The 53,563-nt window shown below is 66.0% G+C and carries 61 protein-coding genes and 1 riboswitch (2 of these 62 cut by a window edge); of the genes, 35 read left to right on the forward strand and 26 right to left on the reverse strand.

What is annotated here, in order from left to right; all coding sequences use genetic code 11:
• From B9Z03_RS21130 to B9Z03_RS21140, 3 genes are all read right to left on the reverse strand, one after another.
• Positions 1-19: the 5' portion of an MBL fold metallo-hydrolase gene (locus B9Z03_RS21130; RefSeq protein ID WP_085466016.1), read on the reverse strand. The gene continues 620 nt to the left of window position 1, outside the view; the window shows 19 of its 639 coding nt (coding positions 1-19); its start codon is at positions 17-19; its stop codon lies off the left edge, out of view.
• 125 nt (positions 20-144) lie between these two features.
• Positions 145-441, reverse strand: a complete 297-nt coding sequence (locus tag B9Z03_RS21135) for a hypothetical protein (protein ID WP_085466017.1) — start codon at positions 439-441, stop codon at positions 145-147.
• Between the two features lie 153 nt (positions 442-594).
• A complete protein-coding gene (locus B9Z03_RS21140) occupies positions 595-1,488 on the reverse strand; it encodes a branched-chain amino acid aminotransferase (RefSeq protein ID WP_085466018.1) in 894 nt (297 codons plus the stop codon).
• A gap of 248 nt (positions 1,489-1,736) precedes the next feature.
• On the opposite strand from B9Z03_RS21140, the gene B9Z03_RS21145 reads away from it, so the two are divergent.
• The 3 genes from B9Z03_RS21145 to B9Z03_RS21155 all read left to right on the forward strand — a co-directional run bounded on the left by B9Z03_RS21145 (position 1,737) and on the right by B9Z03_RS21155 (position 4,403).
• Positions 1,737-2,261 carry a MarR family winged helix-turn-helix transcriptional regulator gene (locus tag B9Z03_RS21145; RefSeq protein WP_085466019.1) on the forward strand — a complete coding sequence of 175 codons (525 nt, stop codon included), beginning with the start codon at positions 1,737-1,739 and terminating at the stop codon, positions 2,259-2,261.
• A 4-nt stretch (positions 2,262-2,265) separates the two neighbouring features.
• Positions 2,266-2,973, forward strand: a complete 708-nt coding sequence (locus tag B9Z03_RS21150) for a response regulator (protein ID WP_085466020.1) — start codon at positions 2,266-2,268, stop codon at positions 2,971-2,973.
• A gap of 134 nt (positions 2,974-3,107) precedes the next feature.
• Positions 3,108-4,403: an ATP-binding protein gene (locus tag B9Z03_RS21155; RefSeq protein WP_244561929.1), complete on the forward strand. Its 1,296-nt coding sequence runs from the start codon at positions 3,108-3,110 to the stop codon at positions 4,401-4,403.
• 19 nt (positions 4,404-4,422) lie between these two features.
• On the opposite strand, the gene B9Z03_RS21160 is transcribed toward B9Z03_RS21155, so the two are convergent.
• From B9Z03_RS21160 to B9Z03_RS21170, 3 genes are all read right to left on the reverse strand, one after another.
• A complete protein-coding gene (locus B9Z03_RS21160) occupies positions 4,423-4,773 on the reverse strand; it encodes a tRNA-binding protein (RefSeq protein WP_085466022.1) in 351 nt (116 codons plus the stop codon).
• Positions 4,774-4,777: 4 nt separating this feature from the next.
• Positions 4,778-5,278 carry a type III secretion system chaperone family protein gene (locus B9Z03_RS21165; protein WP_085466023.1) on the reverse strand — a complete coding sequence of 167 codons (501 nt, stop codon included), beginning with the start codon at positions 5,276-5,278 and terminating at the stop codon, positions 4,778-4,780.
• A gap of 314 nt (positions 5,279-5,592) precedes the next feature.
• Entirely contained in the window at positions 5,593-5,898 is a 306-nt protein-coding gene (locus B9Z03_RS21170; protein ID WP_085466024.1) for an accessory factor UbiK family protein, read from the reverse strand.
• A gap of 134 nt (positions 5,899-6,032) precedes the next feature.
• On the opposite strand from B9Z03_RS21170, the gene lgt reads away from it, so the two are divergent.
• From lgt to B9Z03_RS21205, 7 genes are all read left to right on the forward strand, one after another.
• Complete coding sequence (lgt, locus tag B9Z03_RS21175) at positions 6,033-6,872, forward strand: prolipoprotein diacylglyceryl transferase (protein WP_085466025.1); 840 nt, start codon at positions 6,033-6,035, stop codon at positions 6,870-6,872.
• Positions 6,869-7,963 (forward strand): class I SAM-dependent methyltransferase, encoded by a 1,095-nt coding sequence (locus B9Z03_RS21180; RefSeq protein WP_085466026.1) that lies wholly within the window; start codon positions 6,869-6,871, stop codon positions 7,961-7,963. The genes lgt and B9Z03_RS21180 overlap by 4 nt, the downstream gene beginning before the upstream one ends.
• A 130-nt stretch (positions 7,964-8,093) precedes the next feature.
• Positions 8,094-8,888, forward strand: coding sequence for a peptidoglycan editing factor PgeF (pgeF, locus tag B9Z03_RS21185; RefSeq protein WP_085466027.1), 795 nt, complete (start codon positions 8,094-8,096; stop codon positions 8,886-8,888).
• Complete coding sequence (locus B9Z03_RS21190; RefSeq protein ID WP_085466028.1) at positions 8,888-10,039, forward strand: M24 family metallopeptidase; 1,152 nt, start codon at positions 8,888-8,890, stop codon at positions 10,037-10,039. The genes pgeF and B9Z03_RS21190 overlap by 1 nt, the downstream gene beginning before the upstream one ends.
• Before the next feature lie 57 nt (positions 10,040-10,096).
• Positions 10,097-10,636: a hypothetical protein gene (locus B9Z03_RS21195; protein ID WP_085466029.1), complete on the forward strand. Its 540-nt coding sequence runs from the start codon at positions 10,097-10,099 to the stop codon at positions 10,634-10,636.
• 120 nt (positions 10,637-10,756) lie between these two features.
• A complete protein-coding gene (locus B9Z03_RS21200; protein WP_085466030.1) occupies positions 10,757-11,689 on the forward strand; it encodes a ribose-phosphate pyrophosphokinase in 933 nt (310 codons plus the stop codon).
• A gap of 73 nt (positions 11,690-11,762) precedes the next feature.
• Entirely contained in the window at positions 11,763-12,995 is a 1,233-nt protein-coding gene (locus B9Z03_RS21205) for a GGDEF domain-containing protein (RefSeq protein WP_085466031.1), read from the forward strand.
• Positions 12,996-13,003: 8 nt separating this feature from the next.
• On the opposite strand, the gene chrA is transcribed toward B9Z03_RS21205, so the two are convergent.
• Positions 13,004-14,347: a chromate efflux transporter gene (gene chrA / locus B9Z03_RS21210; protein ID WP_085466032.1), complete on the reverse strand. Its 1,344-nt coding sequence runs from the start codon at positions 14,345-14,347 to the stop codon at positions 13,004-13,006.
• Between the two features lie 187 nt (positions 14,348-14,534).
• A complete protein-coding gene (locus B9Z03_RS21215) occupies positions 14,535-15,431 on the reverse strand; it encodes a LysR substrate-binding domain-containing protein (RefSeq protein ID WP_085466033.1) in 897 nt (298 codons plus the stop codon).
• A gap of 21 nt (positions 15,432-15,452) precedes the next feature.
• On the opposite strand from B9Z03_RS21215, the gene B9Z03_RS21220 reads away from it, so the two are divergent.
• The 11 genes from B9Z03_RS21220 to B9Z03_RS21270 all read left to right on the forward strand — a co-directional run bounded on the left by B9Z03_RS21220 (position 15,453) and on the right by B9Z03_RS21270 (position 23,736).
• Complete coding sequence (locus B9Z03_RS21220) at positions 15,453-15,749, forward strand: YjiS-like domain-containing protein (RefSeq protein WP_085466034.1); 297 nt, start codon at positions 15,453-15,455, stop codon at positions 15,747-15,749.
• 119 nt (positions 15,750-15,868) lie between these two features.
• Positions 15,869-16,012, forward strand: a riboswitch (FMN riboswitch).
• 73 nt (positions 16,013-16,085) lie between these two features.
• Positions 16,086-16,529 carry a 6,7-dimethyl-8-ribityllumazine synthase gene (locus B9Z03_RS21225; RefSeq protein ID WP_085467796.1) on the forward strand — a complete coding sequence of 148 codons (444 nt, stop codon included), beginning with the start codon at positions 16,086-16,088 and terminating at the stop codon, positions 16,527-16,529.
• Positions 16,530-16,703: 174 nt separating this feature from the next.
• A complete protein-coding gene (locus B9Z03_RS21230) occupies positions 16,704-17,324 on the forward strand; it encodes a 50S ribosomal protein L25/general stress protein Ctc (RefSeq protein ID WP_085466035.1) in 621 nt (206 codons plus the stop codon).
• Between the two features lie 27 nt (positions 17,325-17,351).
• Complete coding sequence (pth, locus tag B9Z03_RS21235; RefSeq protein ID WP_085466036.1) at positions 17,352-18,092, forward strand: aminoacyl-tRNA hydrolase; 741 nt, start codon at positions 17,352-17,354, stop codon at positions 18,090-18,092.
• 1 nt (position 18,093) lies between these two features.
• The gene (locus tag B9Z03_RS21240; RefSeq protein WP_085466037.1) at positions 18,094-18,639 is read left to right on the forward strand and encodes a hypothetical protein; all 546 of its coding nucleotides are present in this window, start codon (positions 18,094-18,096) and stop codon (positions 18,637-18,639) included.
• A gap of 102 nt (positions 18,640-18,741) precedes the next feature.
• Positions 18,742-19,845, forward strand: coding sequence for a redox-regulated ATPase YchF (ychF, locus tag B9Z03_RS21245; protein ID WP_085466038.1), 1,104 nt, complete (start codon positions 18,742-18,744; stop codon positions 19,843-19,845).
• Between the two features lie 137 nt (positions 19,846-19,982).
• Entirely contained in the window at positions 19,983-20,849 is an 867-nt protein-coding gene (locus tag B9Z03_RS21250; RefSeq protein WP_176247588.1) for a YiiX/YebB-like N1pC/P60 family cysteine hydrolase, read from the forward strand.
• A gap of 163 nt (positions 20,850-21,012) precedes the next feature.
• Positions 21,013-21,987: a magnesium/cobalt transporter CorA gene (gene corA / locus B9Z03_RS21255; protein ID WP_085467797.1), complete on the forward strand. Its 975-nt coding sequence runs from the start codon at positions 21,013-21,015 to the stop codon at positions 21,985-21,987.
• A 94-nt stretch (positions 21,988-22,081) separates the two neighbouring features.
• The gene (locus B9Z03_RS21260) at positions 22,082-22,546 is read left to right on the forward strand and encodes a MaoC family dehydratase (protein ID WP_085466040.1); all 465 of its coding nucleotides are present in this window, start codon (positions 22,082-22,084) and stop codon (positions 22,544-22,546) included.
• Positions 22,543-23,016 carry a MaoC family dehydratase gene (locus B9Z03_RS21265; protein ID WP_085466041.1) on the forward strand — a complete coding sequence of 158 codons (474 nt, stop codon included), beginning with the start codon at positions 22,543-22,545 and terminating at the stop codon, positions 23,014-23,016. Before B9Z03_RS21260 ends, B9Z03_RS21265 begins: the two co-directional genes overlap by 4 nt.
• 21 nt (positions 23,017-23,037) lie before the next feature.
• Complete coding sequence (locus B9Z03_RS21270) at positions 23,038-23,736, forward strand: alpha/beta fold hydrolase (protein WP_085466042.1); 699 nt, start codon at positions 23,038-23,040, stop codon at positions 23,734-23,736.
• A 336-nt stretch (positions 23,737-24,072) separates the two neighbouring features.
• On the opposite strand, the gene B9Z03_RS21275 is transcribed toward B9Z03_RS21270, so the two are convergent.
• From B9Z03_RS21275 to petA, 7 genes are all read right to left on the reverse strand, one after another.
• Complete coding sequence (locus B9Z03_RS21275; RefSeq protein ID WP_139832356.1) at positions 24,073-24,531, reverse strand: hypothetical protein; 459 nt, start codon at positions 24,529-24,531, stop codon at positions 24,073-24,075.
• 441 nt (positions 24,532-24,972) lie between these two features.
• Positions 24,973-26,124, reverse strand: coding sequence for an AAA family ATPase (locus B9Z03_RS21280; protein WP_085466044.1), 1,152 nt, complete (start codon positions 26,122-26,124; stop codon positions 24,973-24,975).
• Positions 26,125-26,169: 45 nt separating this feature from the next.
• On the reverse strand, positions 26,170-26,715 hold the full coding sequence (locus B9Z03_RS21285; protein ID WP_085466045.1) for an adenine phosphoribosyltransferase: 546 nt from the start codon (positions 26,713-26,715) through the stop codon (positions 26,170-26,172).
• Between the two features lie 43 nt (positions 26,716-26,758).
• A complete protein-coding gene (locus tag B9Z03_RS21290; RefSeq protein ID WP_085466046.1) occupies positions 26,759-27,148 on the reverse strand; it encodes a prepilin peptidase in 390 nt (129 codons plus the stop codon).
• A gap of 101 nt (positions 27,149-27,249) precedes the next feature.
• Positions 27,250-28,116, reverse strand: coding sequence for a cytochrome c1 (locus B9Z03_RS21295; protein ID WP_085466047.1), 867 nt, complete (start codon positions 28,114-28,116; stop codon positions 27,250-27,252).
• Between the two features lie 27 nt (positions 28,117-28,143).
• On the reverse strand, positions 28,144-29,448 hold the full coding sequence (locus B9Z03_RS21300) for a cytochrome b (protein ID WP_085466048.1): 1,305 nt from the start codon (positions 29,446-29,448) through the stop codon (positions 28,144-28,146).
• Between the two features lie 13 nt (positions 29,449-29,461).
• Complete coding sequence (petA, locus tag B9Z03_RS21305; RefSeq protein ID WP_085466049.1) at positions 29,462-30,025, reverse strand: ubiquinol-cytochrome c reductase iron-sulfur subunit; 564 nt, start codon at positions 30,023-30,025, stop codon at positions 29,462-29,464.
• Between the two features lie 460 nt (positions 30,026-30,485).
• Here petA and B9Z03_RS29525 point away from each other — a divergent pair, with 460 nt between their 5' ends.
• Positions 30,486-30,935, forward strand: coding sequence for a hypothetical protein (locus B9Z03_RS29525; protein ID WP_139832357.1), 450 nt, complete (start codon positions 30,486-30,488; stop codon positions 30,933-30,935).
• A gap of 7 nt (positions 30,936-30,942) precedes the next feature.
• Here the strand turns inward: B9Z03_RS29525 and B9Z03_RS21315 are convergent, their stop codons facing one another.
• From B9Z03_RS21315 to B9Z03_RS21330, 4 genes are all read right to left on the reverse strand, one after another.
• Positions 30,943-31,266 (reverse strand): DUF6665 family protein, encoded by a 324-nt coding sequence (locus tag B9Z03_RS21315; RefSeq protein WP_085466050.1) that lies wholly within the window; start codon positions 31,264-31,266, stop codon positions 30,943-30,945.
• A 3-nt stretch (positions 31,267-31,269) separates the two neighbouring features.
• Positions 31,270-33,141, reverse strand: coding sequence for an ABC transporter ATP-binding protein (locus B9Z03_RS21320; protein ID WP_085466051.1), 1,872 nt, complete (start codon positions 33,139-33,141; stop codon positions 31,270-31,272).
• 267 nt (positions 33,142-33,408) lie between these two features.
• The gene (locus B9Z03_RS21325) at positions 33,409-35,289 is read right to left on the reverse strand and encodes an ABC transporter ATP-binding protein (protein ID WP_085466052.1); all 1,881 of its coding nucleotides are present in this window, start codon (positions 35,287-35,289) and stop codon (positions 33,409-33,411) included.
• Between the two features lie 4 nt (positions 35,290-35,293).
• Complete coding sequence (locus tag B9Z03_RS21330; protein WP_085466053.1) at positions 35,294-35,557, reverse strand: hypothetical protein; 264 nt, start codon at positions 35,555-35,557, stop codon at positions 35,294-35,296.
• 293 nt (positions 35,558-35,850) lie between these two features.
• On the opposite strand from B9Z03_RS21330, the gene B9Z03_RS21335 reads away from it, so the two are divergent.
• Genes B9Z03_RS21335 through B9Z03_RS21345 form a run of 3 tightly spaced genes read left to right on the forward strand, consistent with a single transcriptional unit; the run spans position 35,851 to position 36,891 of the window.
• Positions 35,851-36,315, forward strand: a complete 465-nt coding sequence (locus B9Z03_RS21335) for a tRNA (cytidine(34)-2'-O)-methyltransferase (RefSeq protein ID WP_085466054.1) — start codon at positions 35,851-35,853, stop codon at positions 36,313-36,315.
• 47 nt (positions 36,316-36,362) lie between these two features.
• Positions 36,363-36,611, forward strand: coding sequence for a type II toxin-antitoxin system ParD family antitoxin (locus B9Z03_RS21340; RefSeq protein ID WP_139832358.1), 249 nt, complete (start codon positions 36,363-36,365; stop codon positions 36,609-36,611).
• Entirely contained in the window at positions 36,601-36,891 is a 291-nt protein-coding gene (locus B9Z03_RS21345) for a type II toxin-antitoxin system RelE/ParE family toxin (RefSeq protein WP_085466055.1), read from the forward strand. The genes B9Z03_RS21340 and B9Z03_RS21345 overlap by 11 nt, the downstream gene beginning before the upstream one ends.
• Here B9Z03_RS21345 and B9Z03_RS21350 read toward each other — a convergent pair.
• Positions 36,888-37,145 (reverse strand): hypothetical protein, encoded by a 258-nt coding sequence (locus tag B9Z03_RS21350; protein WP_085466056.1) that lies wholly within the window; start codon positions 37,143-37,145, stop codon positions 36,888-36,890. The genes B9Z03_RS21345 and B9Z03_RS21350 overlap by 4 nt on opposite strands.
• 86 nt (positions 37,146-37,231) lie before the next feature.
• Between B9Z03_RS21350 and hemF the strand changes: the two genes are divergently transcribed.
• On the forward strand, positions 37,232-38,146 hold the full coding sequence (gene hemF / locus B9Z03_RS21355; protein ID WP_085466057.1) for an oxygen-dependent coproporphyrinogen oxidase: 915 nt from the start codon (positions 37,232-37,234) through the stop codon (positions 38,144-38,146).
• Between the two features lie 319 nt (positions 38,147-38,465).
• Entirely contained in the window at positions 38,466-38,729 is a 264-nt protein-coding gene (locus B9Z03_RS21360; RefSeq protein ID WP_085466058.1) for a DUF1344 domain-containing protein, read from the forward strand.
• A gap of 46 nt (positions 38,730-38,775) precedes the next feature.
• Here the strand turns inward: B9Z03_RS21360 and B9Z03_RS21365 are convergent, their stop codons facing one another.
• Entirely contained in the window at positions 38,776-38,970 is a 195-nt protein-coding gene (locus B9Z03_RS21365) for a hypothetical protein (protein ID WP_085466059.1), read from the reverse strand.
• Positions 38,971-39,063: 93 nt separating this feature from the next.
• Here B9Z03_RS21365 and B9Z03_RS21370 point away from each other — a divergent pair, with 93 nt between their 5' ends.
• From B9Z03_RS21370 to B9Z03_RS21380, 3 genes are all read left to right on the forward strand, one after another.
• Positions 39,064-39,984, forward strand: a complete 921-nt coding sequence (locus B9Z03_RS21370) for a LysR substrate-binding domain-containing protein (RefSeq protein WP_085466060.1) — start codon at positions 39,064-39,066, stop codon at positions 39,982-39,984.
• 88 nt (positions 39,985-40,072) lie between these two features.
• Positions 40,073-40,258 (forward strand): DUF1059 domain-containing protein, encoded by a 186-nt coding sequence (locus B9Z03_RS21375; protein WP_085466061.1) that lies wholly within the window; start codon positions 40,073-40,075, stop codon positions 40,256-40,258.
• A 170-nt stretch (positions 40,259-40,428) separates the two neighbouring features.
• Entirely contained in the window at positions 40,429-41,892 is a 1,464-nt protein-coding gene (locus tag B9Z03_RS21380; protein WP_085466062.1) for a TadE/TadG family type IV pilus assembly protein, read from the forward strand.
• Here B9Z03_RS21380 and B9Z03_RS21385 read toward each other — a convergent pair.
• From B9Z03_RS21385 to B9Z03_RS21395, 3 genes are read right to left on the reverse strand one after another with little or no spacing between them, the layout of a single operon-like run.
• A complete protein-coding gene (locus B9Z03_RS21385) occupies positions 41,867-43,132 on the reverse strand; it encodes a CCA tRNA nucleotidyltransferase (RefSeq protein ID WP_085466063.1) in 1,266 nt (421 codons plus the stop codon). The two genes, B9Z03_RS21380 and B9Z03_RS21385, sit on opposite strands and share 26 nt — an antisense overlap.
• Positions 43,129-43,764: a CoA pyrophosphatase gene (locus tag B9Z03_RS21390; RefSeq protein ID WP_085466064.1), complete on the reverse strand. Its 636-nt coding sequence runs from the start codon at positions 43,762-43,764 to the stop codon at positions 43,129-43,131. The genes B9Z03_RS21385 and B9Z03_RS21390 overlap by 4 nt, the downstream gene beginning before the upstream one ends.
• Positions 43,764-44,399, reverse strand: coding sequence for a DUF1285 domain-containing protein (locus B9Z03_RS21395; RefSeq protein ID WP_085466065.1), 636 nt, complete (start codon positions 44,397-44,399; stop codon positions 43,764-43,766). Before B9Z03_RS21395 ends, B9Z03_RS21390 begins: the two co-directional genes overlap by 1 nt.
• Positions 44,400-44,586: 187 nt before the next feature.
• Between B9Z03_RS21395 and B9Z03_RS21400 the strand changes: the two genes are divergently transcribed.
• From B9Z03_RS21400 to B9Z03_RS21415, 4 genes are read left to right on the forward strand one after another with little or no spacing between them, the layout of a single operon-like run.
• On the forward strand, positions 44,587-45,594 hold the full coding sequence (locus B9Z03_RS21400; protein ID WP_085466066.1) for an AAA family ATPase: 1,008 nt from the start codon (positions 44,587-44,589) through the stop codon (positions 45,592-45,594).
• Positions 45,594-46,511, forward strand: coding sequence for a DUF58 domain-containing protein (locus tag B9Z03_RS21405; protein WP_085466067.1), 918 nt, complete (start codon positions 45,594-45,596; stop codon positions 46,509-46,511). The genes B9Z03_RS21400 and B9Z03_RS21405 overlap by 1 nt, the downstream gene beginning before the upstream one ends.
• Entirely contained in the window at positions 46,508-49,321 is a 2,814-nt protein-coding gene (locus B9Z03_RS21410; RefSeq protein WP_085466068.1) for a DUF4159 domain-containing protein, read from the forward strand. The genes B9Z03_RS21405 and B9Z03_RS21410 overlap by 4 nt, the downstream gene beginning before the upstream one ends.
• Before the next feature lies 1 nt (position 49,322).
• Positions 49,323-51,389 carry a hypothetical protein gene (locus tag B9Z03_RS21415; RefSeq protein WP_085466069.1) on the forward strand — a complete coding sequence of 689 codons (2,067 nt, stop codon included), beginning with the start codon at positions 49,323-49,325 and terminating at the stop codon, positions 51,387-51,389.
• A gap of 211 nt (positions 51,390-51,600) precedes the next feature.
• On the opposite strand, the gene B9Z03_RS21420 is transcribed toward B9Z03_RS21415, so the two are convergent.
• Positions 51,601-52,122 (reverse strand): GNAT family N-acetyltransferase, encoded by a 522-nt coding sequence (locus B9Z03_RS21420; RefSeq protein WP_085466070.1) that lies wholly within the window; start codon positions 52,120-52,122, stop codon positions 51,601-51,603.
• Positions 52,123-52,378: 256 nt separating this feature from the next.
• Between B9Z03_RS21420 and B9Z03_RS21425 the strand changes: the two genes are divergently transcribed.
• Positions 52,379-53,362, forward strand: a complete 984-nt coding sequence (locus B9Z03_RS21425) for a glutathione S-transferase family protein (RefSeq protein ID WP_085466071.1) — start codon at positions 52,379-52,381, stop codon at positions 53,360-53,362.
• A 162-nt stretch (positions 53,363-53,524) separates the two neighbouring features.
• Here the strand turns inward: B9Z03_RS21425 and B9Z03_RS21430 are convergent, their stop codons facing one another.
• A protein-coding gene (locus B9Z03_RS21430) for an NUDIX domain-containing protein (RefSeq protein WP_085467799.1) crosses the window boundary here: on the reverse strand, positions 53,525-53,563 show its end. It continues 456 nt past the right edge of the window; the window shows 39 of its 495 coding nt (coding positions 457-495); its start codon lies off the right edge, out of view; it ends in the stop codon at positions 53,525-53,527.

Genomic DNA, 53,563 nt, shown 5'->3' on the forward strand with positions numbered 1-53,563 from the left:
CGGCATTCAATCGACCCATCGTCGGCCTTTCATGCTGTCGTGGAAGCTGCGGGGGGGCTTAGCGGCAGGGCGACAGGCCGTCCACCCAAAAGAAACGGGCGGCGCATCGGCCGCCCGTCGGAAGCAGGGCGAGGGCCGTCCCGCTTACTTCTTCATCGCGTTCATGACGGCGCCGACGATGCCGGTCAGGATCGCGCCGCCGCCAGCACCACCCACGATGTTCTCGAGGTTGAGCGAGCTCGCGAGACCGCCGGCCGCCGCCGGATCGACCGCACCACCCAGCAGGCTGCCGAGGATGGCCGCGCCACCGACGCCGCCGAGCGCACCGCTGATGATCTTGGGGAGCTGGCCCATTGCCGCCTGCTTGATCGCAGCACCTACCGCCTGGCCGCCGATGATTCCCGTGACGATCTGAATGATGATCGGAAGAAGTGCTTCCATGTGCCTGTCCTTTCCCCTCCAAGGGAGGCGTGGCCGCCTATCGACCGCGCCTGCGACAATGAGAGCCTGAACAATACGAAAGTCAAATGACTCCCGACCAAAGAAAACGGGCGGCCATGGGCCGCCCGTGGTCAGCATCGGAAAAACCCGCCTCTACTCGGCGGCGATAGCCCGCTTGGGCTGCACTTCGGCGGAGTAGTCGTTCATGAGATTGCGCGAGATTTCCCCGGGCGTGAAACGATACGGCCCCACTTCCGAGACCGGCGTGACCTCGGCGGCGGTGCCGGTAAGGAAACACTCCGAGAAACCTGTGAGTTCTTCCGGCATGATGGCGCGTTCGACCACACTGTAGCCGCGGCGCTTGGCCAGATCGATCACGGTACGGCGGGTGATTCCATCGAGGAAGCAGTCCGGCTTCGGCGTGTGCAGCACGCCGTCCTTGACGAAGAAGATGTTCGCGCCGGTCGCTTCGGCGACCTGGCCGCGCCAGTCGAGCATCATCGCGTCGGCATAGCCCTTGGCCTCTGCATTGTGCTTGGAGATGGTGCAGATCATGTAGAGGCCTGCAGCCTTCGACTTCGACGGCGCCGTGCGCGGATCCGGCCGGCGATACTCGGCGATGTCGAGGCGGATGCCCTTCAGCTTCTGCTCGGGATCGAAATAGCTCGGCCACTGCCAGATGGCGACGGCGCAGTTGATGCGGTTGTTCTGCGCCGACACGCCCATCATCTCCGATCCGCGCCAGGCGATCGGACGGACATAGGCGTCGCTGAAGCCCTGCCTGCGCAGCACCTCGCGGCAGGCATCGTCGATCTCGGCGACCGAATAGGGGATCTTGAAGCCAAGGATACGCGCGGATTCGTGCAGGCGCTCGGTATGTTCGGTGAGCTTGAAGATCTCCCCGCCATAGGCCCGCTCGCCCTCGAACACGGCGCTCGCATAGTGCAGACCGTGCGTGAGCACGTGAATCTTGGCGTCCGCCCATTTGACGAATTCGCCGTTCATCCAGATGTAACCATCGAGCTTGTCGAAGGGAACCGATGCCATGTCACACTCCTTGGCCGTGCCGGCCTCATTGTTCGCCGTCTTCCGATCATAAGCCGGACGGCGGCGAATCGCCACCGGAGGCCGGAGGTCCGGGAAACAGGACCGTCCGTGAAAAGGAAGTTACGGGAAAAGCGTTCATCCCTTGGCTTTTCAGTCGCCAAGCGCCGAAAAGCTTGGCAAAAATTACCAGCCGGCCTAATTTATGTCAACAAGGCTGACATAAAATTCCAAATGGCCTACGAGGACCAATGCAGGCACGTATCAAGACGACCCCGGAACCGATCCGAACCGCGCTGACCCGCGAGGCCGGGATCGATTTCGCGATCATCGAGCTCATCTACTTCGCGTATCGGGATTTCACCTCCGACCCGGACCAGATCCTGGAGAAGTATGGCTTCGGCCGTGCGCACCACCGCGTCGTCCACTTCGTCAACCGCAGGCCGGGCCTGACGGTGGCAGAGCTTCTCGACGTGCTGCAGATCACCAAGCAGTCGCTCGCGCGCGTGTTGAAACAGCTTGTCGACACGGGCTACATTGTCCAGGTGCAAGGGCTCAAGGACCGAAGGCAGCGCGAGCTCTATCCGACCGCCAAGGGCCGGGAACTTGCGCTGGCGTTGGCTACGCCACAGTCCCGCCGCATCGCGGAGGCAATCCGGGGCTACAGCTCCGCCGAGCGGGAGGCGATAGAGGGTTTCCTGCGCGGCATGGTCAAACCCGAGCTGAGGGTTCAGGTTGATGAACTTCCAGGCTCGAAATCCGCCGAGAGGGGATGAGGAGATGACCGAGGAAAACCGGACGCCACCGGGAGACGACGCGCCCCACCTTCTGGTGATCGACGACGACACGCGCATCCGCAATCTTTTGAAGCAGTTCCTCACGAGCAACGGCTTCCGCGTCACCGTGGCGGGCACGGCGGCTGAAGCGCGGCGCCATCTGGAAGGCCTGGACTTCGATCTCCTGGTGCTCGACGTGATGATGCCGGGCGAAACCGGCGTCGAGCTCACCAAGGCGCTGCGCGCCGACAAGAACATGCCCATCCTGATGCTGACCGCGCTCTCCGAGACCGACAGCCGCATCGCCGGCCTCGAGGCGGGCGCCGACGACTATCTGCCGAAGCCTTTCGATCCGCGCGAACTGATCCTGCGCATCAACAACATCCTGCGCCGCGGCGGTCCCCCGCCGACGCCGAAGGTCGAGCAGATCGTCTTCGGTCCCTACACGTTCCAGATCGCCCGGCGCGAGCTCAAGAAAGGCGGCGAGACGATCAAGCTGACCGACCGGGAGCAGGACATCCTGTCGGTCTTTGCCGGCCGCATCGGCGAGACCATCCCTCGGCATGAACTGGTCGGCGGCGAGGCCGAGGTCGGCGAACGCACCATCGACGTGCAGATCAACCGGCTGCGCCGCAAGATCGAGCGCGATCCGGCCAATCCCGTATGGCTGCAGACCGTGCGCGGGGTGGGCTACAGGCTGAGCGTCGAATAGGCGCGGCCGGGGCGGACATGGCGGCGACCGATCCCACCGACGTCCGGCCCGGCGGCATCGAGGCCTTCCTGCGCCGCTGGCGCCCGCGCGGGCCGCTGATCTGGCGCAAGGCGTGGCGGCGCGTCTCCCACTACATGCCCAAGGGCCTCTACGCCCGCTCGCTCATCATCGTCATCGCGCCGATGATCCTGCTGCAGGGCGTGGTGGCCTTCGTCTTCATGGAGCGCCACTGGCAGCTCGTCACCCAGCGCCTGTCGACAGCCGTCGTCCGCGACATCGCTGCGATCATCGACATGATCGAGACCTACCCGCCGGGCGACAACTATGCCGACGTGATCCGCATCGCCCAGGAGCGCCTCGCGCTCAAGATCGACCTCCTGCCGCCAGACCCCCTGCCCGCCCCAGGGCCGAAACCCTTCTTCTCGATCCTCGACGGCATCCTGTCGACCGAGATCACCCGCCAGATCAACCGCCCGTTCTGGATCGACACGGTGGGCAATTCGAGCATCGTCGAGGTCAGGATCCAGCTTGAGAACAAGGTGCTCAGGGTGTTTGCCCGGCGCAGCCAGGCCTATGCCTCCAACAGCCACATCTTCGTGGTCTGGATGGTCGTCACCTCGCTGGTTCTGCTCACCATCGCCATCCTGTTCCTGCGCAACCAGATCCGTCCGATCCAGAAGCTGGCGGAAGCCGCCGACCTGTTCGGCAAGGGCCGCTCGCCGCCCGCCGACTTCCAGCCGCGTGGCGCCGAGGAAGTGCGCCGCGCCGGCCTTGCGTTCATCCAGATGCGCGAGCGCATCGAGCGGCAGATCGAGCAGCGCACCGCCATGCTGACGGGCGTCAGCCACGACCTGCGCACCATCCTGACGCGCTTCCGCCTGCAGCTCGCGCTGACCGGCTCCAAGGCCGACGTCGCCGCGCTCGACCAGGACATCGACGACATGCAATCCATGCTTGAGGGCTATCTTGCCTTCGCGCGTGGCGAAGCCTCGGAGGACACCGGCACGCTCGACCTCAACGCGCTGTTCGACCGCCTCAAGGAAGAGGCGAACCTGCGCAAGAGGACGTTGAAGATCGCGCTCGTCGGCGAGCCGCAGGTGCATGTGCGCCCGCATGCCTTCACACGGCTCGCCACCAACCTCGTCGGCAACGCATTCCGCTACGCGAAGAACGTCTCCGTTACGGCGACCCATCGCCGTGGCGCGCTGACGATGATCGTGGACGACGATGGTCCCGGAATCCCGCTCGACCGACGCGAGGACGTCTTCAAGCCGTTCGTCCGTCTCGACGAAGCCCGCAACCAGGATGCGAGCGGCACTGGCCTCGGCCTCTCTATCGCCCGCGACATCGCCCGGAGCCACGGCGGCGACATCTCGCTCGACGACAGCCCGATGGGCGGCCTGCGCGCGGTAGTGAGGGTGCCGGCTTAAAGAAATCCGGACTAGCTGATCAGAACAGCCGCCCGCCGTCCGGCACCTTGCGGTCGATCGCGCCGAGCACCACAGCGCCTTCCTCGTCCGGGAAGCCCAGCGTCAGCACTTCGGACATGAATTTGCCGATCTGGCGCGGCGGAAAGTTCACCACAGCGAACACTTGTCGCCCGACCAGCGTCTCAGGCTCGTAGTATTTGGTGATCTGTGCGGAGGAGCGCTTCACGCCGATCTCCGGGCCGAAATCGATCCTGAGCTTGATCGCCGGCTTGCGGGCCTCCGGATAAGGTTCAGCCTCGACGATCGTGCCGGCACGAATGTCGACACGCTCGAAATCCTCGTAGGTGATCGGCGGCCTCGGCGAACTCATCGCGTCAGGCGTTGCCCTGCGTCTCGAACAGGGCGCTGTTGAGCGCATCGCGCGCGCTCGTTCCCGACCAGACGACGAACTGGAAGGCCTGGAAATAGGTCTCGCAGGCTTCAAGCGCCGAGTTGAGCAGCACCTCGACCTGCTGGCTGGTCGGGTCCGCGCCGCCGCAGAGCAGCAGGGCCTGGCGGAACATGATCGCGCCCTCCTGCTCCCACAGGTCGAAATGGCCGAACAGCATCTGCTCGTTGATAATCGACAGCAGCCGCATCACCTCGAGCACACGGTTCTCGGGAACCTTGATGTCGAAGGCGCAGGCGAGATGCAGCGCCTCGAAATCCTCCATCCAGGAGAAGGAGACATGGTAGTCGGTCCAGTCGCCGGCGACGGCGATCGCGATCTCATCGTCGCCGGTTCTCTCGAAGGCCCAGTCGTTCGCGTGCGCGACCTGTTCGATCATGTCGACCGGGTGCGGGTTTCTGGAGAGATCGAGTTCAAGCAGGCTCATCGTAGGCTTCCTGTCGTTACGGGAGCGCCACCGCACGCTCCACCGGGAGAGGCACGCGCGACTGGTGAACGCACTACGGCTGAGCGGAAGGAACAAACTACCCCTGCCGGACCGCCCCGGACCGGCGCATGTTCGGTGTTCCGAATCATGCAACAATTTCAGTCTATTGATGGAGAGTCGGCGCGCTAGTCCCTTTTTGCAGGAAGCTTGCGCGAGGGTGTGGAAAGCCGGCGTGCGGCAGATTCAGCGATACCGTTAAGCGATTCAGCCGCAACGCTTTTCGCAGTGCGGCTGCCTGTGGACAGATGTCCGAATTATTTTTTCGCAGCAGTCTTTTTCCGGCTCGGCGCCGGGGCCTCGGTCCCTTCCAGCGCCGCGACGCGTGCTTCCAGAGCGTCGATCCGCTTCAGAAGCGAGGCATTTTCCGCCCTCGCCCGCGCAGCCAGCTCCTTCACCGCCTCGAATTCCTCCCGCTGCGGGATCTCCATCGAGTTGAACCATTTCTCTGCCTGTGAGCGGAAAGCTGTCTCCACCTCGCGGCGGACGCCCTGCGCGGCGCCCGCCGCGTCGGTCATCAGCTTGGCGAACTCGTCGAGGATGCGGTTGGGTCCGTTGGACATAGGGAAAACCTCGTTGCTGAAAAGCAATTAGGAGGCCGCGCGGCCGTTTGCAAGGCGACGCGCCGCCGCCTTGACCTCGCCCGGAGCCTCGGCCAAGGTCCGCCGCTCTTCGCAACCGGTTCGACAGGCTTTCCGTGACCGAACTTCTCCTGCCGCTTGCGGCCCTTCCCTTCCCCGACATCGACCCGGTGCTGATCTCGATCGGGCCGCTCGCGATCCACTGGTACGGACTCGGTTACGTAGTCGGCATTCTGTTCGCTTGGTGGTATTCGCGCAGGCTTGCCTCGACGCCACGTCTCTGGGCGCACCATACGCCGGCCATGACGCCCGAGCACCTTGATGACTTCGTCGTCTGGGCCGCCGTCGGCGTCGTCGCCGGCGGGCGCATCGGCTATATCCTTTTCTACGATTTCGCCCGCTACATCGCCAATCCGCTCGACATGCTGGCGATCTGGGAGGGCGGCATGTCTTTCCATGGCGGCCTGCTCGGCGTAATTCTCGCCATGATCCTGTTTGCGCGCCGCCGGCAGATCAACACTTGGAGCTTGTTCGACGTGGTCGCCGCCGGCGTGCCGGTCGGACTGGGGCTGGTGCGCGTCACGAATTTCGTCAATTCTGAACTTTGGGGCCGTCCTGCCGATGTGCCTTGGGCGTTCGTCTTCCCCAATGGCGGCCCGGAGCCGCGCCATCCGAGCCAGCTTTACGAGGCGAGCCTGGAAGGCATCGTGCTCTTCCTCGTCCTCGTCTGGCTGGTCTGGGGTCTGAAAAAGCTGAAGACGCCGGGATTCATCGGCGGCGCGTTCATCTGTGGCTATGGCCTGTCGCGCATCATCGTCGAGTTCTTCCGCGTGCCGGACCCGCAGCTCGGCTACCTGCTCGGCGGCTGGCTCACCATGGGCATGGTTCTGTCGCTGCCTATGGTGCTGGCCGGCATCTGGGCGATGGCGACGGCGAAGCAGCCCGCCGCCAGATGACGCCCCTCGCCCGGCGCCTCGCCGAACAGATCGCGGCGCATGGCCCGATCTCGGTCGCCGAATACATGGCGATGTGCCTATTCGATCCGGAGGACGGCTACTATACCACCCGCGAGCCGTTCGGTGCGTATGGCGATTTCACCACGGCCCCGGAAATCAGCCAGATGTTCGGCGAGATCGTCGGCGTGTGGCTGGTCGCGGCCTGGCAGGCGCTCGGACGCCCCCTGCCCGCCACGATCGCCGAGATCGGCCCCGGCCGCGGCACGCTGACGAAGGATTTGCTGCGCACGATCAGGCACTTGGCGCCGGAGCTTGAATCGGGATCGCAGATCGCCCTCGTCGAGGCGAGTCCGCGGCTGGCCGAGGTGCAGCGTCAGACCCTCGGCGAAGCGTCACAGCGCATCTCCTGGCTGCGGACGGTGGACGAGCTGCCGCCGCACTCCCTGTTCATCGTCGGCAACGAGCTGTTCGACGCGATTCCCATCAGGCAGTTTGTAAAGACTCAGGCCGGCTGGCGCGAGCGCATGGTGGGGCTGGACGAGGCGGGAGCCCTCGCCTTCTTCGCCGGCATGGCGTCGCTGGACGACACCTTCCTGCCGCCGGGATCGGCGGATGCACCGGAAGGCTCGATCTTCGAGATCGCGCCGGCCCGTAGCGCCGTGATGGCCGGAATCGCGCAACGCATCGCGCAGGACGGCGGCGCCGGCCTGTTCTTCGACTACGGCCATCTCGCTTCCGGCCTCGGAGACACGCTGCAAGCAGTGCGCCGCCATACCTACGACCCCACGCTCGACCATCCGGGCGAGGCGGACCTCACCTCGCACGTCGATTTCGAGGCGCTGGCGCGGGAAGCCGAACGCCAGGGACTGAAAACGGCTGCGATGTCGCAGGGCGAATTCCTGCTCGCCATGGGCCTGCTGGAGCGCGCCAGCAGCCTGGGAGCGAATGTCGACGAGACTAGGCGCGAGGAGATCCGCGACGAGGTCGAGCGCCTGGCAGCTCAAGACCAGATGGGCGAGTTGTTCAAGGTTCTGGCCATTGCCCGAAAGCCTCCAAGCATTGCGCCTTTCAGCCACGTGAGCGGTGATTAGTTCGCTTGGCAGGGTGGCGCACCTGGACACGCAGATTGACACGCACCGACCGTCTGTCCCAACTTCCCGCTCGCCGGGACAAGCCTGTCGCCGATTTGCCCGCAGACCCCGAGCCGCCAGAAGGCAGTTGATGCAGAACAGTTCGCGCCCCGACCCGCTCAGGTCGGAACATCTTGAATTTGCTGGCGCGCCGTCCATCCGGCACGGCTTTTTCACGCGCGCCGGCGGCGTGTCGGGAGGCATCTACGCTGGCCTGAACACGGGCACCGGCTCCGACGATGACAAGGCCCATGTGGCGGAGAATCGTCGCCGCGTCGCCGAATGGATGGGTGTCGAGCCTGGGAATCTGCTGAGCGTCTGGCAGGTGCATTCGCCCGACGTGGTAACGGTGCGCGAGCCGTTCGCCGGCGAGCGGCCCAAGGCGGATGCTATAGTGACGGACCGGCCGGGCATTGCGGTCAGCGCATCGGCCGCCGATTGCGGCCCCGTTCTCTTCGCCGATCCTGAGGCGGCAGTCGTCGGCGCGGCGCATGCCGGCTGGAAGGGCGCCTTCACCGGCGTGCTCGAGAACACGGTTTCGGCCATGGAAGCGCTGGGGGCCCGGCGCGAGCGCATCGTCGCAGTCCTCGGACCCTCGATCAGCCAGCGCAACTATGAGGTCGGCCCCGAATTCGTCGAACGCTTCACCGCCGGCAACGCCGCGAACGAACACTACTTCGCGCCGTCGCAGAAAGCCGGGCATGCTATGTTCGATCTCAACACCTATACCGTCGACCGGCTGCGGTCTGCCGGCGTCCAGGCGCATGCGCTCTACCGTTGCACCTATGCGGAGGAGGATCTTTTCTACTCCTACCGCCGAACGACCCATCGCGGCGAGCCGGACTACGGCCGGTTGATCTCGTCGATCGTGATTGGAGAGGAATGATGGCGCTTCATTTTGAACGCACCGAATTCGACGCGCGGCGCGACCGGCTCGTCCTGGAGATGGCCGACCGCAAGCTCGACGCGATCCTGCTTTTCGCGCAGGAAAGCATGTATTGGCTGACCGGCTACGACACGTTCGGCTTCTGCTTCTTCCAGTGCCTGGTGGTGAAGTCCGACGGCTCGATGGTGCTGCTGACCCGTTCCGCCGACCTGCGCCAGGCCAAGCACACCTCGATCATCGAGAACATCGTGCTGTGGACAGACCGAGACAACGCCAACCCGGCCGTCGACCTGCGCAACCTCCTGAACGACATGGATCTGCTGGGCTGCAACATCGGCATCGAATACGACACGCACGGCCTGACCGCCTTCAACGGACGTCGGCTGGACGAGCAGATGCAGACCTTCGGCAAGATCTCCGACGCGTCCGGCATCGTCTCGCGCCTGCGGGTGGTGAAGAGCCCGGCCGAGATCAGGAAGATCGAGAAGGCGGCCGCGCTCTCAGACGACGCGCTGGACGCCGCCCTTCCCCTGATCAAGCAGGGCGGCGACGAGGGCGCGATCCTCGCGGCCATGCAGGGCGCGATCTTCGCCGGCGGCGGCGACTATCCCGCGAATGAGTTCATCATCGGCTCGGGCGTGGACGCGCTTCTGTGCCGCTACAAGGCCGGACGCCGCAAGCTGACCAAGAACGACCAGCTGACGCTCGAATGGGCTGGCGTCTTCCACCACTACCACGCCGCGATGATGCGCACAGCCATCGTCGGCAAGGTGTCGAAACGCCACCAGGAGCTCTACGACGCCTGCCGCGATGCGCTGCTGGCCGTCGAGAAAGCCATGGTGCCCGGCAAGACCTTCGGCGACGTGTTCGACGCGCATGCAAGGGTGATGGAGGCGCACGGCATGACGCGCCATCGCCTCAACGCCTGCGGCTACTCTCAGGGCGCGCGCTTCACGCCGTCCTGGATGGACATGCCGATGTTCTACACCGGCAATCCGGAGCCGATCGCGCCGAACATGACGCTGTTCGCGCATATGATCATCATGGATTCCGACACCGAGACGGCGATGACGCTCGGTCGTACCTATCTGACCACCGAAGGCGATCCCCGGCCACTGTCGCGCCATGGTCTCGACTTGATCGTGCGATGAGGTCTAAACTGTGCGTATCGGCCTGTAGGGCCCTGTGTAGAGGGTAAGATCGGAGCGATGAACCGCTGCCTGACAGCATTCGTTCTCGCGATCGCGGCGCTTGCGGGCGCCGCCTGCACCAGTGTGGACCCCACGATGGGTATCGCCACCAAGTCCACGCCGGAGCCGCTTCCCGTGGTCGAGCCGACCCAGACCGCGTCCACTCCGCCGCAGGTCGCCGCCCTGACGACAGAGCCGGCGCGGGTGAGCCTGGCGCCGGTGATCGGCGCGCCGACGGAAGCCGTCGAACAATTGTCGGCGGAACTTGCTGCGCGTGCGCCGTCCAAGCGCTTCGCACTGCAGACTTCGGGCGATCCAACGGCCACATATACGCTGAAGGGCTTCTTCTCCACCTCGCCCGAGGAAGGCGAGACGATCATCTTCTACGTCTGGGACGTGATGGATACCGCAGGCAACCGGGTGCATCGCTTTTCCGGGCAGGAGCGGGTCAAGGGAAAGAACCAGGGATGGATCGACGTAACGGAAGCCAACATGCGCTCCATCGCCGATCGCACGGCGGACGAGTTCGCCGCATGGCTCGCGACCCGTGCGGGCTGAGAACGGTCTGCGACTTTTTTCGCACCTGCCGTGTGCACATCTCCTTATTGGCTTGAAATGCGCCGGCTTGGCGCTTAAAGGCGCGCATTATCCGAGCGAGACGAGCGCCAGGGATTCTGCATGAAATTGTTCGCGGGCAACTCCAACCGGGTGCTGGCCGAAGCGGTCGCCCGGTACCTGAACATTTCGCTCGGCAAGGCGAGCGTCCGGCGCTTCGCCGACCAGGAGATATTCGTCGAGATCCAGGAGAACGTGCGCGGCCAGGACGTCTTCGTGCTGCAGTCGACCTCGTTCCCGGCGAACGACCACCTGATGGAACTGCTGATCATGATCGATGCGTTCCGCCGCTCCTCGGCGCGGCGCATCACGGCGGTCATCCCCTATTTCGGCTATGCGCGGCAGGATCGCCGCGCTTCGGGCCGCACGCCGATCTCTGCCAAGCTCGTCGCCAACCTGATCACGCGCGCGGGCGTCGACCGCGTGCTGACGCTCGACCTGCATGCCGGCCAGATCCAGGGCTTCTTCGACATCCCGACCGACAACCTGTTCGCCGTGCCGGTGATGGCCCGCGACGTGAAGTCCCGCTACAACCTCTCCAACGTCATGGTCGTCTCGCCCGACGTCGGCGGCGTGGTGCGAGCGCGCGCGCTCGCCAAGCGCATCGACGCGCAGCTCTCGATCGTCGACAAGCGCCGCGAGCGGCCGGGCGAGTCGGAAGTCATGAACATCATCGGCGACGTCGAGGGCAAGGACTGCCTTCTGCTCGACGACATCGTCGATTCGGGCGGCACGCTCTGCAACGCCGCCGATGCCTTGCTCGCCAACGGTGCGACCAGTGTCACCGCCTACATCACCCATGGTGTTCTCTCCGGAGGCGCGGTCGCCCGCATCACCTCGTCCAAGCTCAAGGAACTTGTGATCACCGACTCGATCCAACCGACGGCCAGCGTCGAGGCAGCCCACAACATCCGCGTGGTTTCGATTGCCGACCTGATCGGCGAGGCAATCTCGCGCACTGCGACCGAAGAATCGGTCTCCAGCCTGTTCGACTGAACCGAGGCGCGTTCGCTAAAATCCGACCATTTCGGAATTCCATGCCTTAAGGTCGGCATGGTAGACATGGGTCATGTCGCGTCTCGACAGTGCGGTATCCCAGGATCAGCGCAGCCACGCGAAGACCTCGCTGGCTTCGGGACCCTTGGGGAGGATTTTCTACTGGCTGAGTTCCAGCGGGCAGCCTGATTCTGACGAGCTGCGCGGAAGACTGATCCAGTCGATCATGGATCGGAAGGGCGCCCTTCTGGTCGGAACCGCCGTGGTCATAGCCACTGCGACGTTTGCCTATTTCATGACCGGCGCCTGGTGGCCCATCATATGGCTCGTCACCGAGATCGTGATCGTTGCCGTCCGGCTCGCCGTTATCTCCCATGCGGAGCGAACGCTGGGGCGCCGGCGCGAGGACTATGTTCCCGCCCTTCTCACTCTCGGCGCACTGTGGACCGTCGTGTTCGGCGCCGGATCCTATGCCTGTATGACCAGCGGTGAACCGGTACTGGCCATCATCGCCTCGGTAAACACGGCCGGCGCGGTCGGCGCCATGTCGTCGCGCAATGCGCCGACGCCGCGTTTCGCCAGCCTCATCATGGTGATCTGCTGCATACCTTTCGCGATCGCATCCTTGAACGCGCCTTATCCCGGTATCGGTTCGCTCGCGATCATCCTGCCGCTGTGGGTGGTCGGCATGCACGTCATCATGTTCCAGAACCACGACATACTGGTGCGAATGATCCGCGCCGAGAAGGTCACGCGCCGGCTGGCGATGACCGACGCCCTGACCGGCCTGCAGAACCGCATGGCGCTGGACGAAAAGCTGGCCGACATGTGCGCCCGCCTCGAACGCCGGATCGATGGCGACGGGTTCTCGCTGCTCTATCTCGATCTCGACGGCTTCAAGGCCGTCAATGACCGCCATGGCCATACCGCGGGCGATGTCCTGCTCAAGGCAGTCGCCGAGCGCATTCGTCACGCCCTGCGGCCCGACGACCACGCCTCCCGCAACGGCGGCGACGAGTTTTCCGTCATCCTGCCGCTCACCGGCCGGGAGGAGACGGCATTCGTGGCGAAGCGGCTGATCGCGACGATCTCTCGGCCGTTCGAAATCGGCATCGGCGACACCATCCAGCTCGGCGTCAGCATCGGCAGCGCCTATGCTCCCGACGACGGTCTCGATCCCGCGATACTGCTCGCCTCGGCCGACGAGGCGCTCTACGCGGCCAAGCGTGCCGGCAAGGGCATCCACCGCGAATATCGTCCTTCGGACGACGGCCCTCCAAACCTGGACGGTCGCGCCCGCGCGTAGGCCCTCTGTCAGGTGGCGAACAGCCTCACCGCCACGCCCGCGGCCATCGCGCCGGCCAGCACGACGAGCATGTTGGCGTGGAAGCGGAACAGGGCGACAGCCGAGGCGGCGGCGATGAGCACGGCCCAGGGATCGAGGCTTGAGAGGTCGGGAACCCGGACCGAGAACGGCCCGGCCACGACGTCGTCCACCGTTCCGAAAAGCACGTGCAGCCCGAACCACAGAGCGAGATTGGCGATGATGCCGACCACGGCCGCGGTCACCGCCGCGAGCGCGGCGGAAAGCCAGGCGACGCTGCGCACCGTCTCGACATAGGGCGCGCCGACGAAGATCCACAGGAAGCATGGCACGAAGGTGAACCAGAGCGTCACCGCCGCCCCCGCGAGGCCGCCGGCCAGCGGCTCCAGTCCGGACTGCCGAGCCCCGCCAAGGAAGCCGACGAAGACCAGGACCAGGATCAGCGGCCCGGGCGTGGTCTCGGCGAGCCCCAAGCCTGTCAGCATCTCGTCCGGCCGGAGCCAGCCATAAACCTCGACGGCCTGCTGGGCGACCCAGGCCAGCACCGCGTATGCCCCGCCAAAAGTCACCGCCGCCATGACCGAGAAGAACGACGCTTCGCGCGCAAACACATTCTGACTTCCCAGGAGCGTGTGGAGAAGCAGGAGTGGGCCGAACCAGAGCGCAAGCCAGACGGCGAGCGTGGAGGCAAACCGGGAAAGGCTGGGGCTCGTCCATTCCGGCATGTCCACCTCGGCAATGGCAGGCTTTGCCGCTTTCTGCGCTCCGCTCCGCCCGGCAAGATGAAGTGCCGCGCCTATCAAGGCCGCGCCGACGATGATGACAGGGAACGGCAGCTTGAGCAGGGCAATCGCGATGAAGGCCAAGATCGCGATCGCCACCATCGGCCGGCCGGTCAGCGCCCGCCGGGAGACCTTGACCAGCGCCTCCAGCACGACCGCCAGCACCGCCGCCTTGAGCCCGAAGAGCAGCCCCTGGACGACATGGATGTCCCCCAGGAGCAGATAGAGGCTCGACAACGCTGTGAGCACGATCGCGCCCGGCAGCACGAAGAGGACGCCGGCCATAAGCCCGCCCTTGATGCCGTGCAGCAGCCAGCCGGCATAGGTGGCGAGTTGCATCGCCTCCGGCCCGGGCAGCAGCATGCAGTAGTTGAGCGCGTGCAGAAACCGCGCCTCGTCGAGCCATTTCTTCTCGTCGACGAGGATGCGGTGCATCAGCGCGATCTGGCCGGCCGGACCGCCGAAGGAGAGGAGCCCGATGCGGGCAAAGACGCGGACGGCGTCGGAAAAGGCGACCGGCTGCGGTGCAAGTGATATCGCGCCGGTGGTCATCTCGGGACATCCTTGCCAAGGCAGGCCGCGGAGAGAATCGGCCTGGCATTGAAGAGCTCGGACAATGGAATGGATAGACGTGAAGGCAGCGTGACGCGAGGCATGGTTTCCTCCGCAAGGATGCGAAGGCAGAACTTGGGCCGCAGCCTTGGCGGGGAGTCCACCCATGCCCCCGATGACGTCAAATCTACTCGGCCTTGCCGGACGCGACAATCGCCGCCTGCGTCGGAATCTGCGCGAAAGCCTCCCTTATCGCCTCGGCCATGCCAGCGACCGCAGCGCTACGCGACGATGGGTTGATGACGAGCACCACGTTGGAGTGGTCAACCACCGCGAAACCTTCATCCGCCGTCAGTTCGCGGCATCCGGGTGGGATATCGCTTCGGGAGATCGGCGAAATGGCGAGGCCTGAGGTCACTGCCAGTCTGAGTCCGCCTTTGACAGCGCTGAGGAATGCGACCCGATAGTCGACGCCACAACTCTCGAGCGACGGGATCGCGAAGTCGCGGGACCATGCGGAGTCGCGGAATAGCGCGATCGGCACAGGCCTCCGCTCATGCGTCAGGTGCTTTTCCGACGTCACCCATACCGTTGGATCGACCATGAGAACCTCGCCATCCGAATGCCCTTGCCAATCGAAGATCACGGCAAGATCCAGGTCGCCCGACTGCACGCGGGTCAGGTTTTCCTCCGACGTTCCGCAGCGGACGGTAATCTCGACGCCAGGGTGGCGACGGTCGAATGAATGGAGCGCATTCGCCAGACGCTCCTCCGCATACTCCTGGTGGATACCGATACTCACTTTGCCCTCAAGCGAGGTCGCGTCGAAGAGCGCAGCCGTTTCGTCCAGCAAGCCGACGATCCGCCGCGCATTGCCGAGCAGTTGGCCTCCCTTGGAGGTCAGCGAGACGCCACGCGCACCGCGCTCGAACAGCACCGCATCGACAGCCTCCTCCAGGCGTTTGATCTGCATGGACACCGCCGATTGCGTGCGTCCCACCCGCAGGGCGGCATGGGTGAAATTGCCGCTGTCGGCGACGGCAAGGAACGTCCGGAGCAGGTCTTCATCGAGATGCAGGCTCATCAGGAGGCATTCCGAATACTCATGGCTGACATCACAGCAATTCGTTTGTCGAATGTCAACGAGACGCTTATTCCCTGTCTGGACACCGAGTACACGACCATGACCACTGCATATTTCGACGCTACCTATCTCCCGGCCGCTGCCGAGCAATCTGCGCCCCTGCGCCCCGCATCGCTGACCCGTGCATTGCACGACCTTCTCGCCAAGAAGGACGACCGGCTGCTGCGCGACATCGGCCTCTCCCGCGAGGACATTCTCGGTCTGGAGGAAACAGCCCGGGCCGATTGGCGGCGCACCCGCGAAACCTGGAGCCTGTAGGCGAAGCAATTCGAGGGCGGGCCCCTGCCCTCGTCCGAGCCTCACTCCCCCGCCGTCGCAAATGACGGCGGGTCTTTTTTGCTGCCCGTTGCCACGCCGGCCAGCTTCTCCTATCGTGCCCGCGTTCTCAGGGCGGGGCGAAACTCCCCACCGGCGGTATGCGGCGGAAGTCGCGAGCCCGCGAGCGCCTTCGATATGAAGGGTCAGCAGATCAGGTGCGATGCCTGAGCCGACGGTTACAGTCCGGATGGAAGAGAACGGGCAGCGGCAGACCCACGCGGGACTGCTCTGCGCGTGATCGCCTTGGGTGACGTGTCGCAACCGAAGGAGATCACGATGACACCCACCCGCTACGCCTTCGTCAAGGCAAACTGGCATGCCGAGATCGTCGACAGGGCGCTCGACGGCTTTCTCGAACTCATTCCCGCCGACAAAGTCGACGTCTACGACGTGCCCGGCGCCTTCGAACTGCCGCTGCTTGCCCGCGACCTCGCCGCAACCGGCAGATACGGCGCGGTGGCCGCGGCAGCCTTCGTCGTCGACGGCGGCATCTACCGCCACGACTTCGTCGCCCAGGCGGTGGTCGACGGGCTGATGCGTGCGGGACTGGACACCGGCGTGCCTGTCCTGTCCGTCTCGCTGACGCCGCACCACTATCAGGAGACCGAGCATCACCGGGCGATCTACAGCAACCACTTCGTCGAGAAGGGCCGCGAGGCGGCGCGGGCCGCGCTGATGATCACGAGCACGCGCGCCGGGCTGTCGCGGATCGCCGCATAGTGTGGCCGTGCTTGCGGGTTGCGCGTTTCGGGGCCTTCCGCTATAGAGCCGCCACCCGCGTAGACACCCTTGGAGGCAACGCGGAGGAGGGCCGCCCATAAGGCGGCTTTCGACGTTTCCGGACAAGGCCGCGAGCCGGACCGGAAGCGCTCCATACAACCGAAAGGAACGACCATGAGCCACGATACGTACGAGCTCAAGGCCGATGCACGCGAGAAGGTCGGTAAGGGGTCCGCCCGTGAAGCTCGCCGCAATGGCCAGATACCCGCAGTCATCTATGGCGACAAGCAGCCCCCGCTCGCCATCGCCCTGAACCACAAGGAACTTTACTACAAGATCCATGGCGGCGGCTTCATGACCACGATCGCCACGATCGACGTCGCCGGCAAGAAGATCCAGGTTCTGCCGAAGGACTACCAGCTCGATCCGGTGACGGACAACCCGCTCCACATCGACTTCCTCCGCGTCTCGAAGGACACGGTGGTGACGGTGCAGGTGCCGGTTCACTTCATCAATGAAGAGAAGTCGCCCGGCATCAAGCGCGGCGGCGTGCTCAACATCGTGCGCCATGAGGTGGAGTTCACGGTTCCCGCGAACGCGATCCCCGAATTCATCACCGTCGACCTCGACGGCAGCGAGATCGGCGATTCGATCCACATCTCGGCCGTGAAGCTGCCGGCGGGCGTTAAGCCGGTCATCTCCGACCGTGACTTCACGATCGCCACCATCGCCGGCTCGTCGGCTGCCCGTTCGGAGGCAGGTGAGGAAGCCGAGGAAGCGGCGCCGAAGGAATAACCCGGCCGCGCCGGCGGAGCCCAAGCCATGCTGATCCTCGCAGGTCTCGGCAATCCCGGCGCGCAGTACCAGAACAACCGGCACAATGCCGGCTTCATGGCGGCGGACGCGATAGCCCGCCGCCATTCCTTTTCTCCCTGGACGAAGAAGTTCCATGGCCTCGTCGCCGAAGGCACGCTCGGCGGCGAGAAGGTGCTCCTCATCAAGCCGCAGACCTTCATGAACCTCTCCGGCCAGTCGGTCGGCGAGGCGATGCGGTTCTACAAGCTCTCCCCCTCCGACGTGGCCGTGCTCTACGACGAGCTCGACCTCGCGCCCGGCAAGGTGCGGGTGAAGGTGGGCGGCGGCGCGGGCGGCCACAACGGGATCCGTTCGCTCGATCAGCACATCGGCAATGCCTACCGGCGCGTCAGGATCGGAATCGGCCATCCGGGCGTGAAGGAACTGGTGCACGGCTACGTGCTGGGCGACTTCGCAAAAGCCGACCAGGCATGGCTCGAGCCGCTGATGGACGCGATCGGCGAGAACGCCCCGTTGCTGGCCAAGGGCGACGACAACTCCTTCATGAACAAGCTGGCGCTCGCCGTGCCGGGCGCCTCGAAGGGCGACGGCCACGCCGCGAAGGCGGCCAGGACGGGTGAGGATGCCGGCAAGGCAAAGGGCGTCAGCCACATCCGCCAGGCTCGGCCGCAGCAGCCGGCCGTCAAGCTCCCCGAATCCGGCCCGATGGCGGCGATGCTGAAGAAGCTGTTCGGCAAGGAGGAGTGACGTGAACCAAGAGCAGCTTCACGAGCGGATTAAGAAGATCCGCGACGAGTATGTCGAGAGGGAATTGGAGCCAGCAATCGCTCGACTCTCTGCAAAGTCGCCTAATCCGAATAGGCCTGAAGTCAAGTTTGGGGAGATCGATGGCGTTTACAAGGGACTGGCCGCAGTAGATTGGGCTGAGAGCGGACCAGAGTTCCACGCAACTGTGGTTGCTGGCTATGTGCGAGTAAGCTTCCCTCCGATGACGGCCGACTATCGGCAGATGTCCCTGGAAATCGCACCTTTTCATTGGGATTCTCTCTCGATTGAATTCGAGAAGGACACAGTCGGTCAGTCACGTTTCGAGCAATGGTTCGATCGTTGGTTCGACATCGATGACGAGCGAGTAAGCGACGGGGGAGTGTCGGGTATCATTCACTCTGCCATCGTTGAACCGAAACGCATCTCGCTCGATATGGGCTCCGCTCCCAGCGACGCTTTGTTTGAACTGCTGGACGTTCTTCGCGAGTCAGGCGTCAAACAAGCAAGACTCGGCCCTTCCGAGTAACACCCGGCACGCAATGGTAACCAACAGTCGGGGGTTGACGATCGTCGATCCTTTCGCCCATAGCCCTGACCAAATTCTCGCTTCCTGACAGGACTGTCCCCCATGGGCTTCAAGTGCGGCATCGTTGGGCTTCCCAACGTGGGCAAATCCACCCTTTTCAACGCGCTGACGCGCACCGCGGCCGCGCAGGCGGCGAACTATCCGTTCTGCACCATCGAGCCGAACACCGGCGAGGTGGCGGTGCCGGATCCGCGGCTCAAGAAGCTTGCCGCGGCCGGCAAGTCGAAGGAGATTATCCCGACCCGCATCTCCTTCGTCGACATTGCCGGCTTGGTGCGTGGCGCGTCCAAGGGCGAAGGACTGGGCAACCAGTTCCTCGCCAACATCCGCGAGGTTGACGCGATCGTGCATGTGCTGCGCTGCTTCGAGAACGACGACATCACCCATGTCGAGGGTCGCATCGACCCGGTCGCGGACGCCGAGACGGTCGAGACCGAACTGATGCTCTCCGACCTCGAGAGCCTGGAGCGGCGCGTCGTGCAGTTCCGCAAGCGCGCCAGCGTCAAGGATAAGGAAGCGCTCGCCGTCCTGCCGGTCATGGAACAGGCGCTGGCCCTGTTGAACGACGGCAAGCCGGTCCGCCTGCTGCTGGGCAAGCTGGCCGCCGACGAGATGCCCATCCTGCTCGGGCTGAACCTCCTGACCTCGCATCCCGTGCTTTATGTCTGCAACGTCTCGGAGGCCGAGGCCGCAACCGGCAATGAGCATACGAAGGCCGTGGAGAAGATGGCGGCCGCCCAGGGCGCGCGCGTGGTCGTGATCTCCGCTGCCATCGAGGCGGAGGTCGCCCAGCTTCCCGATGAGGAGGCACAGGAGTTCCTGGCCGACCTCGGGCTGGAGGAGCCGGGCTTGGACAAGCTGATCCGCGCTGGCTACGACCTCTTGCACCTGATCACCTACTTCACCGTCGGCCCGAAGGAGACGCGCGCCTGGACGATCGTGAGGGGCACCAAGGCGCCGCAGGCCGCCGGCGTGATCCACACCGACTTCGAGCGCGGCTTCATCCGCGCCCAGACGATCGCCTACGAGGACTTCATCACGCTCGGCGGCGAGGTGGGCGCCAAGGAAGCCGGCAAGGCGCGCGACGAAGGCAAGGAATACGTCGTCCAGGACGGCGACGTGCTGCTGTTCAAGTTCAACACCTGACGCCTCGGCCGGCCGGTTGATGCGCGGGATGTGGTCTTTCGGCGGCCCAATACGACAGGATGCCTGGGCCAGGACGGCGACGTGCTGCTGTTCAAGCTCAACACCTGAGTGATATGAAGCTCCAGGGGGCTTGTTTCATGGTGGGTGTGGGAGGATGGGCGGCGAGTCTTCTTCGCCGTGCGATGATCGCGACAGCCGCGCTGGCACTCGTCGCGCTGCTGTCCGCTTGCGCCAGCGATCCGGTACACATGCGGACGGGCGCCAAATGCTGCGCCGACGCCGAGCGACAGCCGCATTGGCTGGTTGCCGTGATCGAACCCGCCGCCCCTGCCATCGGCCAGGTCATCGGGCGCATCAGCTGGCGCTCCGGCTATCTGTCCGAGCCAGCCATTCAGGCCCGGATCGTAGCAAGCCTCCAGCCCCTCGACCTCGTCTTCGTCAGCTCGAAAGGCCGACTGTCGGGTCACACGATCCCGGGTCTGTTCCAGCACGCCGCGATCTATCTCGGCACCGAACGGGAGCTGCGGGCGCTGGGCATGTGGTCGCATCCCAGCGTCATGCCTCATCGCGACGCGATCCGGCGCGGCGCGATCTTCATCGAGGCCGACATGAAGGGCGTCCACCTGTCGCCGCCTTCGGTCGTGCTCAACACGGATCGCGCCGTGACGTTGCGGCCGCGCATCGCCACGCCCGGCTGGCGGCAGCGCGCGGTGGCAACGCTCTTCGATGAACTTGGCAAGCGTTTCGACTTCAATTTCGACGCCGGCCGGTCGGACCGGCTGTTCTGCGTGGAACTCGCCTGCCGCGCGATGCCGGAGCTGCGCCTGTCCCGGAACATGGCCTATGGCCGCGAAACAATCATTCCGGACCGCGCCGTCTACGAGGCCGCGCGCGGCCATCCGAGGCTTCGGTTCGTCGACTACGTCGCCGGCGACGGCCGCGGCGTGCGCCGTCCCGGCCGTGAGACGCTGCGCGACGACGTCGCGGGCATTTGGCCCGGATAGCCGACCGTCGCGCCATTGGCGGCTTGGCGAGTTGACCATGACAGGTCGTGGGACTAAGCCTGCCGGCGTCCGGGCGGAACGGTCGGCGTCGTATCGATTTCGATCCCCTTGACCGACTGTCTCGTCCAATCACCAACAGCTCCAGACAGAAGGATGCATGACGATGATCCGGACCTTCGTGCTGGAAAACGACCGCCTTGTCGGCGTGGACGTGTCCGACCCACGCACTGGCGACGCGGCCTGGCTCGATCTGTTCAACCCGACCAAGGAAGAAGAGCTCTTGGTCGAAAGCCTGCTCGGGCTCGCGCTGCCGACGCGCGAGGAGATGGAGGAGATCGAGATCTCGAGCCGGCTCTATGTCGAGGACGGCGCCTATTTCATGACGGCGACGGTGCCGGCCTATGTCGAGGGCGGAGCGCCGGAGATCTCTCCCGTCACCTTCATCCTCGCGGGCAAGAAGCTGGTGACGATCCGCTATCATGAGCCTCGCGCCTTCAAGACCTTCCCGCAACGCGCGGAAAAGGCGTCGACCGGATGTACCGGCGGAGACACGATCCTGATCACGCTGCTGGAGGCGATCGTCGACCGGCTGGCCGACATCCTCGAACGCGCGAGCCGCGACGTCGAGACGATCTCCCGCGATATCTTCGAGGCCCGCTCCAAGAAGGCCTCGAGCCGCAGCCGGGACTTCCAGGCGCTGCTGAAGGCGATCGGACAGAAGGAGGATCTCGCGTCGAACCTGCGCGACAGCCTGCTCTCGCTCCAGCGACTCGCCGGCTTCCTCGCCCACGCCGCGACCACGATCAAGACCACGAAGGATGTCCGGGCCCGCATCAAGACCGTCTCGCGCGACATCCTCTCGCTGGCCGATCACACGACGTTCCTGTCGCAGAAGATCAACTTCCTGCTCGACGCGACGCTCGGCATGATCTCGATCGAGCAGAACGCGATCATCAAGATTTTCTCCGTCGCTGCCGTCGTCTTCCTGCCGCCCACGCTCGTCGCCTCGATCTACGGCATGAACTTCGAGGTGATGCCGGAACTCGGATGGAGCTTCGGCTATCCATGGGCGCTCGGCCTGATGGTCCTGTCGGCGATCCTGCCGTTCCTCTGGTTCCGGAGCAAAGGCTGGCTGTGAGGCCCGCGCCTGGTACAAGCAATTACCTCGCAGGTGCTTGCAAGCAGCGGGCGATCGGTCCAGAACCGTTTCGACTTGAACAGGTTTCGGCGCGATGAACGGCAAGACATGGACCTTTGACGACCTTGAGGTCGGAGGCACGATCAGGCTCGGCGAGAAGACCGTCACGGCCGCCGAGATCATCGAATTCGCCTCCGAATTCGACCCGCAGGCCTTCCATCTCGACGAGGAGGCCGGCAAGGCGTCGATCCTCGGCGGGCTGTCGGCCTCGGGCTGGCATTCCTGCGCGATGTTCATGCGCATGATGTGCGACGGCTTCATCCTCGACTCGACCTCGCAGGGCGCGCCCGGCGTCGAATATGTCCGCTGGAAGAAGCCGGTGCTGGCCGGCGACACGCTGACCGGCCAGTGCACCGTGCTTGCCAAGCGCGAATCCAAGTCCAAGCCCGGGCTCGGCTTCGTCACCGTGAAGAGCACGATGTCGAACCAGCGCGGCGAAACCGTGCTGGAACTGGAAAACACCGGCATGTTCCTGACGCGGGAGGCGGCGAGCGCATGAGCCTGGACGAGTATTTCGGCGTCGGCGAGACGACTGTTCTCGGCACCCACCTGTTCGAGCCGCAGGCAATCAAGGATTTTGCCAGGAAGTTCGACCCGCAGCCCTTCCACCTCGACGAGAAGGCGGCCGAGAAGAGCGTGTTCGGCCGGCTCTGCGCCTCGGGCTGGCACACCGCCGCGGTGTGGATGAAGAAGAACGTCGAGACGCGGATGGACACGGAGCCGCGTCGCTGGACGGGCCCCGACCCGAAGCCGGTGTTCGGCCCCTCCCCGGGCATCCGTAACCTCCGCTGGCTGAAGCCGGTCTATGCCGGCGAGACGATCACCTTCACCCGCACCGGCGTCGATCACCGCCCTGTCGCCTCGCGCCCCGGCTGGCGCCTGCTCACCATCCGGGCCGAGGCCTTCGACAGCACCGGCGATAAGGTGATCGAGTTCGACAGTTCGGTCCTGGTGCAGACGGAATTCTGAGCGGAACCACGAAGGCGATCCGTGGACCGCGGCCCTGAACTGCTGCTGCTTCATGCCCTGCCGCTGGACAGGTCGATGTGGACGGGACAGATGGGCCTGCTGCCGGGCGCGACACAGGCGCCCAATCTCTACACCCTCGGCGGTGACCTTCCGGCCTGGGCGGCGTCTGCCCTTGCGACGATGCGCGGCGACAGGATCGTCGTGGCGGGCTGCTCCGTCGGCGGGTCCTGCGCGCTCGAGGTCGCCAGGCTCGCGCCCGAGCGCGTCGCCGCGCTGGTGCTGATCGGCACCAAGGCGGAGCACCGCCCGGACCCCGAATTGCACGCCGCCGCGCTGGCGATGCTGGACGACGGGCGGGTGGACGCCGCGTGGCAGACGTTCTGGCAACCGCTGTTCTCTACGGCCACGCCGGCTCATGTCGTCGAATCCGCACGCCGCTGCGCGCTGGCTCAGCCGCCGTCCGACCTCGCGCGCGGCGTGACCGCCTTTCATACTAGGGATAGCCGCACCGACGTGCTGGCCGGATTCGGCGGCCCGATCGCCATCGTCACCGGCGCCGAGGACACCGCGCCGGGCCTCGCGACAAGCGAAAGGCAGACGCGGATGGCCCGCGACGGCAGCCTGCATGTCATTCCCGACTGCGGCCACTATGTGCCGCTGGAACGCCCGGGCGAGATCAATGCGATCCTGCGCGATGTGATTGCGTCGATCGCGCGGTAGGAGACCTCCTTCTCCCCGTTCACGGGGGAAAGATCCCCGAAGGGCGGATGAGGGGCAGCGCGAGCTTTCGAAGGGTGGGCACTGCCCCTCACCGCCGTCATTCCGGGTCCGCGTAGCGGAGCCCGGAACCCAGCGCGCCAACGCCTGCGCACTGCCCTGATCCACAATCCGACATGGTCGCGACGGTCGACGAACTGCTTGCTTGCCCGGCGCTCTGGATTCCGGGTTCCGCTGCGCGGCCCCGGAAAGACGGGCATGCGAAATTGTCCTCCCCTTTTGAGGGAAGGCCGATCTCATCTGCGATGACGCTGCGATCAGGGGCACGACACGTGCTTTTCAGGACGTGTCGCAGAACTCGACCGGTACGGCGGCGGATATGGCGCGCCTTTCGATGAGCGCGCCCAGGCCGTGGATCGCCCCGCCCTCATTGCCGGCCTCGTCGGACGCCTGCCCCCGGTGCAGGAACGACAGCCGGCACAGCTGCGCCGCCACCGCCTGCATGTAGAGCCCGAATGCCCTGAGCGAATCGGCAAGGTCCTCCGCATCGAAGGGAGTGCTGCCGAAGCCGGCCGGCATCGGGACGGGCGTCCAGGGTCTGCGGGCGAAACTACGGAGCGTGCCTTCGACATAGGCGCTCAGCAGCGTATTCGCCTGCCAGGCGGCCCACAGCACGCACCAGCGGACCCAGAACGAGCGACCGGCGGCCTGTTCGGCCATGTCGGCGATCGAGAAGAGGCGCATGACGATCCTCGCCATCTCCGCCTGTTCCCTCCCCGCCTTCGCCCTCCAGCCCATCGCCGGCTCCCGTTTGACCTGACATAGTGTCGGGCATGCTGGAGGGGTGGGGATGGAAAAATTTGACGGGCCAACAGGAACAAGGGGTTAGCAGAAAACGGATGGAAATCGATCCATCGGATGGATGTCGCTGAACTGACCGCCGGGGCCTCTCTCAAGACAGCGCTCGCCCCTCGCGCGACGTCATCCCGGCGACCGGAGGTCAGCCGGGATCGATTGACCTTGGCGGGTTGGCGCTGATCCTTTTCTTGCGACCGTTGGGTGTTTTCAGCGCGTAACCGGAGAGAAGAATAGATCCCGGCTGACCTCCGGTCGCCGGGATGACGATCGCGTGGGAGAAGAGTTGCGCAGGGCGGGCGTAACAGCGGTTGGCCGGCAAGGACCATGCAACAGGGCGGAGGGGCACAGGGCCATTCGCCCCTCTCGCCCTCGATTTCACCCCTATCTCTCCGGCCATGTCCAGGCAGGCCGGTCCGCCGCGTCCACCACGGTCTCGCCGAGCGACTTGGTGAAGTCGTGGCGCAGCGCGCCGGCGTCGTGCAGCGCGTCGGCGAGCGTGGCGTCGTGCGTCACGACGACGACCTGGCAGGTCTTCGACGCCTCGCCGATCAGCCGTGCGAGCGGCGGCAGGAGGTCGGTGTGGAGGCTGGTTTCCGGCTCATTGAGCACCATCAGACCGGGTGGTCGTGGGGTCATCAGCGCGGCAAGCAGCAGCAGGTAGCGGAGCGTTCCGTCGGAGAGCTCGGCCGCCTTCAGCGGACGCAGCAGACCGTGCTGCCGCATCAGCAGTTCGAAGCGGCCGGCGGACTCTTCTATTCGAAGCTCCGCGCCCGGAAATGCATCGTCCGCCGCCTGCGCCAGCCCCTTCGGGTCGCCGATCTCGCGGATCGTCTGCAGCGCCGCGGCGAGATCGGACCCGTCGGCGCTGAGCGCGGTTGTCCGCGTGCCCGGCCGGGCGACCCTCGCCGGCGCGTCGGCATCGGTGCGGAAATGGTCGTAGAAGCGCCATGCCCGCATGCGCTCGCGCAGGAGCAGCAATTCCGGCAGGCCACGCGGATCGGCGGCATGCGTCATCATGCTGTCGAAGGGCGCAAGCAGGCTGGTCAGCGTCGAGCGCCGGCCGGACTCGTCCAGAACCGTGACGGCTGGCCCCGAGCGGGTGGCGAAGGCATTGCGCCTGCTCAGCATCTCGCCTGCCCAGACCGCTTCGGCCTTGATCTCCGGATCGAGGTTGAACATCGAGGCCGACGGGATCGGCAGGCCGAGATCGATGGCGTAGCCATAATCGTCCGAGGCGAAGCCGAGTTTCAAACTGACCGGGTTCTGGCGGCTGGTGCCCTGGATCGCCTGGACGCCTTGCCGCATGCCGCGCGAGAACTGCTCCGGTCCCGCCCACAATGTCGACTGAAGCCCGCCTTCGGCTGCGAGCGAGGATATGACGTTGCCCTGCGCGACATCGGCCAGCAGCCGCAGCGCCTTGTAGAAGCTCGACTTGCCGGTGCCGTTGCGGCCTGTGACGACGGTCAGCTGCTCGAGCGGCAGCACGAGGTTACGGATTGAGCGGTAGCCGGCGATGGCAAGGGTGTGGATCATGACCGGTGCGCCCTGCCCTGGAAATCCGAAGACCTCTGTAGTCCGTCAATGCCCCTCGAACGACACCAGCGTCCGCACATTCACGCCCAGCGCTTCGAGCTTCTTCCGTCCGCCGAGGTCGGGCAGGTCGATGACGAAGCAGGCGGCGACGATGTCCGCGCCCATCTGCTTCAGCAGCTTCACCGCACCCTCTGCCGTGCCACCGGTGGCGATCAGGTCGTCGACCAGGATGACTTTCTCGCCGGGCTGCACGGCGTCGGTGTGCATCTCCATCTCGTCGACGCCATATTCGAGCGAGTAGGCGACGCGCACGGTGGTGTGCGGCAGCTTGCCCTTCTTGCGGATGGGGACGAAGCCGCTGGAGAGCTGGTGCGCCATCGCGCCGCCGAGGATGAAGCCACGCGCCTCGATGCCGGCGATCTTGGCGACACCGGTGCCGGAATAGGGGTGCACCAGCTCGTCGACGGCGCGGCGGAAGGCGCGCGCGTCGCCGAGCAGCGTGGTGATGTCGCGGAAAAGGATGCCGGGCTTCGGATAGTCCGGGATCGTGCGGATCGCGGACAGGAGCGTCTGTTCGAGCGTGGAGTTCATGCGCGGGCGATGGTCCGTTGAGGGCAGGATTGCATAGTCGGTATCAACCGCCACCCCGCATGGCAAGGAATACCACGCCAAGCACAACGACGAGGACAACGGCCGGCAGCGCGATCGCCAGGGCGGCCGGACCGGCGAACAGGAAGGCTGCAACCAGCCCTCCCCCGACCAGGGCCTCCGAGACGGGATAGATCACCGGCACACGATGACCGCAGCGCGCGCAGCGGCCGCGCGCGACGAGCCAGCCGAGCACGGGAACGAGTTCCAGCGCCGTCAGCTGCGCCCCGCAGCCGTCGCAATGCGAGCGCCCGGACAGCGCCGCCCATGCCGACTGGCCGACCGGCCGAGCGCGCAGCCGGTGCGCGGCAAGCCCGGCGAAGCTGGCGATCGAGGCGCCGAACAGGAAGAGCAGGAACGAGATGAACACTGCCATGGTCGCCTCGCCGTCCCCCGCCCCATCGTCGCGCGATCATGCGCCTCAAAAGCAAGGGGCGCCACATGGGCGCCCTTGTCTCAAGTCCGATCAGGTTCGGATCAGTGCGGCACCGCAGCCCAGATCTTGCGCTTCGTCATGTAGACGAGGCCGGCGAAGAGGACGAGGAACACCATCACGTTGAAGCCGGTCTGCTTGCGCGCCTCCATGTGCGGCTCGGCGGCCCACATCAGAAAGGCGGACACGTCGCGCGAATACTGGTCGACCGTCTGCGGCGAGCCGTCGTCATAGGTGACGGCGTCGTCGTTGATCGGCTTCGGCATGGCAAGCGACTTGCCGGCGATGAAATACGGATTGTAGTGCGTGCCCTCGGCGATCTCCATGCCTTCCGGCGGCGTCTCGTCGTAGCCGGTGAGCAGCGCGTGGATGTAGTCCGGTCCGCTCTCCGCATACTGCGTGAAGATGTCGAAGACGAAGGTCGGGAAGCCGCGCTCGACAGCGCGCGCCTTGGCGATCAGCGAGAAGTCCGGCGGAACGGCGCCGCCGTTGGAAGCCGCCGCCGCCTCGTCGTTCGGGAACGGCGACGGGAAGTGGTCGGACGGGATGCCGGGGCGGGTGAACATCTCGCCATCGGCGTTCGGGCCGTCCTGCACTTCGTATTCGGCGGCGAAGGCCTTCACCTGCGCCTCGTTGTAGCCGAGCTCTTCCAAGGCGCGGAACGGCACCAGCTTCATCGAATGACAGGCCGCGCAAACTTCCTTGTAGACCTTGAGGCCGCGCTGGAGCTGACCCTTGTCGTAGGTGCCGAACGGACCGGCAAACGACCAGTCCATCTCCACCGGCTTCTTGATCGGGAAGTGGGTCGGCTCGGCGGCATTGTGGCCGGCTTCTTCCGCGCCGATCGCGAGCGCGAGGTTCGCGGTGAGACCGAAGGCTGCGGCCGCCGCACCGATGAGGAACTTCTTCATCTCAAAAAATCCCTTGCGAGCCACGGTTCAGCCTTTGGTTTCCGGCGCGGCGGCGGCACCCACCGGCTGCGCGGAGGCCGCGCCCTTGTTCTTCTCGAGCACTGCCTCGGTGATCGAGTTCGGCAGCTTGCGCGGCGTCTCGATGAGGCCAAGCACCGGCATGATGATCAGGAAGAAGCCGAAATAGTAGAGCGTGCCGATCTGCGACATGATCACGTAGACACCCTCGGCCGGACGCGAGCCCAGCCAGCCGAGCAGGATGGCGTTGATCACGAACAGCCAGAAGAACAGCTTGTACCACGGACGGTAGACCGCCGAGCGCACCTTCGAGGTGTCGAGCCAGGGCACGAAGAACAGCACCGCGATCGAGCCGAACATCGCCAGCACGCCACCAAGCTTGGAGTCGATCGGGCCGATGTTGAAGGTGATGGCGCGCAGGATCGCGTAGAACGGCAGGTAATACCATTCCGGCACGATGTGGGCGGGCGTCTTCAGCGGGTTGGCGACCGTGTAGTTGTCGGGGTGGCCGAGGAAGTTCGGGATGTAGAACACGAAATAGGCAAACACGGCCAGGAACACGATCATCGCGAACGCGTCCTTGATGGTCGCATGCGGCGTGAACGGGACCGTGTCGGTCTTCGACTTCACCTCGATGCCGGTCGGGTTGGTCTGGCCGGTGACGTGCAGCGCCCAGACGTGCAGCACCACGACGCCCGCGATCATGAACGGCAGCAGGTAGTGCAGCGCGAAGAAGCGGTTCAGCGTCGGGTTGTCCACCGCGAAGCCGCCGAGCAGCAGCTGCTGGATCCAGTCGCCGACGAGCGGAATGGCGGTGAAGAAGCCGGTGATGACGGTGGCGCCCCAGAACGACATCTGGCCCCAAGGCAGCACGTAGCCCATGAAGCCGGTCGCCATCATCAGGAGGTAGATGATGCAGCCGAGGATCCAGAGCAGCTCGCGCGGCGCCTTGTAGGAGCCGTAGTAGAGACCGCGCATGATGTGGATGTAGACGGCGATGAAGAAGAACGACGCGCCGTTGGCGTGCAGGTAGCGCAAGAGCCAGCCGGAATTGACGTCGCGCATGATCTTCTCGACCGAGGTAAAGGCGAGCGTCGTGTCGGCCGCGTAGTGCATCGCCAGCACCACGCCGGTGACGATCTGCGCCACCAGCATGATCGAGAGGATGCCGCCGAAGGTGTAGGCGTAGTTCAGGTTGCGCGGCACCGGATAGGCCACGAAGGAATCGTAGATCAGCCGCGGCAGCGGCATGCGCTGGTCGATCCAGCGTCCGAGGCCCGAGCTGGGCGTATAGGTCGAGTGTCCACCGCTCATCGGAATGCTCCCCTCAACCGATCTTGATCTTCGTATCCGAGAGGAACTCGAACACCGGAACCGCGAGGTTCTCAGGCGCCGGGCCTTTGCGGATGCGGCCGGCCGTGTCGTAGTGCGAGCCGTGGCACGGGCAGAACCAGCCGCCGAAATCGCCCTGCTGGCCGAGCGGCACGCAGCCGAGATGGGTGCAGGAGCCGATCATGACGATCCAGTTCTCCTTGCCCTCGCCCGCCGAGCGGTCGATGTCGGTAGCGGGCGCGTCGGCGCCGATATTGGCGTTGCGCGCGACCGGGTCCTTGAGCTCATCGAGCTTCACCGCCTTGGCGGCCTCGACTTCCTCATTGGTGCGGTTGCGGATGAACACCGGCTTGCCGCGCCATTTGGCCGTCACCGACATGCCGGGCTCGATCGCCGAGACGTCCACCTCGATCGTGGCGAGCGCGAGCGTCGAGGCGTCGGGGCGCATCTGGTCGATGAACGGCCAAGCGAGGCCCGCCACGCCAACGGCGCCGGCGGCGCCAGTGGCGATGTACAGAAAATCGCGGCGATTGGGATCGGCTGATTCGGTCGCGCTCACGTGACAATCTTCCTTTTGTCTCGCACTGCCTAAAAGGCTGGACCCGGCACCATCAGACGCCCAAACACGCGGCGTCTCCCGGCTCGGAGTCGGGCAATATTGTGGCGAGGTTTCTATGCGTCGCGTCCGGCCTTGTCCAGACGCCGACACAGGCTGTGGGCAGTTTGTCGCGGGGGTGGCGCGGACTGTCTGCCAACGACAGGGAAGTGACGCGTTCGTCCCTCCGGGCAGCCCCATCCGCCGCCCGGCAGTCGGCAGTATTCAACAGCTCAAACCAGCGATCGAAAAGTGCGCTCGAGGCATTGGCATGATGCAGCTCGCCCAACGTCAACGGCACGTTCGAGATCGTATGGACAGTAGTGAACTTCTGGGTAACATTTCAGGTTGCCGGCAATAGGCGGACGGCAATCGGAAGTTCAGGCGGCAGCAAGGTGCCTCTGACGAGTTGGGGGATAAACGCATGACAAAACTACGGATCTTCGCATTCGCTCTGCTCTCGACGGTATTTGTCGACGCGCAAGTAGCAGGTGCGCTGGCCAAGGAGGAAGCCAAGAAGACCGATCGGCAGTCTACTTATGCCAAATCGAAGAAGCCCGCCAAGGCGAAATCCGCGGGACTCGCGGGCAGCGAGGGCAACGTACGTCGTCGAGTTCTCTATACGCGGGAGATGAGCGGTGGGTGCGGGAAAATGTACAAGCAGTACGTCGCCGCCTCGGGCCACTCGGCCTTCGCCTCTACGCCGATCGACTATTTCTACGGATCGAGCGTCTGCGCCACGGCGCTCAATGCAGCGAGCGCCAAGGCCGCGGAGGAACGCGCGATGGCGTCCTGCCGGGCCGGAGCCAAGAAATACAAGAGCGCCGGAGAAATCGGCGTGTCGGGCGCCTGCGAGATCTTCATGTCGAAGTAAGGCGCAGCTATCGGGCGCCCAGTCGCGCCAGGATGCGCTTTGGTATTCCCATCTCGCGGATGACGTCGTCGTGGCGGCGCATGCCGCAAAGTTCGCGCTGGATGAAATAGGCCTGCACAGCGGCGGCGACGGCGCGCAGACGCTTTTCGCGCGCCTCGCCTTCGAGCCCGGCCTCGTCCTCCGCGAGCTTCGCCAGCGCCTGCTCGGCCCTGCGCCCGGCTTCGCCGAGCGAACTCGCCATCTCGCCGAGGATCTCGTGCTCGACCGGCTGCAGCCCGGTGGCGCTTGATGCGCGCTCGACGGTGATGCGGCCGGGCAGGCGCAGCGCCATCGGCTACTCCGCGGCGAGCCGATCGGCGAGGAAGCCGCCCGACTGGCGCTCCCACAGCTTGGCATAGAGCCCGCCTTTGGCAATCAGGCTCTCATGCGTGCCCTCCTCCACGATGCGACCCTTGTCGATGACGACGAGGCGGTCGAGTGCCGCGATGGTCGAGAGGCGGTGCGCGATGGCCAGCACGGTCTTACCCTCCATCATCGTGTAGAGGTTCTCCTGGATCGCGGCCTCGATCTCCGAATCGAGCGCCGAGGTCGCCTCGTCGAGGATGAGGATCGGCGCATTCTTCAACATCATCCGCGCGATGGCGATGCGCTGACGCTGGCCGCCGGACAGCTTGACGCCGCGCTCGCCGACATGCGCGTCATAGCCCTTGCGCCCTTTCGGGTCGGACACGTTGACGATGAACTCGTGCGCCGACGCCTTCTTCGCCGCGGCGATGATCTCCTCCTCGGTGGCGTCCGGCTTGCCATAGGCGATGTTGTCGCGGATCGAGCGATGCATCAGCATCGCGTCCTGGCTGACCACGCCGAACTGGGCGCGCAGCGAGGCTTGCGTGACCGAGCGGATGTCGCGGCCGTCGAGCAGGATGCGACCGCTCTCGACATCGAACAGCCTGAGCGCCAGATTGACCAGCGTCGTCTTGCCGGCGCCCGACGGGCCGACCAGCGCCACCCGCTCGCCCGGGCGGATGTGCAGGTCGAGATTGGAGATGATGCCGCTCTTCTTGCCGTAGTGGAAGGAGACGTCCTCGTAGACGAGATCGCCCTTGGCGCGCGGCATCACGGTCGCGTCCGGCGCGTCCTTGATGCCAGGCTCGACGGAGATCACCGTCGTCGCGTCCTGCACGGTGGCGAAGTTGCGGATCAGGCCGTTGATGTTGAACATCATGTAGCCCGACATCTGGTTGAGCCGGAACACCAGGCCCAGCGCCGCGGCCACCTCGCCCGTGGTGGCGGCGCCACCCATCCACTTGTTGACGGCCAGCACCGCGACGCCGGCCATCATGAAGCCGTTGAGCAGCGCCACCGCAGCCCGCACCGTGGTGATCGAGCGTGTGAGCTGCTTCACCGCGTCGAGATAGCGCTGCATGCCCTCGCGCACATAGTTGTGCTCGCGGCCGCCCGAATCGAACAGCTTCACCGCCATGATGTTGGTGAAGGCATCGACAATGCGGCCGTTGACGATCGAGCGCTCGTCCGCCGTGCGGCGGCCTGCCTGCCTGAGGGGCGGGAGCAGATGGTATGCGGCCCAAAGATAGCCTGCGACCCAGACGGCCAGCACCACGCCCATGATGGGATCGAGCGCGCCGAGGATCGTGGCGGCGAGGATCAGGAAGGTGAGGAAGCTCCAGACCGTCTGCAACGAGGAGACGATGAAGTCGCCCGTCGCCTCGCCGCCCTGCAGGATCTTGGTGGCGATGCGGCCCGCGAAATCGTTCTGGTAGAATTCGTAGGGCTGGTCCATCACGCGCCGAAAGGCCTGCCAGCGCACGAGCTGGTAAAAATTCGGCACGACGACCTGCTGCTCGACGACCGCGTTGCCGATCATGACCACGGCGCGGATGACGAGGATCAGGAACAGGAACGCGGCGAGATGCGGCCAGTAGTCGGCGATCAGCGTCGCCGGATTGGCCGCGTCGAGCAGGTCGATCAGCCAGCCGACCGACCAGTAGAGCGCCGCATCGACCGCGCCCGACAGGCCACCGGCGATCAGCAGCAGCACGAAGGGCATCTTCGCCTGGCGGGCAAAGAACAGGATGAACTGCCACGCATCGCGCGGCAGCACCGGCCGATCCGTGTCGGCGAAGGCGTCGACCACGTTCTCGAAAGGGGAGTAGAGGCGGTCCTGGAGGGTCTTGGAATCGTTCATCTACGGCTAATGTAGTCCCCTGCTGCCAGCCGGACATCCCCTCTTTGTCAGGATGAAGAAAATGTAATGGGCGGAGGGGCGGATCGAGGCGGCCCCCTCACCCGGCCTCCGCTTCGCTCGGCCACCCTCTCCCCGACGGGGAGAGGAGGTCTACGACCGTCGCGGCCACCTTTCCTCCGGATCGCGAAGGCGCTGGCGAACCTCCTCTCCCCTCAGGGAGAGGGTGGCCGAGCGAAGCGGAGGCCGGGTGAGGGTCGGCGACCTGCCCTACTCCGCTGCCGCCTCGACCTTGCCCTCCTCTTCGGGCGTCTCGTCGAGCAGGAAGCCGCCGGACTGGCGCGCCCAGAGCTGGGCGTAGAGCCCTCCCCGCTTCACCAGCTCCTCATGCGTCCCGTCCTCGACGATCCGGCCCTTGTCCATGACGATCAGCCGGTCCATCGCTGCGATGGTGGAGAGGCGGTGCGCGATGGCGATCACGGTCTTGCCCTCCATCAGCCGGTAGAGGTTCTCCTGGATCGCCGCCTCGACCTCGGAATCGAGCGCCGAGGTCGCTTCGTCCAGGATCAGGATCGGCGCGTCCTTGAGCATGACGCGGGCGATCGCCACGCGCTGGCGCTGGCCGCCCGACAGTTTGACGCCGCGCTCGCCGACATGGGCGTCGTAGCCCTGGCGGCCCTTGGGGTCGCGCAGGCCCTGGATGAAGCCATCGATCTCCGCCTTGCGCGCGGCGTCCAGCATCATTTCCTCGGTCGCGTCGGGGCGGCCGTAGGTGATGTTGTCGCGCACCGAGCGGTGCAGCAGCGAGGTGTCCTGCGTGACGACGCCGATGTTGGCGCGCAGGCTGTCCTGCGTGACGCCGGCGATGTCCTGCCCGTCGATCAGGATGCGACCGCCCTCGATGTCGTAGAAGCGCAGCAGCAGATTGACCAGCGTCGATTTGCCGGCGCCCGAGCGGCCGACCACACCGATCTTCTCGCCGGCCTTGACCGTCAACGTCAGTCCCTCGATGATGCCGCGCTTCTTGCCGTAGTGGAACCGCACGTCCTCGAAGGAGAGGTCGCCGCGCGAAACGACGATGTCCTTCGCGCCCGGCCTGTCCTCGACGAGCCGCGGCAGCGCGATCGACGTGATGCCGTCCTGCACCGTGCCGATGTTCTCGAACAGCGCCGACACCTCCCACATGATCCATTGCGACATGCCCCACAGCCGCAGCACCAGCGCCATGGCGACCGCGACGGCGCCGATGGTGACGACGTCGCCCAGCCAGAACCAGATGGCCAGCGCCGAGATGACGAGGAGCAGGGTCGAGTTGAGCACGTAGAGCGTGCCGTAGAGGCCGGTCACCAGCCGCATCGACCGGTGGACCGTATCCAGGAACTCGCTCATGCCCTGCCGCGCATAGGCAGCTTCGCGGCGCGAATGGCTGAACAGCTTCACCGTCTGGATGTTGGTGTAGCTGTCGACCACGCGGCCGGTCATCATCGAGCGCGCGTCGGCCTGTTCCTCCGCGACCTTGCCCAGCCGTGGAATGAAGTAATAGAGCAGGCCGATATAGGCCGCGATCCAGCCGACCAGCGGCAAGGCCAGCCGCCAGTCGGACGAGCCGATGATGAACAGCATGCCGAGGAAGTAGACGACGACGTAGTTCAGCACGTCGACGAGCTTGACGATGCATTCGCGGATGGCGAGCGCCGTCTGCATCAGCTTGGTGGCGACGCGGCCGGCGAACTCGTCCTGATAGAAGGTCATCGACTGCTTGAGCAGATAGCGGTGCACCATCCAGCGGATGCGCATGGGGAAATTGCCCATCAGCGACTGCTGGTTGAACAGCGACTGCGCGAAGACCATGGACGGCAGCAGGATCATCACGACCACGGCCATGCCGATAAGCTTCCACTTCTCGGTCTGGAGGAAGGTCTCGCGGCTCTGCGCCGACAGCCAGTCGACGATGTTGCCAACGAAGCCGAACATCCAAACCTCGGCGATCGCGATGCCGGCCGAGAACAGCGCGCCCGCGATGATGAGCGGCCACGTGCCCTTGGCATAGTGCAGGCAGAAGGCGAGGAAGGATCTTGGCGGTTCCGTCGGCTCCGCGGCGGGAAACGGATCGAGCAGGGACTCGAACCAGCGGAAGAGTGCAGTCATCATGGTCTCACCTGTGCCCGCTGCGCGGCGCGATCGGTTTCACGACCACGGCGCGGTCCTTGCCGCGCGGGCCGTTGGTGGCGGCCTTCACGGCCGGTTTCGTTCCCTTCGGGCCGGTCGCACGGCCAGGATGGGGATTGGTCGCCTGCCCTCCAAGCGCCCTGCCGACGGCTGCCGACAGGGCATTGTCGGTAGGTGCGGCGGGCTTTCCGATCGTTTCGGACGGAATGGGAAGGGCGGAATGTGCGGGGTGACCCGGCTTGGCATGCATCGTCGAACTCCACGGAAAGCGATTGGCTTTACGGGCAGCCCCAGCGAACGATGCTCAAAGTGTCAGGATCGGTCGAACCAGGGTGCCGTCAGGCGGAAGGCCCAATCAGGCGGGCAGGCGCATAGCGCAGCTGGTAGTCCATTCCGCCCTCCTTGGTTCGAGTTGACGAGGAGCGCCGTATAGACGACTTCTCCGGCAAAGGCCAGCCCGTGTGCCGACACTTTGCCGACAGTCGCGGATGGGTGTTGCCCGGAAGCCTCACCCGTCTCGACCTGAATCAAAGTGCGAAGTCCATGACTCACGATCTCCACATCGCGCTCTACCAGCCTGAAATCCCTGGCAATACCGGCGCGATCCTGCGGCTCGCGGCCTGCTTCTCGGCCACCGTCGACATCATCCGGCCGATCGGCTTCGAACTGTCGGACCGGACGCTGAAGCGCGCCGGCATGGACTATCTGGAGATCGCCGCGATCCGCGAGCACGCCGATTTCGCCGCCTTCGAGGACTGGCGGCGCCAGAGCGGCCGAAGGCTGGTGCTGATGTCGACGAAGGCCGAGAGGGCCTACACCGATTTCGCCTTCCGGCCCGACGACGTGCTGATGCTCGGCCGCGAATCGTCCGGCGTGCCCGACAGCGTTCACGCCCTCGCCGACGCCGAGCTGCGCATCCCGATCCGCCCCGAGGCGCGCAGCCTCAACCTCGGCATGAGCGCCGCGATCACGCTGAGCGAGGCGGTACGGCAGATTGGGCGCACTTGAAAATTCGTACGAATATGGCAATCTTTGCCAAAAACTGGAGATCGACCATGGCTACGATGAACATTTCCCTCCCCGACCAGATGCGCGAGTGGGTCGAGGCGCAGGCGAAGTCCGGCAGATACGGCAATGCCAGCGACTACATGCGCGACCTTATCCGGCACGACCAAGAACGGGCCGAAAAGATCGCGCATATGCAGAAGCTGGTGGATGAGGCTCGGGCGAGCGGGATCTCGGACAAGACTGCCGATGAAGTGATTGCAACTGCGCGGGCGAAAGCACGAGCCGGTGGCATATAGCCTTTCGCCGCGGGCAGAGGCCGATCTCGAGCGGCTTTATCGCGAAGGCTTCGACCGCTTCGGGGAGAAGCAGGCCGATCTTTATGCGCTCGACCTGATCAGGGCCTTCGAACTGCTCGGCGAAAATCCGGGAATGGCGCGGCTGAGATATGAGATCGAGCCGCCTGCCCGTATCCACTCGCACCGCTCGCATCTGATCATCTACGAGGAGGTGGACGATCTCGTCGTCATCCTTCGCATTCGCCACGCCTGCGAGAATTGGGCCGAGCGCCCGCTCTAATCCGCCGTCGGCAACCGTCGCATCGTGAACTCGATCACGTCGTCGGGGCGTTCGCGCCAGCTTTCGATCGCGGTCCAGTACGCCTGTTTCGGCCAGCGGTCGAACCATTCGCGGGCCTTCTGGCGGGCGACCGGGCGAGGGAGTGCGAAAGTCTCCCGCACGAAGCCGTCGCGGGGAAGGCGTATCCCCTCGGCTCTCTGCCGGTCCAGACTTCGCTTCAGGCCGTCCAGCGGCGGCCGTGTCGGAGTGCCCACGCGACATCCTCCTTGACCCGTCTGGATTGAAGTTTAGGGATCGCATCCGAAAAAGACGAGTCCTTTGTGGATCGAGCGGAGTGCGCATGGAACGGCCCGAGATCCCGGCAGGCCTGCCGGACGACATCGAAGACAAGAAGGCGGCGGCCCGAGCCTGGTTCGAGGAACTGCGCGACCGCATCTGCGCCGGCTTCGAGAAGATCGAGGACGAACTGACGGGGCCGCAGTCATCGTGGTCGCCGGGCCGCTTCGAGCGCACGCCCTGGCTGCGCAAGGAGGGCGAAGGCGGCGGCGGGGTGATGTCGATGATGTACGGCCGCGTCTTCGAGAAGGTCGGCGTCCACACCTCCACCGTCCACGGCGAGTTCTCGCCGGAGTTCCGCAAGCAGATCCCCGGGGCCGAGGACGATCCGCGCTTCTGGGCGTCGGGCATCTCGCTGATCGCGCATCCGCACAATCCGAACGTGCCGGCCGTGCACATGAACACGCGCATGGTCGTCACCTCGCGGCAGTGGTTCGGCGGCGGCGCGGACCTGACGCCGGTGCTCGACCGGCGCAGGACGCAGGAGGATGCCGATTCGATCGCCTTCCACCGCGCGATGCAGTTCGTCTGCGACCGGCACGCGGCGGTCGCGGACTACGGGCGCTACAAGGCATGGTGCGACGAGTATTTCTTCCTGCCGCACCGCAACGAGCCGCGCGGCATCGGCGGCATCTTCTACGACTGGCTGCATTCGGACGAGGACAAGGGCGGCTGGGCCGCCGACTTCGCCTTCACGCAGGATGTCGGCCGCACCTTCCTCGTCGTCTACGACCACATCCTGCGCAGGAACTTCAATCTCAACTGGACCGACGCCGACCGCGAGGAGCAGTTGATCCGGCGCGGCCGCTATGTCGAGTTCAACCTGCTCTACGACCGCGGCACGACCTTCGGCCTCAGGACCGGCGGCAATGTCGACTCGATCCTGTCGTCGATGCCTCCCGAGGTGAAGTGGCCATAGGCTGTCGGAGATTGCCGGACCATCCGCGACAGCCTCCGACAGGGTTGCCCGTCGGCATACATCCGTGTGCGTCGCATAGCCGCTGCGCACGCCGCCCCATTCCTTCCACAAAGCGTTGAATCCGCTGGCGAATATGGCGGTGACGCCGCGCAGGATTTTCTTTTTCGTCTAATGGCGCAGCCGTTCGGCAGGTCTATTTTCCACGCCGTGGCCGGGAAACGCCGGCGGCTCCCCCAAGCCGCGACACGACGCAACCTGACGGCCATGTCCTGCAGAGCCGCGCCCTAGAAGAGGCGGCCGATTTTCAGGAGTAACCGACATGCGCAACCATCTCGTTCCCGTTACGGCAGCCGCCCTCGTCGCGGTGTCGTCGTTCGCCTTCGCCGCCACGCAGCATCACGCGACCGGCAGCGTGAAGACCTACGACAGCAAGGCGATGACGCTCTCGCTCGACGACGGCTCGACCTACACCCTGCCGAAGAGCTTCAAGGACCCGGGCCTCAAGACCGGCGAGAAGGTCAATGTGGCGTGGCAGCAGAGCGGAACCATGAAGATGGTCGACAAGGTCACGATCCAGAAGTGATCCAGGGCGGCGGCGGAGCTTCCGGCTCCGCCGCCTCGCCTGCATCTCACTCCCGCACCAGCGAGCGCAACTGGCCGGCGGGCAGGTCGGCGATCTGGGACAGGTTCATCGTCTCGAGTTCGGGATGGGCCAGCGGATCTCGCAGCCAGTCGGCGCAGGCCGCCGCGCAATCGGCGAAGGAGCGCGATACGCCGGCGCGGCCGGCGAGATCGGACAGCAGGGTCGTCAAAAACTTCAGCATGGCAGCCTCCGTTCAAGTTCCATGCTCCAATCATGCGGCCGAAACACCACTTTCTCAATGGAGAATGCTTCGCCTATGATATAGAAAAACTGCATGAACCGTCTGCAGCGCTTCCATATCAACGGCCTCAAGGCACTCGAATCCGTCGGTCGGCTGGGCTCGCTCCAGGCGGCGGCCGACGAACTGGGCGTGACGCCCGGCGCCGTCAGCCAGCACCTGATCCGCGCCGAGCGGCAACTGGGCCGCGCCGTCTTCACCCGCACGCCGAAGGGCCTGCTGCCGACCGCTCTCGGCGCCCGCCTCCTGCCGCGCCTCACCGCCGCCTTCCGCACACTGGACGACGCACTCGCCGTCGCCGAAGAGGACCGCGAGCGCGCGCTCACGGTGTCGGTGGCGCCCGTGCTCGCTTCGAAATGGCTGGTGCCGCGCCTGTCGCGCTTCCGGGCCGCGCATCCCGACATCCGCATCCGCATCGATGCCACGACGGAGATCGTCGACCTCGATTCCTCGGATATCGACCTTGCGCTGAGGGTCGGTCGCGGCGACTGGGCGAACGTGCGCCTGCGCCGGATGCTGCCGATGGAGGTCTTCCCGGTCTGCGCGCCGGCGCTTGCGCAGACGCTGCGGTCGCCGGAGGACCTGCGCAGCGCGCCGATCGTGCTCGATTCCGGTGCGCGCGGCATCTGGGACCACTGGCTGGCGCCTTACGGCATGAAGGAGACGGACCTCGGCCCGGCCGACCACTTCACCGACGCCTCGCTGTGCGCCGACGCCGCGATCGGCGGCCAGGGCGTCATGCTCGGCTGGCACACGCTGGCGGTCGACGCGATCCGGGCCGGGCTTCTCGTCGCCCCCTTCGCTCGCGCGGTCGACATCGGCACGGGCTATTTCGCCGTCACCTCGCCCACCCGGCCGGAGACCAGGCAGATGAAGGCGTTTCTCGCCTGGGTCGAGGAGGAAATGGCCGCGACGGCGCGCGAATTCGGCAGACCGACGGCGGCGAAAAGGGCGTGAGGCCGAGGCGAGCTTAGAGCGGAACGTACAAGCTCTTGCCGCATTTCCGGCTATACTCGCCGCCCATAAGAAAGAAGGGAGAAACGCCATGAAGGAATTCCACTGCGGCTCGCTGGTGCCGGGATGCGAATGGCATACGCGCCACGAGGAAGAGGCCGAGATCATGCGCCGCGCGGTCCAGCATATGCGCGAGACCCACGGCGAGACCGTCATGCGCGAATCGATGATCGACGCGATCCGCTCGCGCATCGAGAAGGTGCGCCACGCCGCCTGACGCCTGTTCCGGCCGGGACATACCTAACGAATCATCTACCTGCGACCCCACCGGCCGCGGGTAATTGCGTGCAACTTCAAGACGTTCCGTAACTTCAAAATAACACCTGTCTGTCATTGTGCGGCGAACAACAGGCATTCCAGCCTTTCGTATGCGCCGGAGAGACAGGCATGTTCAAACGGTTCCTCAGGGCCCGGGGCGGTAACTTTGCGACCGTCACGGCGGTGGCCTCGCTGCCGCTGATCCTGGCGGCTGGCGTCGCGGTCGACTACACGCGCTACCTCTCGGCCGAGAAGCACCTGCAGGACGTCGCCGACGCCGCCGCGCTGGCGATCGCCGCCTCCGACGAGAAGGACGAGACCAAGCTGCGCGCGCTGGCCGACAGCTTCGTCAGCGGCAACTATTCCGACAGCCGGATCCACGAACTCTCTGTCGCCAGCCTCGACCTCGGCGAGGACCAGGTCGACCTTGCTCTCCAGGGCCGCCTGCCCACCACCTTCATGGGCATCGTCCACTACGATTGGCTCGACGTAAAAGCCTCCTCGCTCGCCGTCCGCGCCGTGACCGGCAGTGTCGAATTGGCGCTGGTGCTCGATAATACATGGTCGATGTCCGAGAAGGACAGTTCCGGTGCCACCAAGATTGCAACCCTGAAGAAGGCGGCGGGCTCGCTGGTCACCGAGCTGATGAGCAATGCCAAGGCCGATGTCAGCATCGGCCTGGTCCCCTATGCCGACTACGTCAATGTCGGGACGAAATACCGCAACGAAAGTTGGCTGAGCGTGCCTGACGATTACGATGTCGACCCGAAGCCGAAGGTCTGCGAAATCAAGGACGTCACCACCACGCCCTGTCTGGAATATGCGCCGAAATATTCCTGCACGACCTATGTCGACGGCGTCCCGCAGAACTCTACCTGTGGCGGACAATGCGTGAAGAACGGCACGCCCTATACCGAGAAAAAAGAAGTCTGCAGTGGTGGCGGCAGCGTCACGAAATACCGCTGGTACGGCTGTATCGGCTCGCGCATGTCCGGCACCACGCGCCTCAACGACGGGTCACCGGCCGTCACCTATCCCGGCTATGTCGAGACCAGCCAGAAGTGCCTCAACCCGATCGTGCCGCTGAGCAAGAACAAGGCGTCGCTCGCCTCGGCAATCGACGGGATGATCATCAACATATCGAGCTACAAGCCCTACACATACATCCCCGCAGGGATGATCTGGGGCGTGAACCTGCTGTCGCCGACCGCCCCCTTCAAGGAGGCGGGCGCCTATGACGCGAAGAACGTCGCGCCGCGCAAGGCGATCGTGCTGATGACGGACGGCGAGAACACGCTGCGCTTCAACTCCGGCAACGGTCGCCACGCCTCTTTGAGCAGCAATGCTTCCACCGCTGCGACACAGCTAGCACAAACCAATGCCGACACGAAGGCGATCTGCGACTATGCCAAGACGAACAAGATCGAGATCTTTTCCGTCGCCTTCATGGTCGACAATGCCGACGCCAAGAGCATCCTCGAATATTGCGCGACGGATACGGAGCACTACTTCGACGCGTCGGACCCCGACAAGCTGATGGCCGCCTTCTCCGGCATCGCCCGTTCGCTCAGTCAGGTGCGCCTGGCGCGGTAGCCCGCGCGAGCAGTTCGTCCCGCGTCAGGGCGAAGCCGGAGGCGGTCCAGTCCGCCTCGAGCCGGCGCAGCAGGTCGCCCATCGCCGGGCCGGGAGCGATGCCGAGCGCCTGGAGATCCTTTCCGGCGACCGGAAAGACCGGTCGCTTCCACGTCGAGGCGAATTTCAGCAGGCGGCCATAGCCTCCGGCCTCGATCATGTGCTTGTCGCTCGTGCCGGCATAGGAGCGGGCCGAGGCCAGTGCCAGCATCAGCCGGTCGCGATAGGCCTGGGGGTCGCCGCCATAGAGAAGCCTGGCGAAGACCGCCTCCGCCATGTCGTGCGCCGGCAGCGGCACCGAGGCCCAGGCCACCAGCCGGTCGCGCTCGCCGTTGGAGAGCTTGAGGCGCTCCGACAGTGCGACCGCCCGCGCCGGGTCGGGCGGGACGATCGCTTCGAGACGCAGCAGTGGATCGGCCGGCCAGCCGAGGTCGCGTTCGGCCGTAACGAGGCCATGGATCGAGTCGATGCCCCATTTCTCGGTTTCAGGAACGGCGAGAGTGAGAACGCCCGCCTGGCGCATCCACAGAAGGGCGCGCGACGGGTCGGCAGCGCCGAGCAGCTTCTTCAACTCCGCCCAGATGCGTTCGACCGAAAGCCGGGCAATCCCCTCCTTCAGCCGCGCGCAGGCTTTCAGGCCCGCGGCGTCCGGCCGGCCACCGCCATACTGGGCGAAGAAGCGGAAGAAGCGCAGGATGCGCAGATAGTCTTCACGAATGCGGGTCTCGGCGTCGCCGATGAAGCGGATGGTGCGCGTCTCGAGGTCCGCCAGCCCGCCGACGAGATCGATCACGGTGCCGTCGGCCTCCGCATAGAGCGCGTTGACGGTGAAGTCGCGCCGCTCGGCGTCGGCCTTCCAGTCACGGCCGTAGGAGACGGTCGCATGCCGCCCGTCGGTCGCGATGTCGGCGCGCAGCGTGGTGACCTCGTGCGGCCTGCCGTCGGCGAGCACCGTCACCGTGCCGTGTTCGATGCCCGTGGCAATGGTGCGAAAGCCGGCGGCCTGCGCCCGGCGCACCGTCTCGTCGGGCAGCGTCGTCGTCGCGATGTCGATGTCGGTGACAGCCTCGCCGAGAAGCGTGTTGCGCACCGCGCCGCCCACCACCCGCGCCTTCTCGCTGTCGGCGGACAGGACGGAGAGCAGTTTTTGCAGCGCCGGCTCGGCCAGCCAGGCAGCCGAGGCGATCGACGCGCCGCTCATGCGTAGAGCCTGTCGTGCACCGCGCGGATGATGCCCGCCGTGACGCCCCAGATGTGCCTGCCGTCATAGGGCATAGTGTAGAAATAGCGCTCGATATTGTTCCAGATCCGACTGTCGGTGTGGTGGTTGGCCGCGTCCATGAGGAAGCGCAGCGGCACCTCGAACGTGTCGTCCACCTCGTCGGGATTGATCGTCAGCGTGAAGCCTGGCCGCACCACCGACAGAACAGGCGTGATGCGGAAGCCGCTGCCGCTGTAGTAGTCGGACAGTTGGCCGACGATCTCGATGAACTCCCCCTTGAGGCCGATCTCCTCGTCGGCCTCGCGCATGGCGGCGGCCTCCACCGACACGTCGCCGGGGTCGACGCGGCCTCCGGGAAAGGCGATCTGGCCCGGATGGCTCTTCAGCTTCTCCGTGCGCTTGGTGAGCAGCATCGTCGCGCCCTCCGGCCGGTCGATGACCGGGACGAGCACGGCCGCCGGCCGCAGTCCCTCGCGGACGATGTCCTTGCGCGAGTTGGGGTTGAGCCTGTGGTCGCCATTGACGTCGTCGCTGGGGCCAGGCGCGGCGCGCTGCAAGGCGCGGGCGCGGAAATCCGCCGCCGAATAGGGTTCTAGCGCACGCTGGTCCATCATTCCCCGCTGAGCTGCTTCAGCTTCTCGACGGGCATGACCGGAAACACCGCGCCCTTCGAGCGCAGGGCGAACATTGCCCTGCCGTCGATCTCGATCTCCTCGCCGATCTCCGCCAGCTCGTACATCACCGGCCGTGCCACCAGCGCCTCCAGCCGCCCGCGCACGTGCAGATAGGGCTTGAGCCCGCCGGTGCCGTCCTCGTCGACGAAGCGCAGCGGATGGTCCGGACCGGCCTCGACCACGTCGCCGACATTGGTGCGGAAGGTGAGCACCTGGTCCTCGCCCTGCCCCGACGCATCGACCTCCACCGCCACGAAGGGCGCGTCGACCACCCGGATGCCGACCTTTTCGACCGGCGTGACGAGATAGGTCTTCCCGTCCTCGTCCTTGCGCAGGACCGTCGAGAACAGCTGGACCAGCGGCATGCGGCCGATCGGCGTGCCAAGGTAGAACCAGGTGCCGTCGGCGCGGATTTCCATGTCGAGGTCGCCGCAAAACGGTGGATTCCAGCGCTCGACCGGCGGCAGGCCCTTGCCCGCCCGCGTAGCGCGGGAGATGAGTGCGGTCAGGCCCGCGGTATCGCGCGCGCCGGCAAGCGTGTCCTGTGGGCTGGTCTGGCTGTCCTGCTGCATGGTCACGAAATAGTCACTGTTGTTCCGCTTGTCAGCCTAGGTCAGTGATTTAAGTTCATCTTGCAGCGCAGCGAAACATGCGAGTCGACCGACCGCCTCTTGCGACGAACGCTGGCAAGGACGAACGCCTGCCCGGGCCGCGTCTTGAATGCCGCGGCCGGGGCACTCTTCCAGAGGATCGAGACGCATGAGCGTGATGACAAGGGAAGCCGGGATCAGCGAGAAGGAGATGGTCGCCGCGGCCGAAAAGGCGCTCGACGACATCTCGAAGGTGCGCGCCGGCGTCGGCAAGGTCATCTTCGGCCAGGAAAGCGTGGTGGAGCGGACGATGGTGGCCCTCCTCGCCGGCGGCCATGCGCTGCTGGTCGGCGTGCCCGGCCTCGCCAAGACCAAGCTGGTGGAGACGCTGGGCGTCGTGCTCGGCCTCGATTCCCGCCGCATCCAGTTCACGCCCGACCTGATGCCGTCCGACATCCTCGGCTCCGAGGTGATGGAGCAGGACGACGCCGGCAAGCGCGGTTTCCGCTTCATCCCCGGCCCGATCTTCGCCCAGCTTTTGATGGCCGACGAAATCAATCGCGCCAGCCCGCGCACGCAGTCGGCTCTGCTGCAGTCGATGCAGGAATATCACGTCACCGTCGCCGGCCAGCGGCACGACCTGCCCGCACCGTTCCACGTGCTGGCGACCCAGAACCCGCTGGAGCAGGAAGGCACCTATCCGCTGCCGGAAGCCCAGCTTGACCGCTTCCTGATGCAGGTCGACATCCTCTATCCCGAGCTCGACGCCGAGCGCCGCATCCTTCTGGAGACAACCGGCGTCAGCGAGGCGAAGGCGGAGAACGTGCTTGACGCCGAGCGGCTCCGCGCCATCCAGATGCTGATCCGCCGCATGCCGGTGCCCGAGAGCGTCGTGGAGGCGATCCTCACCCTCGTGCGCTCGGCGCGTCCCGGCAGCGGCAACGAGGACACCGACAAGCACGTTGCCTGGGGTCCCGGCCCCCGCGCCAGCCAGGCGCTGACCCTGTGCGCCCGCGCCCGCGCGCTCTACGAAGGCCGCCTCGCCCCGTCGGTGGACGACGTGCATGCGCTCGCCGAACCGGTGCTGCAGCATCGCATGGCGCTAACTTTCTCGGCCCGCGCGGAAGGCATGCATGTGCGCGACGTCATCGCGCGGTTGGTGAAAGCGGCAGGCTGATGGCCGCATCGATCGGCGAAGCCGTCACACCGGTCGGGACCAGCGACGCGCTGGCGCGCGCCCGGCTGCGGGCCTCGCTCGTGCCCGACCTGCTGGTCGAGGCGCGCCGTGTCGTCAACACGGTCATCGCCGGCTGGCACGGCCGCCGCCGCCGCGGCATCGGCGAGAACTTCTGGCAGTTCCGGCCCTATGTCGAAGGCGATTCCTCGCGCATCGACTGGCGCCGCTCCGCCCGCGACGAGCACATCTATGTCCGCGACAAGGAGTGGGAGGCCGCGCATACGGTGTGGCTGTGGGCCGATCCGTCGTCGTCGATGCTCTACAAGTCGACCTATGCGACCGTGTCCAAGGAATCGCGTGCGCTGGTGCTGATCCTGGCGCTGGCCGAGCTTCTGTCGCGCAGCGGCGAGCGCATCGGCTGGCCGGGCCTCACCGACGCGTTTTCGGCCCGCAACGGCGCCGAGCGGCTGGCCTCGCACCTGGCGCATGCCTCGCGGCTTGAGGCGCGGCCGGACGTCTCCTCGATCCGCCGTTTCTCCGACATCGTCATCGCCAGCGACTTCCTCGACCCGGTCGAGGAGACGATGGAATGGCTGGACGTGCTCGCCCGCCACGGCGTGCGCGCGCATCTGATCGAGGTTTCGGACCCGGCCGAGGAGACCTTCCCCTATTCCGGCCGCACCGAGTTCCGCGATCCCGAGACCGGTCTGAAGCTCACCGCCGGCCGCGCCGAGACGCTGGCCGAGGACTACCGGCTGGTCTACCAGGCCCGCCGCGACCAGCTGTCCGCCTGGGCCAAGCGTCTGGGCTGGAGCTACACGGTCAATCACACCGACCGGCTCGCCTCCGAATCCCTCGTCAGGGTCCATGCAGCGATGACCGTCGACGGCGGCTATGCGTCGGGAGGCCGCGCATGAGCTGGCTGCCGCTCTCCTTCGGCTTCCCGGCGGTGCTGGCCGGGCTCGTCGCCCTGCCGGTGATCTGGTGGCTGCTGCGGCTGACCCCGCCCAAGCCGCGCAGCGAGCTGTTCCCGCCGCTGAAGATCCTGGCGCGCGTGATGCGCAAGGAGGAGACGCCACACCAGAGCCCATGGTGGCTGACGCTGCTCAGGCTGATCATGGCGGCGCTGGTGATCTTCGCGCTGGCCGAGCCGGTGTTCAACCCGCAGGAGCGCGCCGAGACGGGCTCCGGCCCGGTCGCCGTCGTGGTGGACAACGGCTGGGCGAGCGCTTCCGGCTGGGACCTGCGGGTGGCGACGGCGCAGCGCCTGATCGCCGACGCCAACGATGCCGGCCAGCCCGTGGTGCTCGCCTTCACCGCCGAGCCGGCGGCGACCGAGATCGGCCCCTTCGAGGCGCGCGCCGCGATGGAGCGGCTGGCCGTGGCCAAACCCCGTCCCGTACCGGTGGACCGGCCGGGAACCTATGCCCGCGTCGCGACCGCGCTCGACGGCGCGGAGAACGTCACCATCGCGATCCTCTCCGACGGGTTGCGCGCCGAGGGCGACGAGACCGCCTTCGAGGCGATCTTGTCGCGCGGCGCCTCGCGCCTCGTCTGGGCCGAGCCGTCCAACCTGCCGAAGGCCGCGCTGACCGCGGTCGACAACACCGCCACCGCCTTCACGCTCACCGCCGTGCGGCCATCGTCCGACGTCGCGCCGATGCAGCTCGCCGCCGGCGCCTATGACGACCGCGGCCGCCGCATCGCCGACACGGTGCTGAGCTTCGCGCCGGGCGAAAGCTCTACCACCGCCGACGTCGCCGTGCCGTTCGAACTGCGCAACGACTTTGCTTCGGTGTCGATCGACGGCGAGGCGCAGGCCGGCGCGATCCGCGTGCTGGACGAGAGTTCGAAACGCCGCCGGGTCGGGCTTTTGTCGCAGTCGGAGGCGGACCAGGCGCAGCCGCTGCTGTCGCCGCTTTATTACATCCGCCGGGCGCTCGAACCCTATGCGGACCTCGTCGAATCGCAGACGCCAGACCTTGCCGTCGCGGTGCCGGAACTTTTGGCGCAGAAGCCGGCGATGGTGGTGATGGCCGATGTCGGCACCCTGCCCGATGCCGCGCGCGAGGCACTGGTCGAATGGGTGCAGGGCGGCGGCACGCTGGTGCGCTTCGCCGGCTCGCGGCTGGCGGCGGCGGAGCCGGACGAGGAACTGCTGCCGGTCCGGCTGCGCGCCGGCGAGCGCGCGCTGGGCGGCGCACTGTCCTGGACCGAGCCGCAGCCGGTCAGCGATTTCCCCGCCACCGGCCCCTTCGCCGGCCTGACTCCGCCACAGGACGTGTCCGTCTCGCGGCAGGTGCTGGCCGAGCCGAGCCCCGACATCGTCGACCACACCTGGGCGAACCTCGCCGACGGCACGCCGCTGGTCACCGGCGCCACGCGCGGCCAGGGCACGGTCGTGCTCTTCCACGTCACGCCCGAGGCGACCTGGTCCAACCTGCCGATCTCCGGCTCCTTCGTCGAGATGCTGCGGCGGGTCGTGCAGCTGTCGCGCAACCAGGGCCAGGTCGAGACCGCCAACGGCGCGCCGGCGACCTCGCTGCCGCCCTACCGCGTCATCGGTGCCGACGGCGCGCTGACCACGCCCGATCCTGAAGCGCGCCCGCTCCAGCCGGGGGCGCTGCCGAAGATCACGGTCGAGAACCCGCCCGGCCTCTATGGCTCGGAGGAAGGCGTGGTAGCGCTGAACCTGTTGCCGGCGACGGCGACGCTCGACCCGATCGCGCGCCCGTCGACCACCCTCCCCGTCGGCACGGTGAGCTACGCGCTGGACGAATCCCGCGACCTCAAGGGACCGCTGATCGCGGCAGCCCTTGCGCTGATGGCGCTCGACACGCTGGCGGTGATGTGGATCGGCGGCGTATTCAGCCGCCGCCGCGCAGGATCGATGCGCGCCACGGCGGCGCTGCTGGCGCTCGCACTGGTGCTCGGCGGCACCTATGACGGCCGCGCGCAGGACGAGAAGCCCGGCGACGCCGAAGCCATCGCCTCGATCTCGCGCACGCGGCTTGCCTATGTGCTCACCGGCGATCCGGCGATCGACGCCGTGTCGCGCGCCGGCATGGAGGGGCTGCGGCGCTTCCTGACCGAGAAGACGGCGCTCGAGCCCGGCGAACCCGCCGGCGTCGACATCTCGGCGGACGAGCTCTCCTTCTACCCGCTGATCTACTGGCCGGTGGACCCTGCCACCACCATGCCGACGCAAGCCGCGATCGCCCGCGTCGACGCCTACATGCAGCAGGGCGGCACGGTGCTGTTCGACACCCGCGACCAGTTCGAGACGGGCCTCGATTTCGCGAACTCGACCAGCGCCGCCACCCAGCGCCTGCGCGACATCCTCGGCAATCTCAACGTGCCGGCGCTGGAGCCGGTGCCCGAGGATCACGTGCTCACCAAGTCGTTCTTCATCATGAAGGAGTTCCCCGGCCGCTACGCCGGCAGCCCGCTCTGGGTCGAGGTCAGCACGCCGGCGCAGCCGGGCGAGGACCGGCCGGTGCGCGTCGGCGACGGCGTGTCGCCGATCATGATCACCGCCAACGACTTCGCCGGCGCCTGGGCGGTGGACGAGTCCGGCCAGCCGCTGCTGCCCACCGTCCCCTCCGACCCGATGCAGCGGGTCTATGCGCTGCGCGGCGGCGTGAACATCATGATGTACATGCTGACCGGCAACTACAAATCCGACCAGGTGCACGTGCCCATCCTGCTCGAGAGGCTGGGGCAGTGAGATGAACTGGTCGATCGGCTTCGAACCCCTGCTCTCGTGGACCTGGCTGGCGGCGATCATCCTGCCGCTCGCACTCCTGGCGCTTGCCGGCGTCGCACTCGGCCAGCGCGGCAGCCTGGTGCGTGTTGGCGCGCTTGCCGCGCTCGGCCTCGCGCTGGCCAATCCGGTGTTGCTGGACGAGGAGCGCGAGCCGCTGAAGAGCGTGGTGGCAGTCGTCGTCGATCGCAGCCAGAGCCAGGATATCGGCAACCGCACGGCCGAGACCGACGCGGCTCTTGCCGCCATTCAGGAGCGGCTCGGCCGCTTCAACCAGTTCGAACTGCGCGTGGTCGAGACCGGCAAGGCGAGTGCCGCCGACGACCGCGCCGAAACGCGCCTGTTCGGCGCGCTGGACGGCGCCTTCCGCGACGTGCCGCCGTCGCGCATTGGCGGCGCGATCATGATCACCGACGGCCAGGTGCACGACGTTCCAGCCTCGATGCCGGGCTTCTCCGCCCCCCTGCACGCGCTGATCACCGGCGAGGAGGACGAGCGCGACCGGCGCATCCGCTTCGAGAATGCGCCGCGCTTCGGCCTCGTCGGCAAACCGCTGGCGATGACCTACCGCGTCACCGGCACGGCGGGCGAGACCGGCACCGTCGAGGTGAGCATCCGCGTCAACGGCGACCTCGTGGCCACCGACCAGGCGGCGATCGGCACCGAGATGCCGCTCGACGTCACCATCCCCAATGCCGGCCGCAACATCATCGAACTGTCGATCCCGCGGGCCGAGGGCGAGATCACCGACACCAACAACCGCGCCATCGCCATGGTCGACGGCATCCGCGAGAACCTGCGCGTGCTTCTGGTGTCGGGCGAGCCGCATGCCGGCGAGCGCACCTGGCGCAATCTGCTGAAGTCGGACGCATCTGTCGACCTCGTCCACTTCACCATCCTGCGTCCGCCGGAGAAGCAGGACGGCACGCCGATCAACGAGCTGTCTCTGATCGCCTTCCCGACGCGCGAGCTGTTCGTCGAGAAGATCAACGATTTCGACCTGATCATCTTCGACCGCTACCAGCACCGCGACGTGCTGCCGATCCTCTACTACGACTACATCGCCGAATATGTCGAACAGGGCGGTGCGCTTCTGATCGCCGCCGGTCCGGAATATGCCGGCGAGCAGTCGATCGCCCGCACGCCGCTGATGGCGGCGCTCCCCGCCCTGCCGACCGGCGACGTGCTGGAGAAGGCGTTCTATCCCCGCCTGACCGACACGGGCCGCAAGCATCCGGTGACGCGCGGGCTGGAAGGCTCGGCTCAGGAACCGCCGCGCTGGAGCCGCTGGTTCCGCCAGATCGGCATCGGCGAGGTCGAAGGCGAGACGGTGATGAAGGGCGCCGACGACATGCCGCTGCTCTTGCTCGACCGCAAGGGCGAGGGCCGCGTCGGCATGCTCCTGTCCGACCAGGGCTGGCTGTGGGCGCGCGGCTTCGAGGGCGGCGGGCCGCATGTCTCGCTCTATCGCCGGTTGGCCCACTGGCTGATGAAGGAGCCCGAGCTGGAGGAAGAGCGCCTGACCGCCGAGGGCCAGGGCATGACGCTCAACGTGCGCCGCCAGACCATGGCGGACGAGGCAGGCCAGGCGCAGATCATCACGCCCTCCGGCGCGACGCGCACCCTGCCGCTGACCCAGACCGAGCCCGGCATCTTCGCAGGCTCGATGGAGACCGACGAGATCGGCCTCTACCAGGTCGCGAACGGCGACCTGACCGCGCTCGCCCATGTCGGGCCGGTCAACGCGCCCGAATTCGCCGACACGGTCTCGACCGGCGAGATTCTCCGGCCGCTGGCGGAAGCCACCGGCGGCAGCGTGCGCCGCGTCGCCGCCGACGGCCGGATCGAACTGCCCGGCATCGTGCCGGTGCGCGGCACCGCCAACGCCTCCGGCCGCGACTGGTTGGGCCTCAAGACCACGAACGAGAGCGTGCTGAAATCGGTCAACCGCGTGCCCCTCTTCGCCGGTTTCTTCGGCCTCTGCCTGCTGCTCCTCGCGCTCGGCGGCATGTGGTGGCGGGAGGGGCGGTAGGCCGGTCCGCCTTGGGAACAATCGGATTGTCGAGCTTCAATCCCAGTTCGCATCCGTCCCCCCACTTTGTGTTGCGCCCCCTCCACCACTACGTGGTTCCCCTCCCCCGTAAACGGGGGAGGATGAGGGCGTGCAAGCGGCACCGCCGATCCTCCCCTGCGAAGCGGGGGAGGGGGACCACGCGAAGCGTGGTGGAGGGGGCCGCCCGGACCTAAGCCACCACCTTCGCCGCGCGATCCTCGTGCACCACGTCGCCCTTGAGCTTCGCGAGCGAACCCTCCACGAGTTCGCGCGCCAGCAACCGCTCCGGATCGACCGGGCGCGGCATCGAGATCTGGCCGTAGGGGATCTTCTTGAACCCGAGCGGGCCGTAATAGGGCTCGTCGCCGACCAGCACGACGACGCCCCAGCCTTGCTCCTTCGCCTTGGTCACGACGATGTCGAGCAGCTTGCGGCCGATGCCGAGGTTCTTCCAGTCTGGGATGACGGCCAGCGGCCCGAGGAGCAGCGCCCTGCCCTCGCCGGCCGCGATGCGGGTCATGCGCACCGAGCCGATGACCTTGCCCCAGTGCACGGCGACATAGGACAGGTCGCGCTCGTGCGGGCCGCCTTCGCGGATTTTGTAGGCAGCGCGGGTGAAGCGGCCCGGCCCGAAGGCCTCGGCGTTGATCTGTTCGATCGCGCGGTCATGGGCCGGGTTTTCCGGCAGGTAGGCGATGTCGTTGACGCTCATGGAGAGGGTTCCGTTTCGGCAGACGAGAGAGCCGCAGGGCGGCGTGCGCTATCCGCGCCCGGCAGGGCGCAGTTCAGCCAATTCGTCGTCGCGGAAAACGGATGCTGGTCACGATTGATCCTTTGGCCGCCCCGCTAGCACCCTTTTTCCGCGCCGTCCATGCCCCCGCCACAACAAGTTACGCTCCGTTCACCGCGAAGCCGGTGCGTTGCGGCGCCTCTTGCCCTACATCTCGGTGAACAGGAAGGATTGCACCATGGGACTTCTGGTCGACGGCATCTGGCAGGACAAGTGGTACGACACCGGCAAGTCGGGCCGGTTCGAGCGCGTGCAGTCGCAGTTCCGCGATTTCGTGACCGTCGACGGCAAGCCCGCGCCGGGCCGCACCCGCGGCTTCAAGGCCGAGCCCGGCCGCTATCATCTCTACGTCTCGCTCGCCTGCCCCTGGGCGCACCGCACGCTGATCTTCCGCAAGCTGAAGAAGCTCGAGGACGCGATCTCGGTCTCGGTGGTGCATCACTTCATGGGCGAAAACGGCTGGACCTTTCTCGCCGAGGACGGCGCGACAGGCGACACGCTCTACGGCCTCGACTACCTGCACCAGATCTACACCAAGGCGGACCCGACCTATTCCGGCCGCGTGACCGTGCCCGTGCTCTGGGACAAGCAGGAACAGACGATCGTCTCCAACGAATCGTCCGAGATCATCCGCATGCTCAATTCCGCCTTCGACGAATGGGGCGACGCGTCGCTCGATTTCTATCCGCAGGCGCTGCGCGGCGAGATCGACGCGATCAACGCGTGGGTCTACCCATCGATCAACAACGGCGTCTATCGCTGCGGCTTCGCGACGAAACAGGACGCCTATGAGGAGGCATTCGCCGAGCTGTTCGCAGCACTCGACCGCGCCGAGGACATCCTTTCAAGGCAGCGCTATCTCGCCGGCGACCGGATGACCGAGGCCGACTGGCGGCTGTTTACGACGCTGGTGCGCTTCGACCCGGTCTATGTCGGCCACTTCAAGTGCAATCTGCGCCGGATTGCCGACTATCCGAACCTGTCGAACTATCTGCGCGACCTCTACCAGGTGCCGGGTGTGGCCGAGACGGTGAACCTGCACCACATCAAGCACCACTATTACGGCAGCCACAAAACCATCAATCCGACCGGCATCGTGCCGGTGGGACCGGAGATCGATTTTTCGGCGCCGCATGATCGGGATCGGTTCGGAAAGGTGTAAACGGCTCGCAGGCGCAAGGCCCCATCATCCGGCCGCTTCGCGGCCACCTTCTCCCCGAGGGGGAGAAGGGGTCGCAGACGTTCGCGATACCCCTCTCCCCTCGGGGAGAGGTCCGCCGAGCGAAGTGGGTGCGTAGCACGGGTGAGGGGGCTGCGGTATTGATTACCAGTACGGCGATGGAGCCACGCCACCGATTGCCTC

It is taken from the genome of Mesorhizobium australicum (genome assembly GCF_900177325.1).
Taxonomy (GTDB): Bacteria; Pseudomonadota; Alphaproteobacteria; order Rhizobiales; family Rhizobiaceae; genus Mesorhizobium_A; species Mesorhizobium_A australicum_A.

Excerpts from the sequence above, each read along its gene's own strand:
- B9Z03_RS21135 (WP_085466017.1), bottom strand. The coding sequence starts at position 441 with ATGGAAGCACTTCTTCCGATCATCATTCAGATCGTCACGGGAATCATC.
- B9Z03_RS21140 (WP_085466018.1), bottom strand. The coding sequence starts at position 1,488 with ATGGCATCGGTTCCCTTCGACAAGCTCGATGGTTACATCTGGATGAAC.
- B9Z03_RS21145 (WP_085466019.1), top strand. The coding sequence starts at position 1,737 with ATGCAGGCACGTATCAAGACGACCCCGGAACCGATCCGAACCGCGCTG.
- B9Z03_RS21150 (WP_085466020.1), top strand. The coding sequence starts at position 2,266 with ATGACCGAGGAAAACCGGACGCCACCGGGAGACGACGCGCCCCACCTT.
- B9Z03_RS21155 (WP_244561929.1), top strand. The coding sequence starts at position 3,108 with ATGCCCAAGGGCCTCTACGCCCGCTCGCTCATCATCGTCATCGCGCCG.
- B9Z03_RS21160 (WP_085466022.1), bottom strand. The coding sequence starts at position 4,773 with ATGAGTTCGCCGAGGCCGCCGATCACCTACGAGGATTTCGAGCGTGTC.
- B9Z03_RS21165 (WP_085466023.1), bottom strand. The coding sequence starts at position 5,278 with ATGAGCCTGCTTGAACTCGATCTCTCCAGAAACCCGCACCCGGTCGAC.
- B9Z03_RS21170 (WP_085466024.1), bottom strand. The coding sequence starts at position 5,898 with ATGTCCAACGGACCCAACCGCATCCTCGACGAGTTCGCCAAGCTGATG.
- B9Z03_RS21180 (WP_085466026.1), top strand. The coding sequence starts at position 6,869 with ATGACGCCCCTCGCCCGGCGCCTCGCCGAACAGATCGCGGCGCATGGC.
- pgeF (WP_085466027.1), top strand. The coding sequence starts at position 8,094 with ATGCAGAACAGTTCGCGCCCCGACCCGCTCAGGTCGGAACATCTTGAA.
- B9Z03_RS21190 (WP_085466028.1), top strand. The coding sequence starts at position 8,888 with ATGGCGCTTCATTTTGAACGCACCGAATTCGACGCGCGGCGCGACCGG.
- B9Z03_RS21195 (WP_085466029.1), top strand. The coding sequence starts at position 10,097 with ATGAACCGCTGCCTGACAGCATTCGTTCTCGCGATCGCGGCGCTTGCG.
- B9Z03_RS21200 (WP_085466030.1), top strand. The coding sequence starts at position 10,757 with ATGAAATTGTTCGCGGGCAACTCCAACCGGGTGCTGGCCGAAGCGGTC.
- B9Z03_RS21205 (WP_085466031.1), top strand. The coding sequence starts at position 11,763 with ATGTCGCGTCTCGACAGTGCGGTATCCCAGGATCAGCGCAGCCACGCG.
- chrA (WP_085466032.1), bottom strand. The coding sequence starts at position 14,347 with ATGACCACCGGCGCGATATCACTTGCACCGCAGCCGGTCGCCTTTTCC.
- B9Z03_RS21215 (WP_085466033.1), bottom strand. The coding sequence starts at position 15,431 with ATGAGCCTGCATCTCGATGAAGACCTGCTCCGGACGTTCCTTGCCGTC.
- B9Z03_RS21220 (WP_085466034.1), top strand. The coding sequence starts at position 15,453 with ATGGCTGACATCACAGCAATTCGTTTGTCGAATGTCAACGAGACGCTT.
- B9Z03_RS21225 (WP_085467796.1), top strand. The coding sequence starts at position 16,086 with ATGACACCCACCCGCTACGCCTTCGTCAAGGCAAACTGGCATGCCGAG.
- B9Z03_RS21230 (WP_085466035.1), top strand. The coding sequence starts at position 16,704 with ATGAGCCACGATACGTACGAGCTCAAGGCCGATGCACGCGAGAAGGTC.
- pth (WP_085466036.1), top strand. The coding sequence starts at position 17,352 with ATGCTGATCCTCGCAGGTCTCGGCAATCCCGGCGCGCAGTACCAGAAC.
- ychF (WP_085466038.1), top strand. The coding sequence starts at position 18,742 with ATGGGCTTCAAGTGCGGCATCGTTGGGCTTCCCAACGTGGGCAAATCC.
- B9Z03_RS21250 (WP_176247588.1), top strand. The coding sequence starts at position 19,983 with ATGGTGGGTGTGGGAGGATGGGCGGCGAGTCTTCTTCGCCGTGCGATG.
- corA (WP_085467797.1), top strand. The coding sequence starts at position 21,013 with ATGATCCGGACCTTCGTGCTGGAAAACGACCGCCTTGTCGGCGTGGAC.
- B9Z03_RS21260 (WP_085466040.1), top strand. The coding sequence starts at position 22,082 with ATGAACGGCAAGACATGGACCTTTGACGACCTTGAGGTCGGAGGCACG.
- B9Z03_RS21265 (WP_085466041.1), top strand. The coding sequence starts at position 22,543 with ATGAGCCTGGACGAGTATTTCGGCGTCGGCGAGACGACTGTTCTCGGC.
- B9Z03_RS21275 (WP_139832356.1), bottom strand. The coding sequence starts at position 24,531 with ATGGGCTGGAGGGCGAAGGCGGGGAGGGAACAGGCGGAGATGGCGAGG.
- B9Z03_RS21280 (WP_085466044.1), bottom strand. The coding sequence starts at position 26,124 with ATGATCCACACCCTTGCCATCGCCGGCTACCGCTCAATCCGTAACCTC.
- B9Z03_RS21285 (WP_085466045.1), bottom strand. The coding sequence starts at position 26,715 with ATGAACTCCACGCTCGAACAGACGCTCCTGTCCGCGATCCGCACGATC.
- B9Z03_RS21290 (WP_085466046.1), bottom strand. The coding sequence starts at position 27,148 with ATGGCAGTGTTCATCTCGTTCCTGCTCTTCCTGTTCGGCGCCTCGATC.
- B9Z03_RS21295 (WP_085466047.1), bottom strand. The coding sequence starts at position 28,116 with ATGAAGAAGTTCCTCATCGGTGCGGCGGCCGCAGCCTTCGGTCTCACC.
- B9Z03_RS21300 (WP_085466048.1), bottom strand. The coding sequence starts at position 29,448 with ATGAGCGGTGGACACTCGACCTATACGCCCAGCTCGGGCCTCGGACGC.
- B9Z03_RS29525 (WP_139832357.1), top strand. The coding sequence starts at position 30,486 with ATGACAAAACTACGGATCTTCGCATTCGCTCTGCTCTCGACGGTATTT.
- B9Z03_RS21315 (WP_085466050.1), bottom strand. The coding sequence starts at position 31,266 with ATGGCGCTGCGCCTGCCCGGCCGCATCACCGTCGAGCGCGCATCAAGC.
- B9Z03_RS21320 (WP_085466051.1), bottom strand. The coding sequence starts at position 33,141 with ATGAACGATTCCAAGACCCTCCAGGACCGCCTCTACTCCCCTTTCGAG.
- B9Z03_RS21325 (WP_085466052.1), bottom strand. The coding sequence starts at position 35,289 with ATGATGACTGCACTCTTCCGCTGGTTCGAGTCCCTGCTCGATCCGTTT.
- B9Z03_RS21330 (WP_085466053.1), bottom strand. The coding sequence starts at position 35,557 with ATGCATGCCAAGCCGGGTCACCCCGCACATTCCGCCCTTCCCATTCCG.
- B9Z03_RS21335 (WP_085466054.1), top strand. The coding sequence starts at position 35,851 with ATGACTCACGATCTCCACATCGCGCTCTACCAGCCTGAAATCCCTGGC.
- B9Z03_RS21340 (WP_139832358.1), top strand. The coding sequence starts at position 36,363 with ATGGCTACGATGAACATTTCCCTCCCCGACCAGATGCGCGAGTGGGTC.
- hemF (WP_085466057.1), top strand. The coding sequence starts at position 37,232 with ATGGAACGGCCCGAGATCCCGGCAGGCCTGCCGGACGACATCGAAGAC.
- B9Z03_RS21360 (WP_085466058.1), top strand. The coding sequence starts at position 38,466 with ATGCGCAACCATCTCGTTCCCGTTACGGCAGCCGCCCTCGTCGCGGTG.
- B9Z03_RS21365 (WP_085466059.1), bottom strand. The coding sequence starts at position 38,970 with ATGCTGAAGTTTTTGACGACCCTGCTGTCCGATCTCGCCGGCCGCGCC.
- B9Z03_RS21370 (WP_085466060.1), top strand. The coding sequence starts at position 39,064 with ATGAACCGTCTGCAGCGCTTCCATATCAACGGCCTCAAGGCACTCGAA.
- B9Z03_RS21375 (WP_085466061.1), top strand. The coding sequence starts at position 40,073 with ATGAAGGAATTCCACTGCGGCTCGCTGGTGCCGGGATGCGAATGGCAT.
- B9Z03_RS21380 (WP_085466062.1), top strand. The coding sequence starts at position 40,429 with ATGTTCAAACGGTTCCTCAGGGCCCGGGGCGGTAACTTTGCGACCGTC.
- B9Z03_RS21385 (WP_085466063.1), bottom strand. The coding sequence starts at position 43,132 with ATGAGCGGCGCGTCGATCGCCTCGGCTGCCTGGCTGGCCGAGCCGGCG.
- B9Z03_RS21390 (WP_085466064.1), bottom strand. The coding sequence starts at position 43,764 with ATGGACCAGCGTGCGCTAGAACCCTATTCGGCGGCGGATTTCCGCGCC.
- B9Z03_RS21395 (WP_085466065.1), bottom strand. The coding sequence starts at position 44,399 with ATGCAGCAGGACAGCCAGACCAGCCCACAGGACACGCTTGCCGGCGCG.
- B9Z03_RS21400 (WP_085466066.1), top strand. The coding sequence starts at position 44,587 with ATGAGCGTGATGACAAGGGAAGCCGGGATCAGCGAGAAGGAGATGGTC.
- B9Z03_RS21405 (WP_085466067.1), top strand. The coding sequence starts at position 45,594 with ATGGCCGCATCGATCGGCGAAGCCGTCACACCGGTCGGGACCAGCGAC.
- B9Z03_RS21410 (WP_085466068.1), top strand. The coding sequence starts at position 46,508 with ATGAGCTGGCTGCCGCTCTCCTTCGGCTTCCCGGCGGTGCTGGCCGGG.
- B9Z03_RS21415 (WP_085466069.1), top strand. The coding sequence starts at position 49,323 with ATGAACTGGTCGATCGGCTTCGAACCCCTGCTCTCGTGGACCTGGCTG.
- B9Z03_RS21420 (WP_085466070.1), bottom strand. The coding sequence starts at position 52,122 with ATGAGCGTCAACGACATCGCCTACCTGCCGGAAAACCCGGCCCATGAC.
- B9Z03_RS21425 (WP_085466071.1), top strand. The coding sequence starts at position 52,379 with ATGGGACTTCTGGTCGACGGCATCTGGCAGGACAAGTGGTACGACACC.